The sequence below is a fragment of the Bradyrhizobium sp. AUGA SZCCT0182 genome (assembly GCF_018130185.1).
Taxonomy (GTDB): domain Bacteria; phylum Pseudomonadota; class Alphaproteobacteria; order Rhizobiales; family Xanthobacteraceae; genus Bradyrhizobium.
Genome location: NZ_JAFCLY010000009.1, coordinates 115,343 through 173,013, shown reverse-complemented (window position 1 = coordinate 173,013; position 57,671 = coordinate 115,343). Strand labels below are relative to the sequence as shown.

At 63.1% G+C, this 57,671-nt stretch carries 46 protein-coding genes, 1 tRNA gene and 4 pseudogenes (2 of these 51 running past the window's edge); 29 read left to right on the top strand and 22 right to left on the bottom strand.

Annotation, left to right across the window (positions count from 1 at the left end; all coding sequences use genetic code 11):
* The 3 genes in view from JQ611_RS12925 to JQ611_RS12915 are tightly spaced (at most 10 nt apart) and all read right to left on the bottom strand, a layout consistent with a single transcriptional unit that may run on beyond the window.
* A protein-coding gene (locus JQ611_RS12925; RefSeq protein ID WP_212465646.1) for an ABC transporter ATP-binding protein crosses the window boundary here: on the bottom strand, positions 1 to 484 show its 5' portion. Its footprint begins 320 nt before the window's first position; the window shows 484 of its 804 coding nt (coding positions 1–484); it begins with the start codon at positions 482 to 484; the stop codon falls past the left edge of the window.
* Positions 485 to 488: 4 nt separating this feature from the next.
* Positions 489 to 1,187, bottom strand: coding sequence for a GntR family transcriptional regulator (locus JQ611_RS12920; RefSeq protein ID WP_212465645.1), 699 nt, complete (start codon positions 1,185 to 1,187; stop codon positions 489 to 491).
* A gap of 10 nt (positions 1,188 to 1,197) precedes the next feature.
* Positions 1,198 to 2,112: an ABC transporter substrate-binding protein gene (locus tag JQ611_RS12915; protein WP_409363307.1), complete on the bottom strand. Its 915-nt coding sequence runs from the start codon at positions 2,110 to 2,112 to the stop codon at positions 1,198 to 1,200.
* Positions 2,113 to 2,210: 98 nt separating this feature from the next.
* Between JQ611_RS12915 and JQ611_RS12910 the strand changes: the two genes are divergently transcribed.
* A complete protein-coding gene (locus JQ611_RS12910; RefSeq protein WP_212389326.1) occupies positions 2,211 to 3,194 on the top strand; it encodes a fumarylacetoacetate hydrolase family protein in 984 nt (327 codons plus the stop codon).
* A 57-nt stretch (positions 3,195 to 3,251) separates the two neighbouring features.
* On the top strand, positions 3,252 to 4,028 hold the full coding sequence (locus JQ611_RS12905; protein WP_212465644.1) for a cyclase family protein: 777 nt from the start codon (positions 3,252 to 3,254) through the stop codon (positions 4,026 to 4,028).
* A gap of 311 nt (positions 4,029 to 4,339) precedes the next feature.
* Here JQ611_RS12905 and JQ611_RS12900 read toward each other — a convergent pair whose 3' ends face one another.
* The gene (locus JQ611_RS12900; RefSeq protein WP_212389324.1) at positions 4,340 to 4,558 is read right to left on the bottom strand and encodes a hypothetical protein; all 219 of its coding nucleotides are present in this window, start codon (positions 4,556 to 4,558) and stop codon (positions 4,340 to 4,342) included.
* 509 nt (positions 4,559 to 5,067) lie between these two features.
* On the opposite strand from JQ611_RS12900, the gene JQ611_RS12895 reads away from it, so the two are divergent.
* Positions 5,068 to 6,876, top strand: coding sequence for a carbamoyltransferase C-terminal domain-containing protein (locus JQ611_RS12895; protein WP_212465643.1), 1,809 nt, complete (start codon positions 5,068 to 5,070; stop codon positions 6,874 to 6,876).
* 18 nt (positions 6,877 to 6,894) lie between these two features.
* Positions 6,895 to 6,948, top strand: a pseudogene (locus JQ611_RS43005) (hypothetical protein); the annotation flags it as partial.
* Here JQ611_RS43005 and JQ611_RS12890 read toward each other — a convergent pair.
* Positions 6,923 to 8,071, bottom strand: a complete 1,149-nt coding sequence (locus JQ611_RS12890) for an OpgC domain-containing protein (RefSeq protein ID WP_212261626.1) — start codon at positions 8,069 to 8,071, stop codon at positions 6,923 to 6,925. The pseudogene JQ611_RS43005 and the gene JQ611_RS12890 sit on opposite strands and share 26 nt — an antisense overlap.
* Positions 8,072 to 8,370: 299 nt before the next feature.
* On the opposite strand from JQ611_RS12890, the gene JQ611_RS12885 reads away from it, so the two are divergent.
* Positions 8,371 to 8,676, top strand: a complete 306-nt coding sequence (locus JQ611_RS12885; RefSeq protein WP_212261623.1) for an ETC complex I subunit — start codon at positions 8,371 to 8,373, stop codon at positions 8,674 to 8,676.
* Positions 8,677 to 8,728: 52 nt separating this feature from the next.
* Here JQ611_RS12885 and JQ611_RS12880 read toward each other — a convergent pair whose 3' ends face one another.
* Together JQ611_RS12880 and JQ611_RS12875 are read right to left on the bottom strand one after the other, a co-directional pair.
* Positions 8,729 to 9,223 (bottom strand): Lrp/AsnC family transcriptional regulator, encoded by a 495-nt coding sequence (locus JQ611_RS12880; RefSeq protein ID WP_212465642.1) that lies wholly within the window; start codon positions 9,221 to 9,223, stop codon positions 8,729 to 8,731.
* A 33-nt stretch (positions 9,224 to 9,256) separates the two neighbouring features.
* Positions 9,257 to 9,904: a TetR/AcrR family transcriptional regulator gene (locus JQ611_RS12875; protein WP_212389321.1), complete on the bottom strand. Its 648-nt coding sequence runs from the start codon at positions 9,902 to 9,904 to the stop codon at positions 9,257 to 9,259.
* 331 nt (positions 9,905 to 10,235) lie between these two features.
* On the opposite strand from JQ611_RS12875, the gene JQ611_RS12870 reads away from it, so the two are divergent.
* The 3 genes from JQ611_RS12870 to JQ611_RS12860 are packed head-to-tail and all read left to right on the top strand — an operon-like array spanning position 10,236 to position 14,777.
* Entirely contained in the window at positions 10,236 to 11,840 is a 1,605-nt protein-coding gene (locus tag JQ611_RS12870; RefSeq protein ID WP_212465641.1) for a carboxyl transferase domain-containing protein, read from the top strand.
* 14 nt (positions 11,841 to 11,854) lie between these two features.
* Positions 11,855 to 13,861, top strand: coding sequence for an acetyl/propionyl/methylcrotonyl-CoA carboxylase subunit alpha (locus JQ611_RS12865; RefSeq protein ID WP_212465640.1), 2,007 nt, complete (start codon positions 11,855 to 11,857; stop codon positions 13,859 to 13,861).
* Positions 13,862 to 13,868: 7 nt separating this feature from the next.
* Complete coding sequence (locus tag JQ611_RS12860; RefSeq protein WP_212465639.1) at positions 13,869 to 14,777, top strand: hydroxymethylglutaryl-CoA lyase; 909 nt, start codon at positions 13,869 to 13,871, stop codon at positions 14,775 to 14,777.
* Between the two features lie 7 nt (positions 14,778 to 14,784).
* Here JQ611_RS12860 and JQ611_RS12855 read toward each other — a convergent pair whose 3' ends face one another.
* The 4 genes from JQ611_RS12855 to JQ611_RS12840 form a co-directional block, all read right to left on the bottom strand.
* A complete protein-coding gene (locus JQ611_RS12855; RefSeq protein WP_192735808.1) occupies positions 14,785 to 15,711 on the bottom strand; it encodes a dihydrodipicolinate synthase family protein in 927 nt (308 codons plus the stop codon).
* Positions 15,712 to 15,787: 76 nt separating this feature from the next.
* Positions 15,788 to 16,783, bottom strand: coding sequence for a TRAP transporter substrate-binding protein (locus tag JQ611_RS12850; RefSeq protein ID WP_212465638.1), 996 nt, complete (start codon positions 16,781 to 16,783; stop codon positions 15,788 to 15,790).
* Between the two features lie 26 nt (positions 16,784 to 16,809).
* Entirely contained in the window at positions 16,810 to 18,075 is a 1,266-nt protein-coding gene (locus JQ611_RS12845) for a TRAP transporter large permease (protein ID WP_212261605.1), read from the bottom strand.
* Positions 18,075 to 18,698, bottom strand: coding sequence for a TRAP transporter small permease (locus JQ611_RS12840; protein ID WP_212465637.1), 624 nt, complete (start codon positions 18,696 to 18,698; stop codon positions 18,075 to 18,077). Before JQ611_RS12840 ends, JQ611_RS12845 begins: the two co-directional genes overlap by 1 nt.
* Before the next feature lie 189 nt (positions 18,699 to 18,887).
* Here JQ611_RS12840 and JQ611_RS12835 point away from each other — a divergent pair, with 189 nt between their 5' ends.
* A complete protein-coding gene (locus tag JQ611_RS12835; protein ID WP_212389315.1) occupies positions 18,888 to 19,586 on the top strand; it encodes a GntR family transcriptional regulator in 699 nt (232 codons plus the stop codon).
* A 10-nt stretch (positions 19,587 to 19,596) separates the two neighbouring features.
* On the opposite strand, the gene dctP is transcribed toward JQ611_RS12835, so the two are convergent.
* Positions 19,597 to 20,619 carry a TRAP transporter substrate-binding protein DctP gene (gene dctP / locus JQ611_RS12830; protein ID WP_212389314.1) on the bottom strand — a complete coding sequence of 341 codons (1,023 nt, stop codon included), beginning with the start codon at positions 20,617 to 20,619 and terminating at the stop codon, positions 19,597 to 19,599.
* A 504-nt stretch (positions 20,620 to 21,123) separates the two neighbouring features.
* Positions 21,124 to 21,483 carry a DUF6481 family protein gene (locus JQ611_RS12825; protein ID WP_212261593.1) on the bottom strand — a complete coding sequence of 120 codons (360 nt, stop codon included), beginning with the start codon at positions 21,481 to 21,483 and terminating at the stop codon, positions 21,124 to 21,126.
* Positions 21,484 to 21,551: 68 nt separating this feature from the next.
* On the opposite strand from JQ611_RS12825, the gene JQ611_RS43000 reads away from it, so the two are divergent.
* From JQ611_RS43000 to JQ611_RS12805, 4 genes are all read left to right on the top strand, one after another.
* Positions 21,552 to 21,923, top strand: a complete 372-nt coding sequence (locus tag JQ611_RS43000; RefSeq protein ID WP_212389313.1) for a hypothetical protein — start codon at positions 21,552 to 21,554, stop codon at positions 21,921 to 21,923.
* Between the two features lie 1,587 nt (positions 21,924 to 23,510).
* Positions 23,511 to 24,041: a hypothetical protein gene (locus JQ611_RS12815; RefSeq protein ID WP_212465636.1), complete on the top strand. Its 531-nt coding sequence runs from the start codon at positions 23,511 to 23,513 to the stop codon at positions 24,039 to 24,041.
* A gap of 284 nt (positions 24,042 to 24,325) precedes the next feature.
* Entirely contained in the window at positions 24,326 to 24,508 is a 183-nt protein-coding gene (locus JQ611_RS12810; RefSeq protein WP_312011001.1) for a Trm112 family protein, read from the top strand.
* 204 nt (positions 24,509 to 24,712) lie between these two features.
* A complete protein-coding gene (locus tag JQ611_RS12805) occupies positions 24,713 to 24,958 on the top strand; it encodes a hypothetical protein (RefSeq protein ID WP_212261584.1) in 246 nt (81 codons plus the stop codon).
* Between the two features lie 195 nt (positions 24,959 to 25,153).
* Here the strand turns inward: JQ611_RS12805 and JQ611_RS12800 are convergent.
* Positions 25,154 to 25,230, bottom strand: a tRNA-Arg gene (locus JQ611_RS12800).
* 291 nt (positions 25,231 to 25,521) lie between these two features.
* Between JQ611_RS12800 and JQ611_RS12795 the strand changes: the two genes are divergently transcribed.
* The 6 genes from JQ611_RS12795 (at position 25,522) to JQ611_RS12770 (ending at position 36,805) form a co-directional block, all read left to right on the top strand.
* Complete coding sequence (locus JQ611_RS12795; protein WP_212465635.1) at positions 25,522 to 30,729, top strand: alpha-2-macroglobulin; 5,208 nt, start codon at positions 25,522 to 25,524, stop codon at positions 30,727 to 30,729.
* A 65-nt stretch (positions 30,730 to 30,794) separates the two neighbouring features.
* Positions 30,795 to 32,948, top strand: coding sequence for a penicillin-binding protein 1C (gene pbpC / locus JQ611_RS12790; protein ID WP_212465670.1), 2,154 nt, complete (start codon positions 30,795 to 30,797; stop codon positions 32,946 to 32,948).
* 96 nt (positions 32,949 to 33,044) lie between these two features.
* A complete protein-coding gene (locus JQ611_RS12785) occupies positions 33,045 to 34,787 on the top strand; it encodes a glycosyltransferase family 39 protein (protein WP_212465634.1) in 1,743 nt (580 codons plus the stop codon).
* A gap of 1 nt (position 34,788) precedes the next feature.
* Positions 34,789 to 35,634, top strand: coding sequence for a phosphatase PAP2 family protein (locus JQ611_RS12780; protein WP_212465633.1), 846 nt, complete (start codon positions 34,789 to 34,791; stop codon positions 35,632 to 35,634).
* A gap of 89 nt (positions 35,635 to 35,723) precedes the next feature.
* A complete protein-coding gene (locus tag JQ611_RS12775; RefSeq protein WP_409411266.1) occupies positions 35,724 to 36,467 on the top strand; it encodes a glycosyltransferase family 2 protein in 744 nt (247 codons plus the stop codon).
* Positions 36,467 to 36,805 carry a lipid-A-disaccharide synthase N-terminal domain-containing protein gene (locus JQ611_RS12770; protein ID WP_212261524.1) on the top strand — a complete coding sequence of 113 codons (339 nt, stop codon included), beginning with the start codon at positions 36,467 to 36,469 and terminating at the stop codon, positions 36,803 to 36,805. The genes JQ611_RS12775 and JQ611_RS12770 overlap by 1 nt, the downstream gene beginning before the upstream one ends.
* On the opposite strand, the gene JQ611_RS12765 is transcribed toward JQ611_RS12770, so the two are convergent.
* Positions 36,802 to 38,493: a Na/Pi cotransporter family protein gene (locus tag JQ611_RS12765; RefSeq protein ID WP_212261521.1), complete on the bottom strand. Its 1,692-nt coding sequence runs from the start codon at positions 38,491 to 38,493 to the stop codon at positions 36,802 to 36,804. The two genes, JQ611_RS12770 and JQ611_RS12765, sit on opposite strands and share 4 nt — an antisense overlap.
* 292 nt (positions 38,494 to 38,785) lie before the next feature.
* Here JQ611_RS12765 and JQ611_RS42705 point away from each other — a divergent pair, with 292 nt between their 5' ends.
* Complete coding sequence (locus tag JQ611_RS42705; protein WP_192735824.1) at positions 38,786 to 39,034, top strand: PilZ domain-containing protein; 249 nt, start codon at positions 38,786 to 38,788, stop codon at positions 39,032 to 39,034.
* 163 nt (positions 39,035 to 39,197) lie between these two features.
* The gene (locus JQ611_RS12755; protein ID WP_212465631.1) at positions 39,198 to 40,028 is read left to right on the top strand and encodes a tetratricopeptide repeat protein; all 831 of its coding nucleotides are present in this window, start codon (positions 39,198 to 39,200) and stop codon (positions 40,026 to 40,028) included.
* A 50-nt stretch (positions 40,029 to 40,078) separates the two neighbouring features.
* Here the strand turns inward: JQ611_RS12755 and JQ611_RS12750 are convergent, their stop codons facing one another.
* The 5 genes and pseudogenes from JQ611_RS12750 to JQ611_RS42995 all read right to left on the bottom strand — a co-directional run.
* Positions 40,079 to 41,362, bottom strand: coding sequence for an AAA family ATPase (locus tag JQ611_RS12750; RefSeq protein WP_212465630.1), 1,284 nt, complete (start codon positions 41,360 to 41,362; stop codon positions 40,079 to 40,081).
* Positions 41,359 to 42,096 (bottom strand): CpaD family pilus assembly protein, encoded by a 738-nt coding sequence (locus JQ611_RS12745; RefSeq protein ID WP_212465629.1) that lies wholly within the window; start codon positions 42,094 to 42,096, stop codon positions 41,359 to 41,361. Before JQ611_RS12745 ends, JQ611_RS12750 begins: the two co-directional genes overlap by 4 nt.
* A gap of 38 nt (positions 42,097 to 42,134) precedes the next feature.
* Positions 42,135 to 43,631: a type II and III secretion system protein family protein gene (locus JQ611_RS12740; protein WP_212261515.1), complete on the bottom strand. Its 1,497-nt coding sequence runs from the start codon at positions 43,629 to 43,631 to the stop codon at positions 42,135 to 42,137.
* Positions 43,632 to 43,720: 89 nt separating this feature from the next.
* Positions 43,721 to 43,966: pseudogene (locus JQ611_RS12735) on the bottom strand (Flp pilus assembly protein CpaB); the annotation flags it as partial.
* A 283-nt stretch (positions 43,967 to 44,249) separates the two neighbouring features.
* Positions 44,250 to 44,387: pseudogene (locus JQ611_RS42995) on the bottom strand (cystathionine beta-lyase); the annotation flags it as partial.
* Positions 44,388 to 44,808: 421 nt separating this feature from the next.
* On the opposite strand from JQ611_RS42995, the gene JQ611_RS12725 reads away from it, so the two are divergent.
* Genes JQ611_RS12725 through JQ611_RS12710 form a run of 4 tightly spaced genes read left to right on the top strand, consistent with a single transcriptional unit; the run spans position 44,809 to position 49,327 of the window.
* Positions 44,809 to 45,825: an amino acid ABC transporter substrate-binding protein gene (locus tag JQ611_RS12725; RefSeq protein ID WP_212261510.1), complete on the top strand. Its 1,017-nt coding sequence runs from the start codon at positions 44,809 to 44,811 to the stop codon at positions 45,823 to 45,825.
* Between the two features lie 22 nt (positions 45,826 to 45,847).
* Positions 45,848 to 47,050 (top strand): amino acid ABC transporter permease, encoded by a 1,203-nt coding sequence (locus tag JQ611_RS12720; protein WP_212261507.1) that lies wholly within the window; start codon positions 45,848 to 45,850, stop codon positions 47,048 to 47,050.
* Positions 47,050 to 48,573, top strand: a complete 1,524-nt coding sequence (locus JQ611_RS12715) for an amino acid ABC transporter permease (RefSeq protein WP_212261504.1) — start codon at positions 47,050 to 47,052, stop codon at positions 48,571 to 48,573. Before JQ611_RS12720 ends, JQ611_RS12715 begins: the two co-directional genes overlap by 1 nt.
* A 10-nt stretch (positions 48,574 to 48,583) precedes the next feature.
* Positions 48,584 to 49,327: an amino acid ABC transporter ATP-binding protein gene (locus JQ611_RS12710; RefSeq protein WP_249133123.1), complete on the top strand. Its 744-nt coding sequence runs from the start codon at positions 48,584 to 48,586 to the stop codon at positions 49,325 to 49,327.
* Positions 49,328 to 49,438: 111 nt separating this feature from the next.
* On the opposite strand, the gene JQ611_RS12705 is transcribed toward JQ611_RS12710, so the two are convergent.
* Together JQ611_RS12705 and JQ611_RS12700 are read right to left on the bottom strand one after the other, a co-directional pair.
* Positions 49,439 to 50,479: a cysteine synthase A gene (locus tag JQ611_RS12705; protein WP_212389305.1), complete on the bottom strand. Its 1,041-nt coding sequence runs from the start codon at positions 50,477 to 50,479 to the stop codon at positions 49,439 to 49,441.
* A gap of 132 nt (positions 50,480 to 50,611) precedes the next feature.
* A pseudogene (locus tag JQ611_RS12700) lies at positions 50,612 to 50,740 on the bottom strand (SAM-dependent methyltransferase); the annotation flags it as partial.
* A gap of 579 nt (positions 50,741 to 51,319) precedes the next feature.
* Between JQ611_RS12700 and JQ611_RS12695 the strand changes: the two are divergent.
* The 4 genes in view from JQ611_RS12695 to JQ611_RS12680 are tightly spaced (at most 10 nt apart) and all read left to right on the top strand, a layout consistent with a single transcriptional unit that may run on beyond the window.
* On the top strand, positions 51,320 to 52,765 hold the full coding sequence (locus JQ611_RS12695; protein WP_212262443.1) for an efflux transporter outer membrane subunit: 1,446 nt from the start codon (positions 51,320 to 51,322) through the stop codon (positions 52,763 to 52,765).
* On the top strand, positions 52,755 to 54,170 hold the full coding sequence (locus JQ611_RS12690) for an efflux RND transporter periplasmic adaptor subunit (RefSeq protein WP_212261495.1): 1,416 nt from the start codon (positions 52,755 to 52,757) through the stop codon (positions 54,168 to 54,170). The genes JQ611_RS12695 and JQ611_RS12690 overlap by 11 nt, the downstream gene beginning before the upstream one ends.
* 10 nt (positions 54,171 to 54,180) lie before the next feature.
* Positions 54,181 to 57,327 (top strand): efflux RND transporter permease subunit, encoded by a 3,147-nt coding sequence (locus JQ611_RS12685; protein WP_212465627.1) that lies wholly within the window; start codon positions 54,181 to 54,183, stop codon positions 57,325 to 57,327.
* Positions 57,327 to 57,671: the 5' end (the start) of an efflux RND transporter permease subunit gene (locus tag JQ611_RS12680; protein WP_211995177.1), read on the top strand. It continues 2,769 nt past the right edge of the window; the window shows 345 of its 3,114 coding nt (coding positions 1–345); the start codon lies at positions 57,327 to 57,329; the stop codon falls past the right edge of the window. Before JQ611_RS12685 ends, JQ611_RS12680 begins: the two co-directional genes overlap by 1 nt.

The following is a 57,671-nucleotide window of genomic DNA, read 5'->3' as shown; positions in this document are numbered from 1 at the left end:
GGCATCGTGCGATCTGCAGCCGCTGCTGCATGCCGCCGGACATTTCTGCGGGATATTTGCCGGCATGGCCAGGCAGGCCGACCGTGCGCAATAATTCCTCGATGCGGGCAGGGCGCTCGGCGGCCGGCATTCCGCCGGCTTCGAGCGCCAGCGACACATTGCCGGCCGCGGTGCGCCACGGCAGCAGCGCCTTGCCGTAATCCTGGAAGACGATGGCGATCTCGCGCCGCGGATGCAGCATCGGCTGGCCGTCGAAATCCACCTTGCCGCTGGTCGGCTGGTAGAGCCCCGCCGCCAGCCGCAGCGCGGTGGTCTTGCCGCAACCGGACGCACCGACGACGCAGAGGAATTCCCCGGGCCGGACCCCAAGGCTCAAATTCTCGATGATGGTCTTGCCACCGAGCCGGAGCGTAACGCCGGTGAACGCGATCTGCGGTCTCGTCTGGCCGGGAATGACTTCGAAGCGTTTTGCAGCGTTTGCCATGGCGTCAGCTCTCGCTTCCAGTGGGATAGACGATGTCGATCGTCGAACGCAGATGCGCCTCCAGCATCGCCTGCGCGCCGGCGATATCGCGGGAAAGAACGCGGTCGGCGAGCAATTGGTGGACGCGCACGAATTTCTTGCCGCTGTCGAGGGAGCGCATCATCACGCGGCGGTAGCGGTACGCCTGGTCGTAGAGATCGGAATGCGCTGATAGCAGCCGCTTGGAGCCGCAGCCGGTCAGTAGCGCGGTGTGGAAACCCTTGTGCAGCCGGTCGAAATCCTCGGCGCCTTCGCGGAATTCATCGCCGGTCCGCTCGATGTGCCGGCGCATCTGGTGCAGCGTGCTGACGATGCCGGCCTCCCAGGCATCGTCGCCATGGGTAATCGCCAGCCTGATGGCCTCGATCTCGACCGCGGTCCGCATCACGGTGATATCGTGCAGATCTTCGCGGCTGACGTCCGCAACGCGAAAGCCTCGCTGTCCGGTTCCGACGATCAGCCCGCGCGACATCAGCCGCGACAATCCTTCGCGCAGCGGCGTCGCGCCGATCTCATAGCGCTGAACCAGATCGATGATCCCAAGCCGCGATCCCGGCGCGAGATGCCCGGCCAGTATGTCGTGCTCGACCAGCGTGGCGGCGCGCTCGCTTAAGGTTGCGGCCTCAGTCGCGGGTTGGGTCGAATTGCGCTCGGTAGTCGACATTGCAACAGCCTCACTTCAGGACCAGTTTGGCGGTATCGAGCCTGGATTGCAGCATTTTCTGCGACGACATCACCTCGATCCACCAGCTCAACTGCTCGGGCTTAAGCACCGGCTCGGATTGGTTCGGGGGCGTCGCCTTGACCAATTCGATCGGCTGCTTGGTGAATTTGGCAATCGACGCGGAGGCCTTGTCGCGATCGCCATTGACGATCAGCGCAGATTCAGCGATCGCATCGCGAAATTTCTTGATCGCGACGGCGTTCTTGTCGGCCCATTCGCGGGATGCCGCGTAGAAAATGATCGGCTCAGTGCGCGCGAGCTCGGCTGCATAACGCGCGCCGACCGAGCCCAATCCTGCGTTCAGCATACGCGTCACGAACGGCTCGGCCGTGAGCACGGCATCGACGCCGCCGGACTTGATGATGTCGGCCATGGTCGGGAAGGTGACCTCGACGAAATTGACGCGTCTGGGATCGACACCTTTGTCCACCAGCCACTTTACGAACAGCACATGCAGGAAGGCGTTGAGGCCGGGCGCACCGACTTTCTTGCCGACAAAATCCTTCGGCTCCTTGATGGTAATGCCGTTGCGGACGAAGGCGGCGATGCTGTCCTGGTTCACCGGGCTCATCACGCTCGCGCCGGCGATGGCGACGAGGTCGAGGCCGCCGTCGACGGCCTGCAGGAACACGGTCGAGGTTGGACCACCGATCTGAATCGAGTTGGAAAGGATCGCGGCGGGGATGTTCGAATTGATGCCGATCGGCGTCATCTCGACTTCAAGCCCGTGCTTTTTGAAGATGCCTTCGTCGATCGCCACCATGGCGGAGGCGCAATCCGACGTCGCCGTGCAACCGACCTGAATCTTGGCCTGTGCGACGGCAGCTCCCGCCAGCGCCAGGCTGACCGCAAAGGTTGCAAGGATCGTTTTCACCGCCATCTCCCCGGTTTACATTTTTGGTGCTTGATTATCGATATTTTTTTTGATCATATATTCCATCCAAAAGCAAGAGGCGGCACACAATGAAACTCGCAACATTCAAATCCGACGGTCGGGAAAAGCTCGGGATCGTGCACTCCGGTGACGGCAAATTGTTCGATCTCGCCGCGGCCGCCAGCCGGAACGGCGCCGCCAATCCGGCCTTCGTTTCCATGCTTGCCCTGATCGATGCCGGCGAAGGCGCGCTCGAACAGGCATCGGCCGTGTTCGACAAGCACGGCAAGGACGAAACCTTGTCGGTGTCCGCTGCAACGGCCGATATCCTCGCCCCGATCCCGGAGCCGCGGCAGATGCGGGACGGCATGTCGTTCCCGCTGCACATTCTCCAGGCCCCGCGCGGCCAGCTCAAGCTCGCCGCACGCGCCAGGAACGACATGGCGGAACTGGCGCGGATCGAGGCCGAGCCGCTCGGCGAATTGCCGGAGGTCTATCGCAAGCAGCCGATCTATTACATCACCAACCGCTTCAGCGTCCGCGGCACCAACACCACCGTAAAGTGGCCGCGCTACAGTCAGGTGATGGATTATGAATGCGAATTCGGCATCATCACCAAGAACAAGGGTGCCGATATTTCCGCTGCAAAAGCCAAGGATCACATCTTCGGTTATACGATCTTCAACGACTTTTCTGCGCGCGACGCCCAGCGTATCGAAATGGAGGGGCGGCTCGGCCCCGCAAAAGGCAAGAGTTTCGATGGCGGCAATGTGATGGGACCGTGGATCATCACGCCGGACGAAATCGGAGACCCCTACAAGCTCAAGATGGAAGTGCGCGTCAACGGCAAGATGCGCTCGCAAGGGGTTTCCGATGGAATGCTGTTTTCATTCGAGGAGATTATCGCCCATGTCACCAAGGACGAGACCCTGATGCCCGGCGAATTCATCGGCTCCGGCACGGTCGGCAATGGCTGCGGACTGGAACTCGGCTGGTATCTCGAACACGGCGACAGCATCGAGCTCGAAGTCGAAAAGATCGGTATCCTGAAGAACCGGGTCGAACGGCAATAGGCCGCCGCGACCACGCCACCACAACAAGAACCAAAAACATTCAGCGAGGAAACGCCAATGGCGCGTAAGTTGATCGATATCTCTGTTCCCCTGCAAAACGATGTACCCGCCGATCCGCCGGGCGGTCACCCGACCATCCAGTACATCGACCACCAGCAGGGCCTGCCGCGCATGCTGCAGTTCTTTGACGGGCTGAAGGCCGAAGACCTGCCGGACGGGCAGGGCTGGGCGGTCGAGCAGGTGCAGCTCTCGACCCACAACGGCACCCACCTGGATGCGCCCTGGCACTTCCATCCCACCATGAACCGGGGCGAGCGATCCTGGACCATCGACGAAGTGCCGCTGGAATGGTGCCTGCAGCCGGGGGTGAAGCTCGACTTCCGGCATTTTGCCGACGGCTATGTGGCGACCGCCAAGGACGTGGAGAACGAGCTCAAGCGTATCGGTCATACGCTGTCGCCGCTGGAAATCGTGGTGGTTAACACCAGCGCCGGCATGAAATATGGCCAACAGGATTACGTCACCTCGGGCTGCGGCATGGGCTATGAGGCGACGATGTATCTTCTGGAGCGCGGCGTGCGGCTGACCGGCATCGACGGCTGGAGCTGGGATGCGCCGTTCGTCTACACCGCGCAGAAATATGCCGAGACCAAGGACGCCAGCCTGATCTGGGAAGGCCACAAGGCCGGCCGTCACATCGGCTATTGCCACATCGAGAAGTTGCACAACCTCGAGCAACTGCCATCGACCGAGTTCATGGTGTCCTGCTTCCCGGTGAAGATCGAACGCGCCTCGGCGGGCTGGACCCGGGCCGTCGCTATTCTCGACGGATAGATCCATCGCCAGCGAGAAAGGCCGAGAGGAATTCATGATGGAATTGCGTCCAGCCCGTTGGCGGATGCTTCTGCGGGAGTGAGTCCGCTTCGTCGATCTCAACCCCGCCGCGGCTTCATCCTCGGTGCCGGCGCGCTGACACTTACAACAGCGGTCGCGCGCGCAACGCAGAGACTGCGCATATCGATTGAGCGCAGCGCGCTCATATCGAACAGGTGGCTTATCAAGCTAGCCACATATCGCGCAGTGGAGGTGTCAAATTGGCGGCAAAGAAAAAGGCGTGCCGGTTGTCCGGCACACCTGAGTATTGTTTAGACCGTGGCGTAAATTTCGCCGATCAGTCCGGTATCAATAATACCTGCAGACGCGAACGCCGTAGGCATTCCACCAGCAACGCGGTCCGCCACGAACCACGGGAACACCGTAGAAGCCATAGCCTCGGCCACGGCCATATCCACGACCCCAGCCACCGCCGCGATAGAAACCACGACCACCGCCGCGGCCCCATCCGCCGCCACGGCCTCTTCCACCGCGGGCTTCCGCCGGCGAGGTCGTTGCACCTACCAGAATGGCAGACGTACTGGCGACGTAGACGAACAACAGGGCGAGCGCTGCAAGACAACGCGTCAGGATATTGTAGCGTTTAGCCATTCTAGAATCTCCCGGTCACTTTCAAAACCACCTGGACTTTTCCGCACTATCAAACTTAGACGCTCGAAAATGCTTTCGGTTCAGATGAGCTAAGATAATATCTTTACTAAGGTTCTTCCGGCAATTCGGGACTTTATTAAGATGGAAAGATAAGGTCAAGTTACACTCCGGCTTGCGACGAATTCTCGCGTCGCGCCGTTAATCTTTGTTCATCTTTGTTCATCTTCGTTCATCTTTCTGTCCGACGATTGTGCACTGCAGAATTACCGAAACGAAAACTCGGCACGACAAACCAGCCGAGAAATCAGGCAAGAAACCGAGCAAGCCCACGCCAACAACTTGAAGTCGACATCTCGCGCACGACGGTCCCCCGCCTTAAAGAGTATCCATGCCCAAACAGCACACCTATGTTCTCGGCCTGAACACCTACGACCATGATGTGAGCGCCTGCCTGTTGCGTGACGGCGTCATCGCATTCGCGATCGCCAAGGAGCGGATCACGCGGGTCAAGCATGCGTCCGGCTTTTACAAGGAGGTGATCGATTATTGCCTCGAGGCTGAAGGCATCACGCTGGATGATATCGATCTGATCGTTCGCAATTGCTACATCATGCCGGTGGGGGAAATGGAAGAACGGCTGGTCTATTTTGACGCGCCGGGCTTCCTTCCCGAATTCGAACGGGACGACGCGGCCAAGCACCCGTTGTACCTGTCGCGTCAGGACAAGGTGGTGACGATCTCCCACCATCTGGCGCACGCCTACAGCGCGTTCGCGGTATCGCCGTTCGAGGAGGGCGTGGTGATGATCGTCGATGGCGTCGGCAGCTATCAGTCCGATGTCATGGAGTCCTATCCCTCGAGCGACACCGCAACGCCGCTCGCGCGCGAATCCGAGAGCTATTACAAGTTCAAGGGATCGACGCTCGAATGCCTGAAGAAGGTTTTCATGGAGCCGGACCGCGGCTTCCTGAGCGATGAATTCTACAACATGCCGGGGATGGGCGCGCTCTACAGCCGGGCGTCGACCTACATTTTCGGCGACTGGAACAAATGCGGCGAGCTGATGGGGCTCGCGCCCTATGGCCGCCACAACGCGGTCAAGAGCCTGATGGGGCTGACCGACGGCAAGCTGCAGGTTCCGCACTGGACCACCGAACTCAAGCAGCCCTACGTCCAGGACGGCGGCAACTGGGAAAAGCACCCGGCGATGCGGCACTGGGAGGATCTGGCCTGGCGGGTGCAGGACGATACCGAGAACGTGCTGCTCGCCCGCGCCCGCTGGCTTCGCGAAACGACCGGCGCCAAGAACCTGACGATGGCCGGTGGTGTCGCCCTGAACTGCGTGGCCAATGGCCGGCTCGCCCGTGAAGCCGGTTTCGACAATATCTGGATCCAGCCGGCGACCGGCGATGACGGCATTGCGATCGGTTGCGCGTATTATGGCTGGCTCGAGATCCTGAAGCAGCGCCGCAACTTCGTCATGGAGCATTCCTATATCGGCAAACCCTATAGCGATGCGGATGTCACGGCTGCGCTGCAGCGGTTTCTGGTGCGCATCCAGATCGACGCGAGACGCAGCGACAATATTTGCCGCGATACCGCGAAGTTGCTCGCCGATCAGCGGGTGATCGGCTGGTTTCAGGGCGGCTCGGAGTTCGGCCCGCGGGCGCTCGGCAACCGCAGCCTGCTCGGTGATCCCCGCAAGCCCGAGATGAAGGACATCCTGAACAGCCGCGTCAAGCACCGCCAGGCGTTCCGCCCGTTCGCGCCGATCGTATTGGCCGAGCGGATGAAGGACATTTTCGAGGGCGACGCGGATTCGCCGTTCATGCTGCTTGCGAAACCGGTTCGCCCTGAATGGCGCGACAAGATTCCGGCGATCGTGCATGTCGACGGTACGGCGCGCGTCCAGACCGTGCGCGAAGCGACCAATCCGAGGCTGTACCAGTTGCTGAAGGAGTTCGACGCGCTGACCGGCGTTCCCGTGCTGATCAACACGTCATACAACATCAAGGGCGAGCCGATCGTCGAAACGCCGCGCGATGCTGTGGCCTGCTTCCTGACCACGGGGGTCGACCATCTGATCATGCACGATACGGTGGTATCGAAGACCGCCATGCACAAGATCGTCGGACCGCTGGTCGATACCTACGACGACGTGAGGAACCTGGTGTCAGCGACCGCCCGGCCGGCCTAAAGGTGGCCGTTTTCTAAGCTGAGGCACCCGGATCAAGCCGCCGCGGTCAGGCGGCTTTCGGCGCCACCGGCTTGGGCAGCGGCTTGTCCTGCCGTTTCGACCAGGAAATGTAGTAGGCGACGATGGTCATGATCGCGATGCCGGTTACGCTGACGAAGATCTGCGCGAACAGCGAACCGGAACTTAGCGACAGCTGGAAGTGCCCGACGAACGAGAGGAACACGCCGACGCAGAACACCGCGAGCGATTGCTGGCCGCAGACCACCAGCGGATCGAATATTCTCCATTCCAGCGCCGGCCAATCCTTCGGGATGAACCGGATCACCATGATCACGATCACCACGAAATGGATGAAGCGGTAGGGCGCCAGATTGGTCTTGTCGTTCGGATTGAACATCGAATAGAGCCAATGCGGGAACATGTTTCCGAAATCCGGAAACCTGCCGGCCATCGTCATGACCAGCCCCAACAGCAGGTAGGCGATACAGAAATACAGCGTCAGCGGGTGATTGATCACCGCCGCCGACCGCCGGGCGCCGCCGAGCGCGCACCAGGAGCCGAACACGAACAACACCTGCCAGGCGAACGGGTTGAAGTACCAGGTTCCGGCGGGATAGGCCGCCAGGTTCCAGCCGGTCTGCCGCGACACCAGCCACAGCACGATCGCGGCGACCATGGTCCAGTTGGGCTGGCGCAGCATCATCCACAGCACCGGCGGAAACAGCCCCATCAGCACGATGTAGAGCGGCAGCACGTCGAGATTGACCGGCTTGAACTTCAGGAACAAGCCTTGGCGCAACGTTTCGGTTGCGTTGTCGACCAGGCCGACGACGTTGAACTCGTTGACGAGCTCGGAATCGCCAAACCGCAGCGCGAGGTAGCTGATCGAGGCGATATAGATCACGAACAGGATGATATGGGCGACGTAGAGCTGCCAGACGCGCTTGGTCAGCCGCGTGGCGCCGACGATGAAGCCGCGGTCGAGCATCATCCGGGCATAGACGAAGGAGGCAGTATATCCGGAAATGAAAACGAACAGGTCGGCCGCGTCGCTGAAGCCGTAGTTGCGGGTCGTGATCCAGTTCACCACGTTGTCCGGGATGTGATCCAGATAGATCGCCCAGTTTGCAACCCCGCGAAACAGGTCGAGCCGGAGGTCGCGTCCTTTTTCGGGCAGGGTGGCGTTGATTTTCATGGGAGCCGCTTCGATGTGATGCTGTCGGGACGATCGCGCCGCAGGACCAAGCCTTGAATCAGGCCTCGAACCATACCCTGGCCGCAGGGCGGACGAAGATTGTCACAGTGCAGCATAATGACTATACCGGTCCGGAAATGGTACATCCGGGGTTATGGAATCACCGATCAAATCCCTGAAAGGTGTATTTATACTATCCCGGCGGTTTCCGCCAAAACTCTCCAAGTACCCCTGTCGTTAAGTCGCATGTCGTTAAGTCGCATATCTGATGTCGCATATCTCTGAGGACCCGACCATCCATGACCGCACGCATTTTTAAACCTGCCAAAAACGCGATGCAATCGGGGAGGGCCAAGACCCGGGAGTGGCAGCTCGACTATGAGCCCGAGCAGCCCCGGGCCATTGAACCGCTGATGGGGTGGACCTCATCCGGCGACATGAAGCAGCAGCTCACGCTCCGCTTCGATACCAAGGAAGACGCGGTGGCCTATTGCGAGCGCAAGGGCATTCCCTATCAGGTGATCGAACCCAAGGACTCCGCGCACCGGCAGGTCGCCTATGCCGATAATTTCGCGTTCCGGCGCGGCGAGCCCTGGACCCACTAAGTCCTGAAGCCACCAAGTCCTGAACCCATTAAGTCCTGAACCCATTGAAGCGTTAGGGATCGGTTCGGGGCGTCGGATCCCCCGGGATCGGCAAGGGCGCATCCTTCGCGACGCCAAGGACCGGCAGGCTTCTGATGGTCCGGACCTCGGGCATGGCGGCGAACTGCCGAAGCTGCTGATGCATCCCCTCGACATCGGGCGCAACGCATTTGAGTAAAAAGTCCGCTTCTCCCGAGATGCGCCAGCTTTGCAGAACCAGCGGCAAGGTCGCAATCGAGGCTTCGAACGCTTCCAGCGTCGCCTTGGCCTGGCTCGCCAGCTGGATCGATACGAACGACACGACCTCGTAGCCGAGCACCTTCTCGTCGATCGTGGCGCGGATCGCCTTGATCACGCCGCGGCTGCGCAGGGAGCGCACGCGCCGCAGGCAAGGCGGCAGGGAGAGGCCGACACGACTGGCCAGTTCGTTGATCCGGATGCGTCCATCCTTCTGGAGCTCGGACAATATCTTCAGGTCGATGTCGTCGAGCTTGTGATTGGCTGTCATGGCTGCTCGTTCGCGCTCAAGAGTCCGCCGCTGCTAGACGGCTGCAACGCGCCGTGGCTTGCGGATGCTGCGGGCAGGGGCGCTCGCGGCCTGCGGCGTCACGCCCGACAGCACGAGTTTCTCATGGGCGGCGATGATCGCGTCCCTGGTCAGGCGTCCGCCCGGCCGGTACCAGGTGCAGAGGCCGGTCAGGAGCGCCAGGATCGCAAACGTCGCCACCTTCACGTCAACGACTTCGAAGGCGCCTTCGGAAACGCCCTCCGAGAGGATACGCGCCAGCCGCGCCTCATAGGCGCTGCGCAGCGCCACGATCGCCTCATAGTTCTTCGGCTCCAGGCTGCGCAGCTCGGAATTGGCGATGAAGACCTCGCGCTTGCGGCTCATGTGGTAGGTGACGTGGAATGCGACGAAGGCGCGGAGCTTTTCCTCCGGACTTTGCTTTCCTTCCAGCGCGAGATCGAGCTGACGAATGAGCTCGTTGACGTGGTCCTGCACCAGCTCGAACAGCAGTTCCTGCTTGGTGCTGATATGATTGTACAGCGACCCCACCTGGATCCCGACCTCGGCGGCGAGGTCGCGCAGGCTCATCGCGGAATAGCCCTGTTCGAAGATCAGGCGCAGTCCGGCCTTGCGGATCGCTTCCAGCGTCTTCGGACCATAAGAGCCGATCGTGCGTGCCATTTTGGTCCCCGGGCGGTCGAATAAGTCGCCTGTAAAGATACAAACGACCGTATGTTTATTGCATGAGATGTGAGGAATTTCAACGGCATAACGTGACATTTTGGCGGAAAATCGAAAATGATGACCATCCTCTTGCGGCTCCATTAAAAAAACGTATGATCGTTTTTAATTCGGAGGAGACGTCATCCTGCAAACGGGCCGTCAATCCCGGCTGCCGGGACACTTCACCGCAAAGATGGTACAGCCTGTCGCGCCGTTTCGCGAGAGGTCTTGTCCCGTTAGTCCTAGAGGCCCACGCACCACCGCCCGTCACTCAAAGAAACGATAGGCCATGTCGCTTCATTCAACGATCGATCCCACATCCGCCGATTTTGCCCGCAACGCTGAAGTGATGCGCGGCCTCGTCGCCGACCTCCGTGAAAAACTCAAGGTGGTTGCCGGCGGCGGCGGCAAGACCTCGCGCGCGCGGCATACCTCGCGCGGCAAAATGCTGGCGCGCCAGCGTGTCGACCTGCTGGTCGATCCCGGGACCGCGTTCCTCGAATTGTCGCCGCTGGCCGCCCACGGCCTCTATGGCGGCGACGTCCATTCCGCCAGCGTCATCACCGGGGTAGGGCGCATCTCGGGCCGCGAATGCGTCATCGTCGCCAACGACGCCACCATCAAGGGCGGCACTTACTATCCGATGACCGTGAAGAAGCATCTGCGCGCGCAGGACATCGCGCGGCAGAACAATCTGCCCTGCGTCTACATGGTCGATTCCGGCGGCGCATTCCTGCCGCTGCAGGACGAGATCTTCCCCGACGAGCGGCATTTCGGCCGCATCTTCTACAACCAGGCGCAGATGTCGGCACAAGGCATTCCGCAGATCGCCATTGTGATGGGCTCCTGCACGGCCGGCGGCGCCTATGTGCCCGCGATGTCGGACGAGAGCATCATCGTGCGCAACCAGGGCACGATCTTCCTCGGCGGACCGCCGCTGGTGAAGGCCGCGACCGGCGAGGTGGTCACGGCCGAAGAACTCGGCGGCGCCGACGTGCATTCGCGGCAATCCGGCGTCACCGACCATTACGCGCAGAACGACGCCCATGCGATCGGGATTGCGCGGCGTATCGTCGCCACGCTGAAACCGCCGACGCGCGCCACACTCAACATGCGCGAGCCGCGCGAGCCGCGGTTTCCGGCGGAAGAAATCTACGGCGTGGTTTCCGCCGACGGCCGCAAGCCGTTCGACGTCCATGACATCATCGCGCGGGTGGTGGATGGATCCGAATTCGACGAATTCAAGAAGCTCTACGGCACGACCCTGATCTGCGGCTTTGCCCATATCTGGGGCTATCCGGTCGGCATCATCGCCAATAACGGCATCCTGTTCAGCGAAAGCTCGCTGAAGGGCGCGCACTTCATCGAATTGTGCTGCCAGCGCAATATCCCGCTGGTGTTCCTGCAGAACATCACCGGCTTCATGGTCGGCAAGAAATACGAGGCCGGCGGCATCGCGCGCGACGGCGCCAAGCTGGTGACGGCGGTGGCGACCGCCGGGGTGCCGAAATTCACCGTCGTGATCGGCGGCTCCTATGGCGCCGGCAATTACGGCATGTCGGGGCGGGCCTACAGCCCGCGCTTCCTCTGGATGTGGCCGAACGCCCGCATTTCGGTGATGGGCGGCGAGCAGGCGTCGATGGTTCTGGCCCAGGTGCGGCGCGACGGTATCGAGGCGAAGGGCGACACCTGGTCGGCCGAAGAGGACGAGAAGTTTCGTGCGCCGATTCGTGCTCAGTATGAGAGCCAGGGCAGTCCTTATTATGCCACCGCGCGGCTGTGGGATGATGGGGTGATCGATCCCGCCGACACGCGGCTGGTGCTCGGCCTTGGATTATCCGCGGCTGCCAACGCGCCGATCGAACCGACGAAATTCGGCCTGTTCAGGATGTGATGCAGGAACTCATGATGGACCGCTCGAAACTATACCGGCGTTTTCGCACGCTCTTGATCGCCAACCGCGGCGAGATCGCCTGCCGCGTGATCCGCTCCGCCCGCGCCATGGGGCTGCGCACCGTGGCCGTCTATTCCGAAGCCGACCGCGACGCCATGCATGTCGCCATGGCCGATGAGGCCGTGCTGCTGGGGCCGGCGCGGGCCCGCGACAGCTACCTCAACGTCGAGCGGGTCATTGAGGCCGCGCGCCAGACCGGCGCCGAAGCGGTGCACCCCGGCTACGGGTTCCTGTCCGAAAATGCCGAGTTCGCGCAAGCCTGCCTCGACGCCGGCCTGGTGTTCGTCGGTCCGACCGCCGCGATGATGACGGCAATGGGCTCCAAATCCGGCTCCAAGGCGCTGATGGAAAAGGCCGGCGTGCCGCTGGTGCCCGGCTATCACGGCGAGGCCCAGGACGAGGCGACGCTGGCGCAGGCCGCCGACAAGATCGGCTTCCCGGTGCTGGTCAAGGCCTCGGCCGGTGGCGGCGGGCGCGGCATGCGCGTGGTCAATTCGGCCAGTGAACTGGCGGCGGCCATCGTCAGTGCCAAGCGCGAAGCAAAAGCCGCGTTCGGCGACGATCGCATGCTGATCGAAAAATTCGTCCTCAACCCGCGTCACATCGAGGTGCAGATCATCGGCGACAGCCACGGCAATCTGCTGTCGCTGTTCGAGCGCGAATGCACGCTGCAGCGGCGGCATCAGAAGGTGATCGAGGAAGCGCCGTCGCCGACGTTGGACGCCACCCAGCGCGAGGCGGTCTGTGCCGCCGCGCGCAAGGCGGCTGCGGCGGTCAATTATGTCGGTGCCGGCACCATCGAATTCGTCTCCGACGGCAAGGAGGTGTTCTTTATCGAGATGAACACGCGCCTGCAGGTCGAGCATCCCGTGACCGAACTGATCACCGGCGTCGACCTTGTGGAATGGCAGTTGCGGGTGGCGTTCGGCGAGAAGCTGCCGCTGGCTCAAAATGAGATCAAACTGAACGGCCACGCCATCGAGGCGCGGGTTTATGCGGAAAACCCGCAGAAGAATTTTATGCCCTCGGTCGGCCGGATCAAGACATGGCGTACGCCGGACGCGGTTGACGGCCTGCGGATCGATGCCGGTTATCGCAGCGGCGATGCGGTATCGCCCTATTACGACGCGATGCTCGCGAAGGTGATCGCATGGGCGCCGACCCGTCAGGCGGCGATTGAACGGCTCAACCGCGGCCTCGAAGAAACCGACGTCCGCGGCATCGTCACCAACATTCCGTTCCTGTCGGCGCTGGTGACGCATCCGCAAGTTCGGGCGAACGCGATCGACACCAGTTTTATCGAACGCGAACTGAAGGGCCTGACGGACCCGAAATACGCCTGCGGCGATCTTGAACTCTGTGCAGCGGTCGCCGCTATCGTCGTCGAGGAGCGCAAGGCCGCAGCCAAGGAGGCGCATTCGCCGTGGCAGGCCTTTGGCTGGCAGCCGGTCGGTCAGCGGCAGCGGGCGTTCGCGCTGCGCCAGAGCCAGGGCGCCGAGCAGAAGGTCACGCTGGACTATGGCAACGGCGCGTCGACGCTGTCGATCGGCGAGCGCCAATTCGTTTTCACCACGACGCCGGCGGACGATGGCGGTTTTGATCTCACGCTCGACGGGATGAAATCCCGCGTCGTCGCGGTGATCGAGGGCCACGAACTCTATCTGCGCACCCGCAACGGCCGCTTCGACCTGCATTGGGTCGATCCGTTCGGCGGCGAGACCGAGGAGCATGTCGGCGAGGACAAGATCGTGGCGCCGTTGCCGGGCACCGTGGTGGCGTTGCTGGCCGAGGAGGGCGCGACGCTGGAGAAGGGGGCTGCGATCCTGACGCTGGAAGTCATGAAGATGGAGCAGACCCTGCGCGCGCCGTTTGCCGGCGTGTTGAAGAAGATCAAATGCAAGGTCGGCGATATCGTTGGCGAAGGCGTCGAACTCGCCGAAGTCGAACCTGCAGCCTCGTGAGGCCGAAATGAGCGACGCTGTCCGTATCATTGAAGTAGGGCCGCGCGACGGGCTGCAGAACGAGAAGATCCCGATCAGCGTCGCGGACCGCATCGCCTTCATCGAGGCGTTGATCGGTGCAGGATTGCACACCGTCGAGGTCGGCGCCTTCGTGTCGCCGAAGGCGATCCCGCAGATGATCGGCTCGGACCAGGTGTTGCGCGGCGTCAGCCATATCGCGGGCAGTGAATTCCACGTGCTGGTGCCGAACGAAAAGGGCTACGAGGCCTCGCAAGCGGCCGGCGCCAAGGTCATTGCCGTGTTCGCCTCGGCCTCGGAAGGATTTTCGCGCGCCAACATCAATTGCTCGGTCGCGGAATCGATCGAGCGCTTCAAGCCGGTGGTCGCCCGCGCCAAGGCCGATGGCATCAGGGTGCGCGGCTATATTTCCTGCGTGCTCGGCTGTCCCTTTGATGGCGAGGTGAAGCCGCAAGCGGTCGTCGACGTCGCCAAAATGCTGTGGGACCTCGGTTGTTACGAGGTCTCGCTCGGCGACACCATCGGCGTCGGTACGCCGATGAAGGCGCGGCAGCTGCTGCGTGCGGTGGCCGGTAGCGTGCCGATGGAAAAGCTCGCGATGCATTTCCATGACACCTATGGACAGGCGCTGGCCAACCTCTATGCGGGGATGGAAGAGGGCGCGCGCGTGATCGATTCCGCCGCCGGCGGTCTCGGCGGCTGCCCCTACGCCCCCGGCGCGACCGGTAATGTCGCGACCGAGGACGTGATCTACATGCTCGAGGGCTTGGGGATGAAAACCGGAGTGGACATGACAAAGCTGCTCGCGGCCACCAATGAGGTCAGCCGCTTGATTGGCAGGCCTCCGGTCAGCCGCGTCGCGTCGGCATTGAACGCAAAGACGCGGGCCGCGAAATAGACCCGCTTTAGGCGGCCTTCAAGCCGACATTCGGCAGCATCGGCCGGTTCTTCAGCGCCGTGGCCATGATGGCTTCGACCTCCGCCTTTTCGTGCGGCAGCAGGGCCAGCCGCGGCGGACGGGTCAGCGCGGTGCCACGGCCAATGATGTGCTCGCAAAGCTTGATGCACTGGACGAGGTCCGGACGGGCATCGAGATGCAGCAGCGGCATGAACCATTCGTACAGCGGCATCGCTTCGGCGTAGCGTCCGGCCTTGGCGAGGCGGAACAAGGTTTCCCCTTCGCGCGGGAAGGCATTCGACATGCCGGATACCCAGCCGACGGCGCCCATGGCCACGCTCTCGACGATGACGTCGTCGAGCCCTGCAAACAGCACGAAGCGATCGCCGACCATGTTGCGGGTGTCGATGAAACGCCTGGTGTCGCCGGAGGAATCCTTGAAGCACACCACCGTCTCGACGTCGGCGAGCGTGGCGAGAATATCCGGCGTCACGTCGTTCTTGTAGATCGGCGGGTTGTTGTAGAGCATGACAGGCAGATCGGTCGCCGTTGCGACCGATCTGAAGTGCGCGGCGGTCTCGTGCGGCTTGGACGAATAGACCAGCGCCGGCATCACCATGATGCCGTCGATCCCGACCCGCGCGGCTTCCCTGGCGGTTTCCACCGCAAAGGCCGTCGTGAACTCGGCGATGCCGCACAACACAGGAACGCGGCCGGCCGCGACCGACTTAGCCGTCTCCATGATGGCGATCTTTTCCTTGCGCTCGAGCGAGGTGTTCTCGCCGACCGAACCGCAGATGATCAGTCCGGATACGCCGTCGCGGATCAAGCCGTCCATCACTTTGGCGGTGGCGTTGATGTCGAGCGACAGGTCGTCATGGAATTGCGTGGTAACGGCCGGGAAGACGCCTTCCCAGGAAATGCGTGGGCTCATTGTTTCGCTCCGATTGGATTTTTCCGGCCGATTCGCTGAATCCGCCGGGATTTGACTGGAAGAACGATGGTAAGGGTCAGAGCGTCGCGCCGACCTTGCGCAGCTCGGCGAGAACCGGCGCCTTCGGCAGCCAGATCTTGTCGAACTCCGCGATGACAGCCTCGGTATCCGCCGTCGCAACCTGCCGGATCGGAATCGGTGCGTTGCGAAAATTCTCGATCAGCTTGGGCTCGTTGCCGGCGAGTTCGTCGATCTGGGCGTCGAGCGTCGACTTGACGGACTTGGCGATCAGCTCCTTGTCGGCTGCCGGTAGCGACTGCCACACGCGGCCGGAGACGACGGCTGCCATCGGCATGAAGACGGCGTTCATCTGCAGGATGACCTTGGCGACCTTGTCGAAGCGCTGATTCCAGGAGAACTCCAGGTCCGCCTCGAGGCCATCGACCTGGCCGTTCGACATCGCGTCGAACACCTGCGGCGTCGGGATCGGCGTCGGCGCCGCGCCGAGCGACGAATAGAAGTCGCGATAGACCGGCGTCGGATTGATGCGCAGCTTCATGCCTTTGATATCGGCGAGACCAGTCAGGTCCTTGGCCGAGAAGATCGCGCGCATGCCGGTGATGCCCCAGCCCAGACCGATCGTTCCGGTTTCCTGCGGCAGCACGTCGAACAGTTTGACCGCCGCGGGATGGCGGACGAACTTGGCGACCGACGGCGTCGAACGCACGATGTAGGGCGCGTTGATCGCGGCGATGTGCGGCACGCGCGAGCCGAGTTCGGCGGCCTGGATGAAGCCCATGTCGAGCGCGCCGGATTGCAGCTGCTGCATCATGGCGGGCTCGTTGCCGAGCTGCCCGGAGTGAAACACGGTCATGGTCAGGCGGCCGCTGGTGGCGGCCTTCAGGTCCTCGCCGAGCTTGAGGGCGGCCTTGTTCCAGGAGTGCCCGTTGGGCGTGATGAGGCCGAGCCGAAACTCCTTGGCCTGGGCCAGCGCGAGCGAGGGCGCGAACAACGGCACGGCCGCGCCGGCGGCAAGAAATCGGCCAAGAAATCGACGACGTGAAATGGACATGGCAAGGCTCCTTTGAGTTGGGCGATTCACTTGATGAGGACGAGGGACAGGGAGGGATAGAGCGAGAGCAGCACCAGCAGGACGCAGGAGATCCCGAAAAAAGGCAGCGTCACGATGAACATCTTTCCCGGCTTGGCGCCGGTAACGGCGGCGGCGACGAAGAAGCAAAGGCCCACTGGAGGTGACAGCAGGCCGAGCACCAGATTGATCACCACCACCACGCCGAAATGCCGGGGATCGATGTGATAGATTTCGGTGGCGACCGGCAGCAGGATCGGCACCGTCATGATCAGGCCGGGAATTCCGTCAATCACCGTGCCGATCACCAGCAGGATGACGTTGCAAAGCAGCATGAAGCTGACCGGATCCTTGGCCACCGACTGGATCCACGCCGCGGTTTCCTGCGGCACCTTGCCAAAGATCAGCACCCAGGAGAACACGGCGGCGGCCGCCACCAGAAACAGCACGATGGCCGAATAGATGCCGGAGCGCAGCATCATCTGCGGCAGCTGCGAGAATTCGAACTCCCTGGTCCAGTATTTTCCGATCAGGGCCGCCGCGACCGCGCCGACGGCCGCCGACTCCGTCGCGTTGGCAAGCCCGCCAAGGATCGAGCCGACGATGACGATCGGAATCAGCAGTGTCGGACAGGTGCGCAGGATCGTCGCCACGCGCTGGCGCGGCGTCTGATATTCGGCGCGCGGGTAGTTGTAGACGTAGCCCATCAGCGCAATGACGAGACAGAACATCACCGTCAGGATCACGCCGGGCACGATGCCGGCGATCAGCATGTCGCTGACCGAGACCTGCGCCAGCACGCTGTAGACGACGAACATCACGGATGGCGGAATGATCGGCCCGAGCATGCCGCCATAGGCGGTCAGGCCCGCCGCAAAGGTCCTGTCGTAACCCTTCTTCTCCATTTCCGGGACCATGATCTGCGCCATGATCGCGACCTGCGCGGTCGCCGAACCGAGGATGGAGGAGATGAACATGTTGGCGAGGATGTTGACGTAGGCCAGCCCGCCCTTCAGCGAGCCGACAAACGCCATCGCCATGTCGACGATGCGCCGGGTAATGCCGCCGCCATTCATGATCTCGCCGATCAGGATGAACAGCGGTATCGCGATCAGTCCGTAACTGTCGACGCCGCCGAACAATTGCAGCGGATAGGATTGAAACAGCACCGGATTGCCCGACGCGATGATGTAAACAAAGCCGGCAAGGCAGAGACAAAGACCGATCGGCACGCCGACCAGCATGATCACCATGAAGGCGGCCGAGGTGATCATCAGTTGACCCCGTCGAGCTCGGAGAGCTGGAAGCCCTTCAAGGCCGTTCGTGGCATGAGATCGAGGTCCTCGAGCAGATTGGCGATGCCGTGGATCGTGATCGACACGGCAAAGATCGGCAGCGTCAGATACACCACCCAGGTCGGCCAATTCAGCGTCTGGGTGCGCTCGGTGTAGAGGAAGTTGAAGGTCTCGCCGGCAAATTTGCGCGCGTCAAAACCGGCGCGGGCGAGGCCAACCGGGTCCATCCATAGCCAGCAGGTGGCGATCAGCGACACGCCGAACACCACGACCATGCCGGTTGCGATCACCTTGGCAAGCTTCTGGGTTCGCGCCGAAAGCCGTTCGGTCAGCATGGTGACGGCGAAATCGAGTCTCAGCCGGGTCATCGCGGAGGCGCCGATAAACGTCAGCCAGACCACGCAATAGACGGCCGATTCATCGATCCAGTAGATCGGAAAATGCGAATAGCGGGTGACGACGTTCACCAGGATCAGGGCCGTCAGCAGATACATCAAGCCCATCAGGGCAAGGCGCTCGCATGCGAGCAGGGCGCCGGAGGCCCTGACCACGAAGCTGCGGGCGCTGAACGCCGGCGCATCGGAAGCCGTTTGTTCGATCATGGGGAGCCCCGCAGCCCGCAAAATTTGCCGTGCATTCGCAAAATGTATAATTTATACATTATTGCTGTCAATGGAGATTGCGGGGCCAATCGTGGGCCTCCCACCGGCTTTGTGCTGGGGCGGACCACTTCAACGTGCGAAACAAGACCGCCTCGACTGGAGGGGCCGGCGATGAAGACGGAAGATCAAATGAAAGTCCCGCTAAAGCACCGGACCTTGTCGGCCGCGATCGTCGACCAGCTCAGGCAATCGATTCTCGACGGGACCTATCCGGCGGGATCCCAACTGCGGCAGGACGCGCTGGGCGATGCTTATGGCGTGAGCCGCATTCCGGTTCGTGAAGCGCTGTTTCAGCTCGAGGCCGAAGGCCTGGTACGGATCGTCCCGCAAAAGGGGGCGATCGTTTCGGAACTGTCGCTCGACGAAATCAACGACGTGTTTGATCTGCGCCGGATCCTGGAGCCGCGGCTGCTGGCGCAATCCGCACCTTGCTTTGCCGCCAGGGACCTCGACGGATTGGACGATATCCAGAAGCGCTTCGAGAAGGCGATCAAGGCGCGCAACGTCAGCGAATGGGGTCAGCTCAACGCCGAATTTCACATGGCGCTCTACGCGCAGGCACGCCAGCCCCGGACCAAGGCGATCGTCGTGGCGCTGCTGCAAACCAGCGACCGCTACACGCGCCTGCAACTATCCAACACCAAGGCGATGGGGATCGCTGAAAAGGAGCACGCCCATCTGATCGCGCTGTGCCGGGCACAGCAAATCGACGAGGCGTGCCGGTTTCTGGAGCAGCATATCGAATCCGTCAGAGCGGATCTGTTGCACGTCGTCGGTGGCGGCTCGATCGCAGTTCGTTCCAAGCGCGGAACGCGGGCAGGCGAGTAGTGCGAACGCATCAGGCGGCGACGTCGCTTGCAAGCTTCAGCAGATTGGCCGACGTCGCCGTCGCGGCACTGTAGTCTTTCCACGCGGTATCGCGCGCGATGTCGCGCCACTTGGCGACGGTTGCCGCATCGAGCGCGCTGACTTTGGCGCCGGCCTTCTCATAGACCTTGGCGACTTCGATATCGTCGTCCTGTGCACCCTTCTTGGCGAAGGCTTCGAGGTCGGCGCCGACCGCGCGAATGATGTCCTGCTGGTTCTTCGGCAGCTTGTCGAAGCTCGGCTTCGACATCAACAATGGCTCCAGCATGAACCAGTAGGATGCGCCCGCGCCCGAGGTCAGCGATTTTGCGACCTCCTCCAGACGGAACGAGATCAGGCTGGTGGAGGAGGTAATTCCGGCATCGCAGGCGCCGCTCTGCATCGCCGCATAGAGTTCGTTGGACGGTACCGAGAGCACCGCTGCGCCCGCGGTCAGCAGCACCATGTCCATCTCGCGCGAACCGCCGCGAACCTTGAGGCCCTTGGCGTCTTCCGGAGCGACGATCGGCCTGGAACGGCTGGCGACGCCGCCGGCCTGCCAGACCCAGCTCAGCAAGATGATGCCCTTGTCGGCCAGGAAATCGGTCAGCGCCTTGCCGACGGGGTGCGTTTTCCAGCGCAAGCCCTGATCGTAGGTCGAAACCAGTCCGGGCATCAGGCCGATATTGGTTTCCGGCAATTCGCCGCCGGCATAGGGAAGGGGATAGAGGCTTAGATCGAGCTCACCTTTGCGCATCGCCGAGAATTGCGCGTTGGTCTTGATCAGCGAGGAGTTCGGATAGACCTCGGCCGCGATCTCGCCGCCGCTGCGCTTGGCGACTTCCTGCGCGAACGTACGGCACAGGCGGTCGCGGAAATCGCCCTTGTCGATGGTGCCGCCCGGAAACTGATGCGAAATCTTCAGCCTCGTTGCGGCGTGTGCGGTGCCCGTGCCGAAGCGAAGGATAGCAGGCGCGGCGAGCGCGGATCCGAGAACATGGCGGCGTGTGAGCATGGTTCTCCCCTGAATTCCATTCCCGATTGGCGTGTCCAAGCCGGCGCTGAGCGCAGTTTGGCGAAGATTCTCTGTTCTGATCGTTCGAGCCAGCCTGTCGCTCAAGGCAGCAGTGGCTGATTCCAGAGCCAGACTTCAAGGTCTACCGCAGTGCACACGTAGGGAGGGGAGGGTTTTAGCGGAAGACTCGTCAAACATGCGTCCGCCTCCGTTTCTCGGGGCGCGTGCGCTGGCCTGCTTCAATTATCCGCTATGGCCGGTAATGACGCGTATCCTTGTGACGTCGCGCTGCCGCCATCCAGGACAATAAGCGCAGGGACGACCCAGGAAGAACGACTCGCTGTTCAACACGTCCAGGAGTGCCACGAGGAAGGACAGGGCATGATGAAGACGGACGCCATGAAACGACGGCGGGATGGTGAAAGACGGCATGAACAATAGCCAAGCTCGCCCGAGCGGAGTCTTGCGATTTCCGGCGCGGATGCCCGCGCCCGAACGAGCGCGTTACTTCTTCTTGCCTTTGCCGCCGCTCTTGCGGGCCGCGTAGCGTGCATCGCGCTTGGCCTTCGCTTCGGCCTCGAGGGCTGCCTGTCTGGCGGCCTCTTCTTCCTTTTCGCGGGCGAGCTGGGCGGCAGCCGCGGCCGCAGCTTCTTCCTCGCGCGCCTTGGCTTCGGCCTTGGCAGCTTCGCGGGCTTCCTTGGCCTTGGCGCGGGCGGCCGCCTGCGCTTCGCGCTCGACCTGACGCTGCTTCACCTCCGGATCGTCAGGGCCGGGCTGGGCCTTGAACTTGTTCAGGATGTTCTGTCTCGCTTGCTGGGCGGCCTTCTGGCGGTCGGCGAAGCTGGGTTCCTTGAATCCACTCATAAAAGGGGCCTTGTCGTTTTCTTGATTGGTTGTGAAACGCAGGGGATTGGCGGTTTGCGCTTCAGTAGGTGAACCGGCGACAAAATGCCAGCGCCGAAGGGGGCAAACAGGGAGATTTCCGTGAACTGCCCGGTTGGTCGTCCGATGCCGGTGAGCGCGCTGGCGGCGGCCCTGGCCGGATCGCCGATGGCGTGCGCCTCGACACAAGCAACAGCAAGCGCCGGCTGAAACCGGTTCCGAGCAGCCAGGCAGTGGCTGTTCTAATCGACCCTGAATTGGTCGCGGCGGCCGCCCGGGCCGAGAATTTTCGCAACTGTCACGGCCGTCATCGCCACGCGATCGGATGTCCGCTGGGCTTCCAGCCGGTCGCGGGCTCCCTCCTTGATCATGAGATCGATGAGTTCGAGCCGCTTGGCATCGTCGGTCGCTTCGGCCAGTAGTTTTCGATAGCGATCGTAGTCGTAGCCCGTTTCCTGCTTACTAATGGCACGCCCCCCGCACACGCACTTTCCCCGAACCAACAGTGTTGATCAACCTCCGCACGCGCGCAACGGATTTGCGGGACTTATGCCCCTGCCGCGCATCTTGGCGTGCGAGTGTTGCAGAATTGATCCGGCAGGTAGCGCACAGGTTGTGGCGCGGTCGGATGTCAGGAGAGGGAACCCGATACGATCGGTAGCGCCGCCCTGTTTGGGCACGGAACTGCAATCGGTCGCACCCTGAAAGCCGAAACACTGTGAATTCGATCACATAAGGACGGCCGGCGCGAGCCTATGTTGCGGCAGTTCCTGAAAGGAGCGACCGCCATGATCCCGAATTGGTGCACCCCTAAAAATGTCGTTCTCGCCGCAGCGATCGTTTTGTTCGCCTGCGTCGCGGGCGGCGTCGCGACCGGACTGGCGTATCCGGAGCCGGTGTCCAGCGCCGCGCTCGGGCCGGATTGGCAGTGCAGCCGGATGGCGTTTGTCTGGACCACCTGCAGGAGGCTGACGCACGCCAAATCTGCATCGATTCGTGTAGCGAGGGAACCGGTCTGCACGCGAATCCGAACGTAGGCGCGAGCCTACGCTAAGCTACCTTCGATGCCGGTCTAGACGATGGTCGTGAGCACAAACGCGTGCCACGCGCTCCAGTCGATTCCATCGAAACTGCGTGCATACATGGTTTCCGTGCCGGTGCCAGCGCCACCACGAAGCCAGACATCGTCGAGATCGGCGACGCTAACGTCGATTGCGATACCGGCGGCCCAGTGGGAATTCGCAGGCGTCCAGAAGTAACTGCTGCTGGCGCCTGCGCCACCATCCCAGAACTGGTAGGCGGTTGCGGTATGTCCGTCGGCGTCGGAATAGGACAGCAGTTGCCGATCTCACTCCATTCATTGATATGCAAGGATTGATTGCTGATCGTGGTCACCGGCGCATGGTTCGGCAGCGTGGTCAGGGTGAACGAGTCCCAATTGTCCCACGCGGTTCCATCGAAAGCCCGTATGTACATGGTGTCGGTACCGCCCGCCGTACCGCCTTATCACTACGGCGCTGGTAGCACCTATGTCGCCACGGGAAACATCTGATGACGAACCGCCGGCTGCGGGTGCGTCATATGCGCCTCTGAACGTGGTGTAACCGCGATATCGATCGTGGCGCCACAGGGTCTCGATCGGCTCGAACCAGCGTTGCGCTGACTTTGGATTACACCTCGCATCGGAAATAAGGTCGCGAACCGGAAGTGCTTCACGCGTCAATAGCCGCCGGAGACGCAATCGGTTTGCCACTCAAGTGGTATCAGCGAACATACTACGCACCGGCTAGGCCGCTGAGTCGCGAGCCTGTCGGGAGGGCCGCGGGGCGTGCATGGCGCTATTAAAGCGCGGCCCGAACGGATAGGCAAATCGTCCTGCAGCTTGGGCTGGGAACAGCAACGAGCCACCGCACATCGCGAGGCGCCTGAGTTCGCTGGAGCCGCAGCCTGTCTGGCGGGCTGAACTCTCTCCACGACGGCTGCAACGGTCGTTGATTGTGGCGTATCGCATGCGCAACCTAACTCCATATTCTGCTGCAAATCAGGTATTGAAGACCGACCACCAAAGGGTTGATTTATCAATTACGGATCTGGAGGGCACAATGGTTTCCGAAGATAAGCACTACGAATTTCTCACCAAACAAATAGCGGATCGTAGTCAGAAAATATACGAATCATTCAATCAATTTATACGGCTCTTCTCGGCCGTTGTGGGAGGGACGATCTGGATCAGTCTTCAAGCGGATGCCAGCAAAAGAGGCGGCAATTCCCAGATCTACGAAACGTTCTCCAACTTTCTTGTCATCGCCATCGCCGTGATGAGTGCCCTAATCATCATCGAGAACGTAAGATCGTGGAAAGGCTACCGCCAAGCGCTGGTAAAGATGGGTGCAAACGACGTAGCGAGCCCCGTGTATATTCCGGCGCCGTTGCGATATCGATCGTCGATCATCGAGATCGGGATGATTTGCAGCATGTTCCTCGCCACGATCCTGTTCTGCATATTCAATCCACTCGCTCTGATCCCGACAACTCCTTAACAATTTGCCGACCGCGGATAGCCACGCTTAGCCTTGACCCGGCAACCTTGACTGAACCGCTATCGTGCCGACCTGAACATCACCGTAATAGATGCGCCAGCAGTCGGAGCTTTCCGAGTGTGAGCGGCTGGTGAGGGCGCGCGTGCGCTATTGAAGCGCGCCCGTTCTGCGCGCTTCGGCAACCAGTGTCGCCCATCCTCCGGCGTCCTTTACTGAAGCATCATCGGCGACGCGCCCGGACAGTCTGAATTGAAATGATTGAAGTCCCGGTCTATGAGATGGCCATGGCCGAGCCTCGCAAGATCTCACCCAAATTGCTTGAATTGTTGGTATGTCCCCTGACCAAGGGGCCGCTGGAGTTTGACGAGGTAAAACAGGAACTGATCTCCCGTTCGGCACACCTCGCATACTCGATCCGGGACGGCATCCCGATCATGCTGCCGGCAGAAGCGCGAAAGCTGGATTGAAGTCTTTCGTCTACCAAAGATCCCGTCTCACACAGCGTCCGTTTGATTCATCAGCTCCATATTGCTAGACGAGCGGCCATGGAAAAGTCGCGTCTCAGATTGTCCCGCTTTGACCTGGTACTCGCCATGCTGGCGGTTGTGGTCATCCTCTACGTCCTGAGCCTTGGCGCTGCGGTACGGCTCTAATCGGACCTCCTGCAATCAATGACCGATCTCATCCGCTACCGCTACAATACGATGGCCGCTGAATCGCCCAACGGCGAGTGGACTTGGCGGGTGATTTTAGAGGAGCCGGATGGGTTCAAAGAGGTTCTGGTAAAGCGACTTGTGGTGAACGTGTCGTCGTTCAGCAAGGAAGATGAGATGCCAGTTGTAGGGCGAAAATATCATATGGCTTGCCGAGGTACGTTCCGCCTTGAAGACGATGGCACCGGGATTATCGATCCGTAGGTCATCTCAGTTGGCGGCCTCTTTCTTATGGTGCCACGCGAAGCCATCTTTGCGCTCGCCGGACCAGCGAATGTCGAGCCGCGACTGCTCGGTCCGTTACCGGGCGAGCGACAACCATGAAAGCCAAGAGTTCTCTTCAATACAGAATGCGACACGGCTTTTTCGAGAACAAACCAGCTATCCGATTGAAAATATTGGCGATCCCAGCAGGATTCGAACCTGCAACCCACGGAGTAGAAATCCGTTACTCTATCCAGTTGAGCTATGGGACCGTCGGAGTCTTTCTAGCACTGCCAATATGAAAAATCCGCTTCGGAGCCAAGTCCGTTCCGAACCGATTTCCTTCCGGCTGCGACAAAGCCAGACGGCGAACCATTGCCATCGGTCCGCCTATCAATCAATGCTGCGCCGGCAACCCTCGCCGGTGCGGTCCGGGACCTTGGACTGCCAGAGCCATGCCGCATGCGACTTTTTCGCAAGCCTCTTCCATCGCCATCAGTCCGTCACCTTTTCGCGCACTTTTCGTTCGTTACGAGGCGGTCGTCCGCCCAAGGAGCTCCATCATGATCGGTTTGGTTCGCGCCACAGTCGTTTGCGCCACGCTGGCGCTTGGCCTGGTCGCAGCGCAGGCAGCAGATAAAGCCTTCAAACGCGACGACCTTGCCGATTCCGCGGTCAAGCTGGAGGCCCAGATCAAGAGCGAGGCCGGGCCGGTTTCCAAATCCAGCGCGACGCTGCGGACCGATGCGGATACCGCCTTCAAGCGTGCCGACTTCCGAACCGGCCTGCAAATCCTCGGACAGATCGCGGGCACCACGCCCGAAGACAGTGCCAACTGGCTCAAACTCGCCAAGACCATCTTCCAGATCCGTTCCGCAAGTTCGAGCGAACAGACCTTCCTGCTCGAGCGCGCCTCGACCGCGGCCTACATCGCCTATCAGCGCGCCGGCAACGCCGCCGAGGAAGCCGATGCGCTGGCTGTGCTGGGCCGGGCGATGTCCGACCGCAAGCTCTGGCGCCCGGCGCTGGATGCGCTGCGGCTGTCGCTGGACATGCGCGAGGTCGCCGAGGTGCGCGGCCAATATGAGAAGATGCGCGACCAACACGGTTTTCGTCTTTTGGATTACACCGTGGACTCCGACGGCGCGTCACCGCGGGCGTGCTTCCAGTTCTCTGAAGATCTGGCAAAACGGGTCGATTTTGCGCCGTTTCTGGCGCTGGCCGGCACCGACAAGCCGGCGCTGTCGGCCGAAGGCAAGCAGCTTTGCGTCGACGGCCTGAAGCACGGCGAGCGCTACAACATCAATCTGCGTGCCGGCCTGCCGTCCACGGTCAAGGAAACCCTGCCGAAATCGGCCGAATTCAACATCTATGTCCGCGACCGCAAGCCGTTCGTGCGCTTTACCGGCCGCGCCTATGTGCTGCCGCGTACCGGCCAGCGCGGCATCCCGCTGGTCAGCGTCAATACGCCTGCGGTGAACGTCAACGTGTTCCGGATCGGCGACCGTAACCTGATTAATACTGTGATCGACAGCGACTTCCAGAAGACGCTGTCGACCTACCAGCTCGGCGATCTCGGCGACGAGAAGGGCGTCAAGGTCTGGACCGGCGAACTCGCCACCGCCACCACGCTCAACCAGGACGTCATTACCGCTTTCCCGGTTGACCAGGCGCTCGGCGACCTGCAGCCGGGGGTCTATGTGATGACGGCGTCAGCCAAAGGCCCCGGCAGCGATGATGACGGCCGGCTGGCGACGCAGTGGTTCATCGTCTCCGACATGGGCCTGTCGGCGTTTTCAGGCAATGACGGTATTTACGTCTTCGTAAATTCGCTGGCATCCACCGAGGCGGTCGGCAAGGCCGAGGTGCGGCTGATCGCGCGCAACAACGAGATCCTGGCGACCCGCAAGACCGACGATTCCGGCCACGTGCTGTTCGAGGCTGGATTGGCGCGCGGCGAGGGCGGGCTGTCGCCGGCCTTGTTGACGGTCATGAGCGAAAAGTCGGACTACGCTTTCCTCAGCCTCAAAACCAACGCGTTCGACCTCACCGACCGCGGCGTGTCCGGTCGGGTGGTGCCGGCGGGCGCCGATGCCTTCGTCTATGCCGAGCGCGGCGTCTACCGCTCCACCGAAACGGTCTACTTGACCGCGCTGCTGCGCGACGGGCAGGGCAACGCCATGGCCGGCGGGCCGCTCACCCTCGTCATCGAGCGTCCGGATGGCGTCGAATTCCGCCGTGCCGTGCTACCCGATCAGGGCGCGGGCGGCCGCAGCATGGTGGTGCCGCTCAATTCCGCGGTCCCGACCGGGACCTGGCGGGTACGCGCCTTCACGGACCCCAAGGGATCGGCGGTCGGCGAGACCACCTTCATGGTCGAGGACTACATCCCCGAGCGGATCGAATTCAACATCTCCAGCAAGGAGAAAATGATCAAAGCTGAAGTTCCAGTTGAACTTAAGGTCGATGGCCGTTTCCTTTACGGTGCGCCGGCTTCCGGCCTGCAGCTCGAAGGCGACATGCTGGTCACCTCGGCAGCCTCCGGGCGGCCGGGCTATCCCGGCTACCAGTTCGGCGTCGCCGACGAGGAGACCGCCAGCAACGAGCGTACCCCGATCGAGAACCTGCCGGAGGCCGACGCCAACGGCGTGGCGACGTTCCCGGTCTCGCTGGCCAAGGCGCCAACTTCGACCCGCCCGCAGGAGGCGCAAATCTTCGTCCGGATGGTGGAGGCCGGTGGCCGCGCCGTCGAGCGCAAGCTGGTACTCCCCGTGGCGCCTGCCACGCCCCTGATCGGCATCAAGCCGCTGTTTGGCGACAAGAGCGTCGCCGAGGGCGACAAGGCCGAATTCGACGTGGTGTTCGTCGCTCCCGATGGCAAGCAATTGCCGCGCGATGGCTTGCGTTACGAGCTCCTGAAGATGGAATCCCGCTACCAGTGGTACCGGCAGAACTCGTCCTGGGAGTATGAGCCGGTCAAATCGACCAGCCGCGTCGCCGATGGCGACCTGACTCTGTCAGCCGACAAGGCGGCGCGGGTGTCGCTGGCGCCGCAGCCCGGCCGCTATCGCCTCGACGTCAAATCATCAGAGGCGGACGGGCCGGTCACCTCGGTCCAGTTCGACGTCGGCTGGTATTCGGACGGCAGCGCCGACACCCCCGATCTCCTCGAAACCTCGATCGACAAGCCGGAATATGCGTCCGGCGATACCATGGTGGTGTCGGTCAACGCCCGCACGGCCGGCAAGCTGACCATCAACGTCCTGGGCGACCGCCTGCTCACCACCCAGACCGTGGACGTCAAGGAAGGTACCCAGCAGGTCAAGCTATCAGTCGGCAAGGATTGGGGTACCGGCGCCTATGTGCTGGCGACGTTGCGCCGTCCGCTCGACGCCGCGGCGCTGCGGATGCCCGGACGGGCCATCGGCCTGAAATGGTTCGGCATCGACAAGAAGGCCCGCACGCTGCAGGTGGCGCTCTCGCCGCCGCCGCTGGTCCGCCCCGGCACCGCGCTGAAGATTCCGGTCAAACTCGGCGGGCTCAACCCCGGCGAAGACGCCAAGATCGTGGTCGCCGCGGTGGATGTCGGCATTCTCAACCTGACCAATTACAAGCCGCCGGCGCCGGATGATTTCTATCTCGGCCAACGCCGCCTCACGTCCGAGATCCGCGACCTCTATGGGCAATTGATCGACGGCATGCAGGGTACCCGCGGCCAGCTCAAGACCGGCGGTGACGGTGCCGGCGCCGAGCTGCAGGGCAGCCCGCCCACCCAGAAACCGCTCGCGCTTTATTCCGGCATCGTCACGGTCGGCCCTGACGGGTCCGCCGAGATCAGCTTCGACATTCCGGAGTTCGCCGGCACCGCGCGTGTCATGGCGGTGGCCTGGAGTGCGACAAGGCTTGGCCGCGCCACCATCGACGTCACCGTGCGCGATCCCGTGGTGCTGACCGCAACATTGCCGCGCTTCCTGCTCAATGGCGACCGCGGCACCATGAGCTTTGATCTCGACAACGTTGAAGGTGCACCCGGCGACTATACGATTAACGTCAAAACGACGGGGCCCGTAAAGGTAACCGGCAATGCCGCGACGACTGTGAAACTCGCCGCCAAGCAGCGGACCTCGATGTCGTTGGCGATCGACGCCGGCGGCGCCGGCACCGCCAATCTCGACGTCGATATCAAGGGGCCGAACGGCCTGGCGCTGGCGCGGCACTATGCGCTCGACGTCAAGGCGGCGACGCAGGTCCTGGCGCGCCGCTCGATCCGCACCCTGGCCAAGGGCGAGAGCCTGACGCTGACCTCGGACATGTTTACCGACCTGGTGTCGGGAACGGGCAGCGTGTCGCTCTCCGTCAGCCTGTCCACCGCACTCGATGCGGCGACCATCCTGAAGGCGCTGGATCGCTATCCGCACGGCTGTTCCGAACAGATCACCAGCCGCGCGATGCCGCTGCTCTACGTCAACGACCTTGCGGCAGGCGCCCATCTGGCGATGGACACCGCGGTCGATCAGCGCATCAAGGACGCGATCGAGCGGCTGCTGGCACGTCAGGGCTCGAACGGCTCGTTCGGCCTTTGGTCGGCGGGCGGCGACGATGCCTGGCTCGACGCCTATGTGACTGACTTCCTGACCCGCGCCCGTGAAAAGGGCTTTGCGGTGCCGGATGTGCTGTTCAAGAGCGCGCTCGACCGCATCCGCAACTCGGTGGTCAACGCCAACGAGCCCGAAAAGGACGGCGGCCGCGATCTGGCCTACGGCCTCTACGTGCTGGCACGCAATGGCGCCGCCCCGATCGGCGACCTGCGCTACCTCGCCGACACCAAGCTGAGCAATCTGGCGACGCCGATTGCGAAGTCGCAATTGGCGGCGGCGCTGGCGTTGGTCGGCGACAAGGCGAGGGCGGAACGCGTCTACGGCGCTGCGCTCGATGCACTGGCGCCGAAGCCCGTGATCGAGTTCGGCCGGGTCGACTATGGCAGCGCTTTACGCGATGCCGCAGCTTTGGTCTCGCTCGCCAGCGAAGGCAATGCCCCGCGGGCGACGCTGACGCAGGCGGTGCAGCGGGTCGAAGTGGCGCGGGGACTGACGCCCTACACCTCGACGCAGGAAAACGCCTGGCTGGTGTTGGCCTCGCGCGCGCTGTCGAAGGAGACGATGGTGCTCGATATCGATGGTTCGCCGATCAAGACGGCGGCTTATCGCAGCTACAAGGCGGAGCAGATGGCAGGCAGGCCGGTCAAGATCACCAACACCGGCGATGCACCGGTGCAGGCGGTGGTGTCGGTCTCGGGTTCGCCGGTCACGCCGGAGCCGGCCGCCTCGAACGGCTTCAAGATCGAGCGCAATTACTTCACGATCGACGGCAAGCCCGCCGATATCAGCAAGGCCAAGCAGAACGATCGTTTCGCCGTGGTGCTGAAGATCACCGAGGCCAAGCCGGAATACGGGCACATCATGGTATCCGACTATCTCCCGGCCGGCCTCGAGATCGACAATCCGCGGCTGGTTTCATCTGGCGACAAGAACACGCTGGACTGGATCGAGGACGGTGAGGAGCCGGAGAATACCGAGTTCCGCGATGACCGCTTCACCGCGGCCATCGATCGCGCGAGCGACGATACGGCGGTGTTCACCGTCGCCTATGTCGTGCGCGCGGTTTCCCCCGGCAAATACGTGTTGCCGCAGGCCTATGTCGAGGACATGTACAATCCCTCGCGCTATGGCCGCACCGGCACCGGCACCGTGGAGGTGCGTCCGGCCAAATGAGTGCGCCCGCGAACCAGCAGAAGTCGTCATGCCCGGGCAAAGGCGCGAAGCGCGTCTTCGCGCACATGTCCCGGGCATCCACGACTTTTGTTGATACAAAGCAAGACGTGGATGGCCGGGACAAGCCCGGCCATGACGGTGCTGGAAAGCGACGCATCATTCGCTTCGCGGCAGCAATGGCTGTCGTACTTCTCGCCATCTCCGGCGCGTTCGCCGGCTGGGTTGCCTCGCTCGGCCCGCTGCCGCTGGAGCAGGCGCGCAAGGTCTCGACCTCGATCGTCGACCGCAACGGCAAATTGCTGCGGGCCTATGCGATGGCCGACGGCCGCTGGCGGCTGCCGGTCGATGCCAAAACCGGCGTCGATCCTGGCTACCTCAAGCTGCTGCTGGCGTACGAAGATCGCCGCTTCCACTCGCATCGCGGCGTCGATCCGCTGGCGCTCGGCCGTGCCGCACTTCAGCTGATGACGCGCGGCCACATCGTCTCCGGTGGTTCGACGATTACGATGCAATTGGCGCGGCTGATGGAGCCGCGGCGGGAGCGCTCGGTCTACGCCAAGCTGCGCCAGATGGTGCGCGCGATCCAGATCGAGCGGCAATTGAACAAGGATCAGATCCTCGATCTCTATCTGGCGCTGGCGCCGTTCGGCGGCAATCTGGAGGGCGTGCGCGCCGCTTCGATCGCCTATTTCGGCAAGGAGCCGAAGCGGCTCTCGCTGGCGGAAGCGGCGCTCTTGGTGGCGCTGCCGCAATCGCCGGAGACCCGCCGCCTCGACCGCCATCCCGAGGTCGCCCGCGCCGCGCGCGATCGCGTGCTCGAACGCATGGTGAATGAGCAGCGCGTAACCGAAGAGGATTCGGTTCAGGCCAAGGCCGTCTCCGTGCCGCGGCTGCGCAAGCCGATGCCGATACTGGCGCCGCATTCCTCCGACCAGTCGATGGCGACGGTGAAGGATACGCCGGTCATCAAGCTGACGCTGGATGCAGGCCTGCAGAAGACCCTTGAAGCGCTGGCGCGCGACCGCGCGATTGCGCAGGGGCCGAACATTTCGGTAGCGATGATCGCGGTCGACAATGAAAGCGGCGACGTGCTGGCGCGGGTCGGCTCGTCGGATTATTTCGACGAGCGGCGCGCCGGGCAGGTCGACATGACCCGCGCGGTGCGCTCGCCGGGATCGACGCTAAAGCCCTTCATCTACGGTCTCGCCTTCGAAGACGGCTTTGTGCATCCGGAGAGCCTGATCGACGATCGTCCGATCCGGTTCGGCTCCTACGCGCCTGAAAACTTCGACATGACGTTTCAGGGCACGGTGCCCGTGCGCAAGGCGCTGCAACTGTCCCTGAACGTGCCGGCGATCGCGCTGCTCGACCGCGTCGGCTCAAGCCGGCTGTCATCGCGGCTGAAGCAGGCCGGCGGCAATCTGGTGCTGCCGAAAGACGAAGCGCCGGGCCTTGCCATGGGCCTCGGCGGCGTCGGCGTTACCCTGCAGGATCTGGCGCAACTCTATGCGGGGCTGGCGCGGCTCGGCACCACAAAGCCCTTGCGCGAAATAATGATCGCCAAGGACGAGCGCGACCCGATGCGGCTGATGGATCAGGCCGCGGCCTGGCAGGTCGGCAACGTCCTGATCGGCACGCCGCCGCCGGAAAACGGCGTGCACAACCGGATCGCCTTCAAGACCGGCACCAGCTACGGCTATCGCGACGCCTGGTCGGTCGGTTTCGACGGCCGCATCACCATCGGCGTATGGGTCGGGCGTCCCGACGGCGCGCCGGTGGCCGGGCTGGTCGGCCGTACCGCCGCCGCGCCGATCCTGTTCGACGCCTTCGCGCGCACCGGAAAAACCTTTGCGCCATTGCCGAAACCGCCCAAGGGCGCGCTGATCGCTGGTAACGCCAAGCTTCCGGTGCCGCTGCGGCGCTTCCGCCCCATTGGCGAACTGGTCCGCACCGGCAGCGATCAGGCGCCGCGCATCCAGTTTCCGTTGAACGGTTCACGGATCGACGTCGACCGTTCCAACGACGGGCAATTCTCGGCGATGCCGGTCAAGGTCGCCGGCGGCGTGCTGCCGCTGACCATGCTGGTGAACGGTATCGCGGTCGGCGAGATCGGCAGCCGGCGTCAACGCCTGGTCGAGCCGCCCGGACCGGGCTTTGCACGCCTCACGGTCATCGACGCGACCGGCGCCGCCGACACCGTGGTGATCCGGGTGCAATAAACAGGTACAATTTGACCGATCAGGGGGCCGGGAACACCGCCGGATAGCGGGAACTGCGGTGTTGTTTGCAGTGCGGTTTCATCGTATGCGAACAAGATGGTTGAAACCGTGCAACCCCGGCGATTTGGAGCAGGCCAACAGTCTGTGAAACCTGCGAATTCCAGCCGCAGGCTGCTCGCCGCGTTTGACTTCGCCACAGCCAGCCATTTCCGCGCGATCATCTTCCTGACGCTGTGCGCCATCGTGCTTTTCGTGCCCGGTTTCTTCTCGATTCCGGCCATCGACCGCGACGAGGCGCGGTTTGCGCAGGCGACCAAGCAGATGGTCGAAAGCGACGAATACGTTGACATCCGCTTTCAGGATGACGTCCGCTACAAGAAGCCCGTCGGCATTTACTGGATGCAGGCCGCCGTGGTCGAAACCGCCTCGAAGCTCGGCCTGCCGCGGGCGGAATTGCGCATCTGGCTCTATCGCCTTCCCTCGCTTATTGGCGCGATCGGCGCGGTCCTGCTGACCTATTGGACGGCGCTCGCCTTCGTGACCCGGAGCGGCGCCGCGCTGGCGGCGTTGATGATGTGCAGCTGCGTCTTGCTTGGCGCCGAAGCGCGGCTCGCCAAGACCGATGCGATGCTGCTGCTGTCAGTCACCGCCGCGATGGGGGCGATGGCGCGGGTCTACCTGTCCTGGCAGCGCGGCGAGGATCCGGCGCGGCCGCCGTGGAGTTCGCCCGCGATTTTCTGGACCGCGCTGGCCGGCGGCATCCTGCTCAAGGGCCCGCTGATCCTGATGTTCGTGGGATTGACCATCGCGGCGCTGGCGATCCTCGACCGCTCGGCGGTCTGGCTGTGGCGCATGCGCCCGGTCTGGGGCCTGATGTGGACGCTGGTGCTGGTGCTGCCGTGGTTCGTCGCGATTTTCTGGCGCGCGGGCGATGCGTTCTTCACCAATTCGCTCGGCGGCGACATGCTGAGCAAGCTCGCCGCACAGGAGTCCCATGGCGCGCCGCCCGGCCTGTATCTGCTGCTGTTCTGGGTCACGTTCTGGCCCGGTGCGCCGCTGGCGGGGATGGCGGCTCCGGCGGTATGGCGGGCCCGGCGCGAGCCCGGCGCGCAGTATCTGCTGGCCTGGCTGGTGCCGTCGTGGATCGTGTTCGAGCTGGTGATGACCAAGCTTCCGCACTACGTGCTGCCGCTCTATCCGGCCGTCGCCATCCTGACCGTCGGCGCTCTCGAGCGCCGCGTGTTGTCGCGCTCCTGGCTGAGGCGCGGCGCGGCCTGGTGGTTTGCGATCCCCGCGATTACGGCCGTGATCGCGATTGTCGCGGCGATCAAGCTGACGCATCAGCCGGTCTTTCCGGCCTGGCCGGTGCTGGCGGCGGCGATGATCTTCGGCCTGATCGCCTGGTGGCTGTTCGAGGAAAGCCGCGCCGAGCGCTCGCTGTTGCATGCCGTGATTGCAGCGATGTGCCTGGCAATCGCCGTCTATGGCATCGTGTTACCGTCGCTGACGACGCTGTTTCCAAGCGCAGGCATCGCGCGCGCGCTGCGCAACGTCGTCTGCGTCGGGCCGAAGGCCGCGGCTGCCGGCTTCCATGAGCCCAGTCTCGTCTTCATGACCGGAACCAGTACGCTGTTGACCGACGGATCGGGCGCTGCCGATTTCCTGGGGCAGGGCACCTGCCGCTTTGCGTTGGTGGAATCGCGCTCGGAGCGCGGTTTTGTCCAGCGCGCCGAAGCAATCGGGCTGCGCTATAACGTGGCGACGCGTGTCGAGGGTTATAACATCTCGCAGGGCAAGGCGGTTTCAATCGCAATCTTCCGCTCCGAAGGCACAGAATAAGATGCCAGCGCCGACCGTCATCGCCGAATCCCAAAACTATCTTTCGCGCTTTGTGGTGCTGGGGTGGCGCTCGCTGACCCAGCTCGCGCGGACGCCGTCGCACTCGCGGCGGGCCGAGGCGGGCCGCCGGGCGGCGCGTCACGCGTTGCTGCTGTCGGCCGGCCTTGGCGCCGCCATCATCGCGTTGATGTTCGTGCTCGATGCCTGGGAGATCGGCCAGATGCCGAAGCGGGGTACGCCCTCGCTGTGGTGGATGCGCATTGTCACCGATTTCGGCAAGGATGAATATGTGCTGGCGGCGCTGGGCGCGCTGTTGATCTTGGTTGCGATAGCAGCACCCGCGTTCAGGGGCATTCAGCGCTCGCTGTTGCTCGGTCTCGGCACGCGTTTACAGTTTTTGTTCTGCGCGGTGATGGTGTCCGCGCTGATTACCGAAGTGATAAAATGGAGCGTCGGACGCGGCCGGCCGTTTGTCGGCGGCGAAGGCAATGTGTTCCATTTCTCGCACTTTGCGGGAACGGGGGCCTATTCAAGCTTCCCCTCGGGCCATGCGACCTGCGCTTTCGCGCTGGCCTTTGCCGTGTCGGCGTTGTGGCCGCAGGCGCGGACCACGATGCTCGTCTATGCCCTCGTCATCTGTGCAACCCGTCTGGTGTTGCTGGCCCATCATCCCAGCGACGTGGTCGCAGGCGCGCTGGTCGGCACGATCGGCGCGATGTTCGTGCGCTACTGGTTCGCAGCGCGGCGGCTCGGCTTTGCGATCCACCGCGACGGCACAATTCTGCCGCTGGTAGGGCCTTCCTCGGGACGCCTCAAAAGGGTTGCCCGGGGCGCATTCGCCCCATAAAAGCGGACGCCGCGCAGGCCTGACGGAACCGGTTCCGGTTCAGGTCCGTGTAAGCCGATCCAACCCCAGCCCAACCGATGAGTGCCGATTTGCCTTCTTCCGACCAAGCCGCGGTCGCCGTTTCCATCGTTGTGCCCGTGCGCAACGAGGCCGACAACGTCGCGCCGCTGATTACGGAAATCACGGCCGTGCTGGATGGCCGCTGGGCCTATGAGATCATCTATGTCAATGACGGCTCGACCGATGCCACCGCCGAGCGGCTCAAAGCGCTGATGAAGGTGCACGGCAATCTCCGGCAGCTCCGGCATGAAAAATCCTCCGGACAATCGGCGGCGGTGCGCAGCGGCGTTCGTGCGGCGCGCGGCGCCATTGTGGCGACGCTCGACGGCGACGGACAGAACAATCCGGCGTTTCTGCCGGATCTGATTTCGGCGGTCGAGAGCGGCGGCGGCCGCATCGGCCTTGCCGCGGGCCAGCGGGTCGGACGCAAGGACACCGGTTTCAAGAAAATGCAATCGCGGATCGCCAATGCCGTGCGCAACGGGATTTTGCGCGACGGCACCCGCGACACCGGGTGTGGGCTGAAGGCCTTTCCGCGCGAGGTATTCCTGTCGATGCCTTATTTCGACGGGCTGCATCGTTTCCTGCCGGCGCTGGTGCGCCGTGAAGGTTTTGGCATTGCTTACGTCGATGTGATCGACCGCCCGCGCCATTCCGGCGTATCAAATTACGGCTTCTTTGACCGGCTATGGATCGGGATCATGGATCTGGCCGGCGTCTGGTGGTTGATCCGCCGCAAGAAGTCGACGCCCATTGCGACCGAGGTGACCTGATGCTGATTCAATACGGGCAGGCGCTCGGCGATTACCTTTACGACGTCTTCGTCGCCAAGTTCGATTTCTGGCTGGCGTTCGGCCTGGTCGCGCAATTGCTGTTCACCGCGCGCTTCCTGGTGCAGTGGATCTCGAGCGAGCGCGCCGGGCAGAGCGTGGTGCCGATGGCGTTCTGGTTTTTCTCGATGGGCGGCGGGATGATGACGCTGGTCTACGGCATCGCCAAACGCGAACCCGTCATCATCCTCGGCCAGTCAATGGCCACCATCATCTACATCCGAAACATCATGCTGATCGTGAAGAGCCGCGCCAGCGCGTCGAGGACGCTGGATCGCTAACCGCTGCGTCCCGCGGCCGGTGCGGGCAGCGCCGCCATGTCGCTTTCGCTAGAGCGATAGGCCGCCAGTTCACCGGCGGCATCGAGCACGGGGTAGGCGACCGAGCAGATATGGGAGTGAATCCGCCGGAGATCGCGCAGCACGTCGAGGTGCAGCGAGGTGGTCTCGATGGTCTCGGGCCGCCCCTCGCGCAGCCGGTCGAGATGCCGCTCGGTGGCGGCGAGTTCGGCGTTGCGCAGCGCCGCCTTCTCGGCCAGCAGCTTGCGGGCCTCATTGACGTCGCCGGACATGAAGACGCCGAACGCGATCCGCAGCGAATCCATCGTGCGCTTGTGGAAGGCCGAGAGCTCTTCGGCGCCCTCGGCCGAGAACTGGAACCGGCGCTTGATCTTCTTGGTCGCAAGCTCGCTCAGATTCTTGTCGATAATGTCGCCGATATGTTCGAGGTTGATGGCGAAGGAGACGATCTCCATCGCCCGCTGTCCCTCGCGCTCGTCGAGACTGCCGCGGGTGAGCTTGGTGACATAGAGCTTGATCGCCTCGTCGAGGCTGTCGACGCTGTTGTCCATCTGCGAGACTTGGTCGACCAGCGCCCGGTCGTTGGTCATCATCGCCGCCATCACCTTGCGCAGCATGACCTCGACATGGTCGCCCATATGCAGCGTTTCACGCGCGGCGTCCGCCAGCGCCAAAGAAGGGGTCTCCAGCGCGCTCTCGTCGAGATAGCGCGGCCGCAGCGGGTCGGTCTCCCGGACGCGCGTCGGCAGCAGTTTTTTCAGCAGCCGCGCGATGCCGTCGAGCAGGCCGATAAAAAGCAGCGCCATCACGACGTTGAACGCGATGTGGAATTGCGCCGTGGCCTTGGCGGGGTCCGGCTGCCACGATTGCAGCAGATCCGCGATCGGGTTCAGGAACGGCGCCACCAGTGCGATGCCGATCACCCGGTTGGCAAGATTCCCCAGCGGCAGGCGGTAGCTGGCGGGGTTGTCGCGGCGGGCGCCTTCGACAATCGGGTTGATCGCGCTGCCGAGGTTGGCGCCGAGCACCAGCGCCAATGCCGCCACCGGCGTAATGAAATGCGCAAATGCCAGCGACATCACCAGCAGCACGCTGGCGACGCTGGAATGCACCACCCAGGTCACGACCGCACCGACGACGATGCAGAGCACGGGGTCGCCGGTGATGGCGTTCATGAACACGCGCATACCCGGCGCGTTTTCGGCCGGCGCCAGCGTGTCGAGCAGGATGTGCAGCGCCAGCAGCATCAGTCCAAGCCCGATCGAGACGCGGCCGATATCCTTGATGCGCGAGCGCGGTCCGGTGCGGAACGCCACCAGACCGATGATGAACAGGACGGGGGCTACGGCGGCGATTTTGAACGACAGGATCTGCACGATCAGCGTGGTGCCGACATTGGCGCCGAGCATGATGGCAAGCGCCGGCACCAGGCTGACCAGGCCTTCCGACGTGAACGAGCTTGTGATCAGCGCCGTCGCGGTGCTGCTCTGGAGCAGCGCCGTCAGACCGAGGCCGGCCGCAAAGGCGGTGAAGCGGTTGTTGAGCCCCTTCGCCAGCAATTGACGCAGGTCAGGGCCGAACGCGCGCAGGATGCCGCTATGGACCATGTGCAGGCCCCACAGCAGCAGCGCAACGCCACCCATCAGGTCGAGAAGAACGACAGTTCCCATGCGAATAGTTTCCCGCAGCGCGAGTCGAAAGTTCAGGCTATCGCCAAAAGGCCGCGGATCAACCCTTTAATTTGCCGAAAATTGCTGACGTGGCCGCAGGCAGAGAACGTGCCGGCAGGAGCCAAAGGCAGCAATCGATCGCGCGAGCGCGTCAGCACAAGCGCAGGGTAAGCGGAGCTGGAAAACAACCGCTACATTTCGATTACATTGCGATCGGTTCCGCTAGGCCAATTCCAACAATTCTTCTGTAAACGAGAGACACCAATTTTCTCGATCAGGGCCAGGGGCAAAGATGTTAGCGAATCGCCGCAGAAGCGAACGTCGTGTGTGCAGAAACTTTGCGAAGATACAGTTTGGGACCGGCGGGTTGCCGCGCGACTGCATGATCACGGACGTGTCGGACGGCGGAGTGAAGATTATCGCCGAATATCCGGAGATTCCCCCCGAGTTCACCGTGATTTTCTCGACCGGTCAGCGGCCGCGCCAGTGCAAGCTCGCATGGCGGATCGGCTGCGAACTCGGCGCGCAATTCGTCGACTAGTACAGGCACGCGGCAAGGCCGGGATCAGAGCCCGGCCCGTGCCCGCGTGGCCGATGCTAAACAGGCCATTGCGGCCGCCCATTACCGTAAAGACGGCCTGCTTAACTCGAATTTAGGGTTAAGCTGTGAGCATTCTGGACAGTCGCCGACGCGGGTCCAGTAAATGTTCCAAAAATTGTTCCAACCATCTGAATTCGCGCGACTTCTTGCGTGTACATCATCCGCGGCGATTCTCGCACTTGGGCTTAGCGGCTGTCAGACCGCGGTGACGTCGTCGGATGTCACGGGCTCGCTCGGTGAGAAAGCCGAAACCAGCCGCGCCGCCGACCCGCGCCGCGACGTTGAGATTTTCGAGGCGCGCTATCGCGCCAACCCGAAGGATGCCGACGCGGCCCTGCAGTACGGCAAAGCGTTGCGCGCCACCGGACAGAAGTCGCAGGCGGTTGCGGTGCTGGAGCAGGCGACCATCGCCCATTCCAGCAACAAGGCGCTGCTCGCCGGCTACGGCCGGGCGCTCGCCGACAATGGCAATTTCCAGCAGGCCTTCGACGTGCTCGGCCGCGCCCACACCCCGGACAATCCGGATTGGCGGATACTCTCCGCGCAAGGTGCGGTGCTCGACCAGCTCGGCCGCTACGAGGAAGCGCGGCAGTATTATTCGAGCGCGCTGAGGATCACGCCCGACCAGCCGTCGGTGCTGTCCAATCTTGGCCTGTCTTACGTGCTTTCAAAAGACCTGCCGAAGGCGGAGGAGACCTTGCGCCGCGCCCATAGCCGTGCGGGCAATGACGCGCGCGTGCGGGCAAATCTGGCGCTGGTGGTCGGCCTGCGGGGCAACATGGCCGAGGCTGAGAAGATCGCGAAGGCCGACCTTCCGCCCGAGGAAGCGGCCGCCAACGTCGCGCAGTTGAAGCTCATGCTGTCGCGCAAGGAGAATGCGCGCGCCGAGATGGGCGGCAAGATGCCGGGCGCTGCGTCCGGGCGCTCGAATTGACCGCGGGCGAACGGGCGGAGGCGTGAGCCCGCCCCGTTGCCCGCCGCGCCTTAGCGGCTGCCGCCGGCGCGCAGCTTGTTGATGATCGGCATGATCGGCGCCAGCAGCGAACCGCGTGATCGCTTGGTCACGGCGTGACCTGTCAGGCGTTGCGCCATCTGCAGGAACATCGTGGTGGTGCGATGACCGGCGGAGATTTGCTGGATCATCTGGCCGTTATTGGCTGCCGTGCCGAACATCTTTGAATCGAACGGGATGGTCGCGATGGGCTGGCCCTCGATCGCCTTGGCGAATTCGCGCGGCGTGATTTCCGGGCGCTTGTGCATCCCGACCTGGTTGAGACAATAGAGCGGCGGCCGGTCGTTCGGCCGGGCTGCCTTGAGCACGTTCAGCATGTTCTTGGCGTTGCGCATGTTGGCGAGATCAGGCTCGGCAACGATCAGAATATCGTCCGCGCCGACCAGCGCGCGCTTGGTCCACGCCGACCATTGATGCGGGACATCGAGCACGATGCAGGGGGTGGTCATGCGTAGCGTATCGAAGATCGCATCGAAGGCGTCCGCACCGAAATCGTAGACCTGTTCGAGCGTCGCAGGGGCTGCCAGCAGACTGAGACGCTCGGAGCATTTCGCGAGCAGGCGCTCCATCAGCGCGCTGTCGGGCCGATCCTGCTGGAACAGCGCGTTGGCGATGCCCTGTATCGGGTCCTGGTTGTAGTCGAGGCCGGCGGTGCCGAACGCCAGATCGAGGTCGATCACGACGGAATCCAGCGCCAGGTCGCGTGCGATGGCCCAGGCCACATTGTGCGCCACCGTGGATGAACCGACGCCGCCCTTGGCGCCGACGACAGCAACCATCCGGCCGACCGCGACGGCTTCGGACGCGGAAAACAGGCTGCAGATCGCGCGCACCACATCGAGGGTTTCGACCGGCCCGACCACGTAGTCGCTGACGCCGCGACGCACCAGTTCGCGATAGGGCGTGACATCACTGGCGCTGCCGATCACGACGACCCTTGTGCCGGCGTCGCAGACGGTGGCGAGTTCATCGAGACCGTCGAGCATGTCGCTGGAGCCTTCGGTTTCCAGCATGATCACGTTCGGCGTCGGGGCCTTGTGATAGGCATCGATGGCGGCGGCGATGCCGCCCATATGCACGGACAGGTGAACCTTGCTAAGGCGGCGGTCTTCGCTGGCCGACCGCACCGTTGTGGCGGTCGCGGCCGATGCGCAAAAGGCCTGCACCGATACGCGTGGCGCCGGCGAAATGTATTCATCGGCGGGCCGCGTAAGGTCGTGCTCTTGTTCGGAGTCTTTTCGGGACCGGCTGATCATTTACCTGTATCGCTCAGTTTGGCTTTGTCGGATTCGGGATAGGTGGTGGTGGTCGACACACCCTTGCGGTATTTTTCGAAGGCCGCGTTGCGCCGCATCGTGTAGGCGGGGGTTTCGGGCCGCGGCTGCTCGAGGTCCGCCGGGTTGTCGATCATTGCGGCGAGGTTGCGTTGGGTGGCGCAACCAAAATTGTGGTACGGCCGGTTTTCATTGTAACCGGTGTCGTAGATGTTGGGACCGAGGTCCTCCGGCCACAGGCCGCAGGGGCCGGCCACCGCGGAGATCTTAGGATAGATCAGCTTGATGGTCGGAAGCGTTTGTGGGCTATCCGGTTGGTAATGACGCAGCCTGATCGCGCTTGACGGCACGCCACCCGCGGTCAGCATCGAGCGGATTTCCTGGTACGTTGCCTCGGCCGCGCGGGCATTGGCGGTGTTGACCGGCACGTCGGCGATGATCGCGCCGGTGCCTTCGCGGGCCCAGGTCTGGGCCAGTCCCATGACGTCGTTGCGCTGCGGGGCCGAGAGGCCGCCGCGGGCATGCCCGACGAAAATGACGATCGAGCGGTTACCTTCCTGAACGGCGATCGGATGCCGCTGACGGTAATCGGTGGGAACGGTCGCGGTCACGATCTCGCCGGTCTGCTGGCAGGCCCCCAGCGCAGCGGACAGGCCGAGCAGCGCGCCGAGCAGTCGCCAGCTGTGACGGTGATCGACCTTCGTTTGGGTTGTCATCGTTCTGTCCTCATCCCCGTCCGTGGAGCCGTGTCGTCTCAGTCAATGATGAAGCCGAAATTGCCCTCATAGGCGCCGACCGGCCCGACGCGGGCGGCAAGGCCATAGATCCGGTTGATGCGGGCCAGCAGCGTCGATTGGGAATCGGACGCCGGTGCAAACCCGTCGTCGGGGCGCGACAATTCCTTCTGGGCAACCGCGCGGACCACATAGGGCGTGACGAGAACCATCAGTTCGGTCTCGTTGTTGACGAAGTCCTGGCTGCGGAAGAGGGCGCCCAGGATCGGGAGCTGGTTGACGCCTGGCAATCCGTTGACCGCCTGCTTGGTCTGCTGCTGGATCAGGCCGGCCATCGCCATCGAACCGCCTGAGGGGATTTCCAGCGTGGTCTCGGCGCGACGGGTCCTGATCGAGGGAATCGTCAGCGCAGCGCCGTTCTGGTTCAGGGTGATGGCATTTTCGGTCGACAGTTCCGAGACTTCGGTCATCACCCGCAGGCTGATCCGTCCTTCGCTCAGCACGACAGGCGTGAAGTTCAGCGAGATGCCGAATTTCTTGTACAGGATCTGCGTCGTACAGATGTGCGTGACCGGATCGCAGGAATAACCGGCGGGGATCGGAAATTCGCCGCCGGCGATGAAGGTCGCGGACTCGCCGGATATCGCCGTCAGGTTCGGCTCTGCCAGCGTGCGGACCACGCCGGCGGATTCCATCGCGCGCATGGTCGCGGTGACCGTCGGCAGGCCCTTGAGGATGCTCGAGGCGGCGAGGCCATTGTCAGACACCAGCGGACGGCCGTAGGCGGTGAAGGGATTGTTGTTGTTGAAGTTCACGACCGCGGTGCCGTAATTCATGCTCGCACTGAGATCGACGCCCATCTGCTTGATAATGTCGCGTCGCACTTCGGAAACGTTGACCTTCAACATCACCTGGTCGCGGCCGCGGACGGCGATGGAATTGACGACCTTGTCCGCGCTGCCGACCAGCCGCGCGGCGAGGTCGCCGGCCTGCTGGGCCTCGATCGGGCTCGATACCGAGCCGGTCAGGATGACGCCTTCACCGACGCCTTCGATATTGATCCCCGGCAGCGTTTGCCGGAGCGCCGCCCGCACACCGTTGAGGTCGCGCTTGACCGCGATGTCGTAGGAGCCGACCTGCTGGCCGTCGGCATCGAAGAACACCACGTTGGTCTGACCGACCGCAGCGCCGATGATGTAGGCGCGCTGAGCCGAACGAATGACGGCGTTGGCGATCTTGGGATCGGCGACAAGTACGTCCTTCACGTCGCGCGGCAGGTCCACCACCACGGACTTGCCGACGCCGAGGGAGAGGAAGCGTTCCTTGACCGGGCCGATGGCAGAAGTCGTCACCGGATCCTTGAGGGAATCCTTGGACAGCTCCCTGGCCAGCTCCTTGTCGAGCTCGGCCGCCACGACAGATGCCAACGGGCTGAGCGCCAGCGTGGCGATGGCCGAAAACAACAAGGCCCCGACCGCAGCCGTTCGCATCGCTGACTGATTACCCCCGAACTTCATTCCCCGCGTCCTTTCGGTCACTTCTGTGCCGTCGATTGGCTCGCAATGCCGTAGCGAACCACGTTGATGCTTGAGCCCCGCTTCGGGGCCTGGTCGTCGGATCCGATGAAACTGTTGCTGGAGCTCGAGGCCGGCCAGATCTGCCATTGCAGATCCTCGGGCTTCACCGACTGGCCAAGGCCGATGCCGGATTTGGCGATGAGAATCTCCGTGGTCGGCAGTTGCGCGACCGGCTCGGCAGCGGCGGGTTTCTCGTCCGATCCGCGCGCGAGATAGGCCGCAACGCCGCCCGCACTGAGCGCGTTGGCTAGAACTACGATACGAGCAGCATTCATACGCTTTACTGTCTACTCTTACGCTGGGCGCCATCATCCGCATGGCGTCGATGGCCGTCCCACCCGGCATGACTAACGGGGCAATGGTATAAGGGAACTTGAGGGGTGAATGATTTGCGGGCGAGAACGGCGGGATTCGCCGTCATGGTGAACGCGCGGTTAGTATCCGCGCCTGCAAGAATACGGGTTTCTACGGATAAGACCGTCGCGGCACGCGCCGCATCCGCCGCTGTGCAGCAGCGGATCGCGGAGATTGTTTGCAGAAATCGCGGCGCTGGTTGACGGCCTTCAACGCCGTGAAGCGCCGGTCAATATCGGCCTTGAGGTCATCGACATTCTCGAGCCCGATGTGAAGCCGCTGCGTCAGGGCGCCCGGTGCCGGGCGATAGCTGTCGCAGGGAATGACGAGGCTCGCACAGCCCAGCCGGGCTTTGGCGTCGCGGCCTCAGGTGCCAGTCTGGTTTCGGATTTTGAGGTCTGGACGGTCGGGCGTTCGAAAAACTCAGGCGTTCGCGCCATCAAAGACGTTTTGCCGCAGCCACGACAGATGGCCAAAACACCGCCGGCCGGCGGGGGCGGGGCCGGTTTAGTTACTCACAGAATACAGAAGTCGGCCGTCAACCCCTTGACCCGGCTCGCCAGTCGGATTGTGATACGGCACAACTACCAGTCGCCGCACGTTGAGGGGCCTGCCGCGACCTTCGATCCCTGTCCGACCGTATTGCGTGTCAAACTGTCGGGTCAGATTGGCGCTTTTTTGGGCGAGGGATCATCGGGTTGGCCCAACAGCGTTCGAGGATGACAAGCCCACGTTCCCGCACGACCCCTGAAAGGCCTTGCCCATGAAACGCGTATCCCTGGTTCTCACCCTTGCCGTTGCCGCCGGCCTTTCGGTCCAGGCCGCCTCGGCGCAAACCCTCAAAACGGTCAAGGACCGTGGCATGCTTTCCTGCGGCGTCAGCCAGGGATTGCCGGGGTTCTCGTCTCCGGACGACAAGGGCAACTGGACCGGGCTGGATGTTGATATTTGCCGAGCGATCGCAGCTGCGGTCTTCAACGATCCGAGCAAAATCAAGTTCGTGCCGCTGTCGGCCAAGGATCGCTTCACCGCGCTGCAGTCCGGCGAAATCGATGTGCTGTCGCGCAACACCACCTGGACGCTGTCGCGCGATACTTCGCTCGGCGCCAATTTCACCGGCGTGACCTATTATGACGGCCAGGGCTTCATGGTGAAGAAGGCGCTGAAGGTGAATTCCGCGCTGGAATTGAACAGCGCGTCGGTCTGCGTGCAGCAAGGCACCACCACCGAGCAAAATCTGGCCGACTACTTCAAGGGCAACAACATGAAGTACGAGGTGATCGCATTCGGCACCAACGACGAGGCCGTCAAGGCCTATGAGTCCGGACGCTGTGACGTCTTCACGACAGACGTGTCCGGCCTTTATGCCGATCGTTTGAAACTCGCGAACCCGGCCGATCATGTCGTGCTGCCGGAAGTGATTTCGAAAGAGCCGCTCGGCCCGATGGTGCGCCATGGCGACGACCAGTGGTTCGACATCGTGAAATGGACGCTTTACGCGATGATCACGGCGGAAGAGCTGGGCATTACCCAGAAGAACGCCGATGAGATGGCGAAATCGGACAAGCCGGAGATGAAGCGGGTATTCGGCACCGACGGCAATCTTGGCGAACAGCTCGGCCTGACCAAGGATTGGGTCTCGCGGATCGTGAAGGCGGTCGGCAATTACGGCGAGTCCTTCGAGCGCAACGTCGGCGCCGGCTCCAAGCTTGGAATCGCCCGCGGCATCAACGCGCTTTGGAGCAAGGGGGGTATCCAGTACGCGCCGCCGATTCGCTGATCGTCAGCGGAGGGCTGCGGCGATGGCCATCGAACCCCGAAAACCACCGTCGCAGTTGCTCCCAAAACTGCAGAGGGCGCTTGGTGGCAGCGCGGGCTGGAGCGGTTTTGTCATCCAGCTCGTGTTCGTCGCCGCACTGGCCTGGATCGCCTACGAGATCGTCGCCAATGCCCGCGCCAATCTGCAGGCGCAGCGGATCACCGCGGGCTTCGGCTTCATGGTCAACACGGCAGGTTTTGACGTCAGCCAGAACCTGATTGCGTATTCAGGGTCCGACAATTACATCCGCGTTTTCCTGGTCGGCCTGCTCAATACACTGCTGGTCTCGGTGATCGGAATCTTCTTCGCCACCGTGATTGGTTTCCTGGTGGCGCTCGGCCGCCTGTCGCCGAACTGGCTGCTGTCGCGCATCGCCGGCGGCTATGTCGAGCTGATCCGCAATCTGCCGCTGCTGTTCCAGATCCTGTTCTGGTATCTGGCGGTGCTGGCTGCGCTGCCCAATCCCAGGCAGAGCATCTCGGTGCTCGACACCTTCTTTCTCAGCAATCGCGGCTTGGTAATCCCCAAGCCGATCGGCGAGCCGGGTTTCGAACCGTTCGTCATCGCGTTGCTGATCGCGATCGTCGCTGCGATCGCGTTGTGGCGCTATTCCCGGCGTCTGCTGTTCCAGAGCGGCAAGGTGATCAAGGTCTGGCCCTATGCGCTGGGCCTGGTGATCGTTCTTCCGCTCCTTGCGACGCAAATCTTCGGCGCGCCCGTAAAGTTTGAAATACCGGCCCTGAAGGGCTTCAACTTTTCCGGTGGCTCACGGGTCATTCCGGAATTCGTCGCCCTGACATTGGCGTTGTCGACCTACACCGCCTCCTTCATCGCCGAAATCGTGCGCGCCGGTATCTTGTCCGTTCACAAGGGGCAGATGGAAGCCGGCTCCTCGCTTGGGCTGCAGCGTGGCTCGGTGCTGCGGCTGATCGTGATCCCGCAGGCCTTGCGCGTGATCCTGCCGCCGCTCACCAACCAGTATCTGAATTTGACCAAGAACTCCACGCTGGCGGTGGCGATCGGCTATCCTGATCTGGTCTCGGTGTTTGCCGGCACCACGCTGAGCCAGACCGGGCAGGCGATCGAAATCATCGGCATCACCATGGGCGTCTACCTCGTGATCTCGCTGGTCACGAGCGCGATCATGAGTTTCTACGGATGGCGTATCGGCCGGAGTATGGGGTGATGAGCGAGACCACACCATCCGTTTTCGTGCGCGGGGAACTCGTCGGCGAGCGTCCAGCACCGATCAAGACCACCGGATTTGTCGGCTTCCTGCGCACGCGGCTGTTCAATTCGCCGACCAACGTCCTGATCACGATCGTCAGCGCGTTGCTGCTCTGGTTCGTCGCCGTGCCCGCGCTGAGATTCGTGCTGATCGATGCGGTCTGGACCGGCAACGACCGCACCGCGTGTCTCGCCAAAAACGCCGGAGACGTGGTTGGCGCCTGCTGGCCGTTCATTCAGGCGAAAATCGGTCAGTTCATTTACGGCTTCTATCCGGAGCCGGAGCGCTGGCGGGTCAATCTGGTCTTCCTCATGGCCGCGATCCTGCTGCTGCCGCTGCTGATTCCCCGGGCGCCGGCCAAGGGCCTCAACGCCGGACTGTTCTTCATCGCATTGCCCGTCATCGCGTTCTTCCTGCTGCATGGCGGCGGATTGCGCGGCCTCGGTGTCAGCTGGACCGCCGGGCTTTTGTCGGGGTTCAACGACAGCATCGGCGACAGCGGGCGCAAGCTGGCCGCCGCGGGTGAGGCGACGGCGGTGATCGGACCGCTGCTTTGGCTGCTCGGTCAACTGATCGTGCTGCTCTCGACGATGGTTTCCTGGCTGCTGTTGCCGCTGACCTGGCTGCGCGACCAGGTCCAGGCTTTTGGCAGTCCGCTGTGGGCCGATTTCGCATTGACCACCATCATCGCCTGCGCCCTGGTGTTCTGGTTCGCTGGCGGCTTGCGCGCCGGCTCACGTCCTCTGATCACCTGCCTTGCGATCTTCGCTGGCATTGGCATCGTCATCGCGGTCATGGGACTGGACCGGGGTGGCTTGCCCGTTGTCGATACGCGGCTATGGGGCGGGTTGCTGGTCACACTGGTGGTAGCGGTCACCGGCATCGTCGCATCGATGCCGATCGGCGTTGCGCTCGCGCTCGGCCGGCGCTCGTCGATTCCGCTGATCCGGATTTTCTCGATCGCCTTCATCGAGTTCTGGCGCGGCGTTCCGCTGATCACGGTGCTGTTCTTCGCAACCTATATGTTGCCGCTGTTCGTTCCGGCGGGGTTCACCATCGACGGATTGGTGCGCGCCCTGATCGGGATCGCGCTGTTCACCGGCGCCTACCAGGCGGAAAACATCCGCGGCGGCCTGGCGGCGATCCCGCGCGGGCAGGGCGAGGCGGCAAGCGCGCTCGGCCTGTCCTGGGCCAAAACGACCGGGCTCATCGTGATGCCGCAGGCGTTGCGCCACGTCATCCCCAGCCTCGTCAACAGTTTCATCGGCCTGTTCAAGGACACCTCGCTGGTCTCGATCGTCGCGCTGTTCGATCTCCTGGGATCGTTGCGCGCGTCGTTTTCCGATCCAAACTGGTCGACGCCGACCACGTTGTTCACCGGCTTTGCGTTCACCGGGATCATCTACTTCATCTTCTGCTTTGGCATGTCGCGCTATTCGCTGTTCGTCGAGAACAGGCTGAACGCGCATCGCCGCAATTGAGTGAATGAGCATGAGCACAGATCAGATCGTTGGCATCAAGGCTCTCAACAAATGGTACGGGGACTTTCACGTCCTGCGTGACATCAACCTCGGTGTAGCCAAGGGAGAGCGCATCGTCATTTGCGGTCCCTCAGGCTCGGGCAAGTCGACGCTGATCCGCTGCATCAATGCGCTGGAGGAATTCCAGGAAGGCGAGATCGTCGTCGAGGGCATCGAACTTGGGCCCAATTTGCGGCGCGTCGACGAAGTCCGGCGCGAAGTCGGCATGGTGTTCCAGAGCTTCAACCTGTTTCCGCATTTGACCGTGCTGGAGAACTGCACGCTGGCGCCGATCTGGGTGCGCAATATCCCCAAGAAGGACGCCGAGGCGACCGCGATGAAATATCTGGAGCGGGTCAAGATCCCGCACCAGGCCAGCAAATATCCGGGGCAGATGTCTGGCGGTCAGCAGCAGCGCGTGGCGATCGCCCGCGCGCTGACCATGAACCCCAAGGTCATGCTGTTCGACGAGCCGACCTCGGCGCTCGATCCGGAAATGGTCAAGGAAGTGCTCGACACCATGGTCGATCTCGCCAATGAAGGCATGACCATGCTGGTCGTCACGCACGAAATGGGGTTCGCGCGCGAAGTCGCCAATCGCGTCGTGTTCATGGACGCAGGCCAGGTGATCGAATCCAACACGCCGGAAAACTTCTTCGCCAATCCGCAGCACGCGCGGACCAAGTTGTTCCTCAGCCAGATATTGCGGCATTAGCTTCGTCGGGTGGGCAAAGCGAAGCGTGCCCACCATCAAGGTACGATATCTGGATAGATGGTGGGCACGGCGCCAATGCGCTTTTGCCCACCCTGCGATTTCGCGTCCGCCTCACACCTTCTCGAACGGCAGGTCGACCTTCGGGCGCTTCTCCAGCCATTCCGGCACCGGCAGATTCTTAGCTCGCATGAAAGCCGGATTGAACAGCTTTGACTGATAGCGGCCGCCGGAATCGGCAAGGATGGTCACGATGGTCTTGCCGGGCCCAAGCTGCTTGGCGAGCTGGATCGCGCCCGCGATGTTGACGCCGGTGGAGCCGCCGAGACAAAGGCCCTCGTGCTCGGTTAGGTCGTAGATCACCTTTACGGCTTCCTCGTCCGAGATCAGAAAGGCGTCGTCGACCTTCGCGGTCTCGATGACCGGCGTGACGCGCCCGAGCCCGATGCCCTCGGTGATCGAGTCTCCCGGTGTCGATTTGGCCGTGCCGTTCTTGAACAGCTCGTACATCGCAAAGCCATGGGGATCGGCGCAGGCGTTGACGATGCCCGGATGCTTTTCCTTCAGATAGCGGCTGGTGCCGGCCAGCGTGCCGCCGGTGCCGACCGAGCAGATGAAGCCGTCGATCTTGCCGCCGGTCTGCTGCCAGATCTCGGGGCCGGTCGATTCGTAGTGCGCCTTGGCGTTATCGAGGTTGTTCCACTGATCGGCGAACAGCACGCCGTTCGGCTCGCTCTTGCGCAGCTGCGCGGCGAGCCGTCGTCCGACGTGCTGGTAGTTGTTCGGATTGGAGTACGGCAGCTGCGGCACTTCGATCAGTTCCGCGCCGCATAGCCGCAGCATGTCCTTTTTTTCCTGGCTCTGGGTTTCCGGGATCAGGATCATCGTCCGGTACCCACGCGCGCTCGCTACGACGGCAAGACCGATGCCGGTATTGCCCGCGGTCGCTTCCAGAACCAGGCCGCCGGGCTTGAGGTCGCCGCGCTTCTCGGCTTCCAGGATCATCCATTTGCCGGCGCGGTCCTTCACCGACTGGCCGGGATTCATGAATTCGGCCTTGCCGAGAATGGTGCAGCCGGTCGCTTCGGAAGCGTGCTTGAGCTTGATGAGCGGCGTGTTGCCGATCGCTTCGATGACGTCTTTGTTGAAGGTCATTTGGAATTGCCGGTTTGCTTTGCCTGATCGTTGGGCGAACCCTAAAGGACGGCTGCCGGGCATACAAGCCAGCGCTTAAGTCGCAGCCGGTCATCCGGATTTGCGAACACCACCTGACGCGCCGCGATATTTCCCTGACGGCATCAGGTTCGGCCAGGGCGCGCGGAAATTGCTTCGCCAGATCGCGAGCGCCTTGGCATAATCTTGCCCGGAAATGCGCTTGCGGATGACGGGAAAAGCGAGCCGTTCGCCGAGCGAGGCGACGGTTGCTGAGGAAGGCGACAAAGTTCACGGAGCCGATGATGGTGACGTTGTCCGCCAGGCCGGAGTTCGCGATCAATGACTGGATAATGCTTCGATAGGATCGAGGCCGCAGCATTGCCGGCGATTCCCTTTCCGACACCAGGCGACCCGCATTTGTCCCCTTCGTGGAAGCTGCGCAGGGAGTTCCCGGAGTATCGAATCGGCCGCAGGCGCGTTTTCATGCGCGAAGATGGATTTGGGCTGTGGGAATAGCGGAAAAAACCCGTGAAATCTTCGTAAGGTTTGGACGATCCGACATCATCCCGATCGCGTTCCAAGGCCGATAAAATAAGGCTAACTTGCACTTTTGATCGTCGATTGGCGCGCTGGCGCCAGCGATCGTCGGGATGGTTCCGGGACTGTCCGCGCCCTGATCGCAAGGGTAGTATGACGGCTCGGTTCCAACGGAAGCATCACCCCCGTGAACGGGTCGCAGACCACTCAAACAAGCGTTCATCGCGGGCCACGCCGGAATTTGCCCGGTGGAGAACGGGTGTGACCCAGCGAATACCGGGGGCTGTGGTTGAAGGCTGGCGAATGCGGTTTCCAGGTGTAAGCCGGTTGGCGCGGTCGTTCGCGGTCGTAGGGCTGGTCGCCAGTTCGGCGGGCTGCATCCTGACCAAGGATCTGCCCGATCCCGCGCTCGACGTCCCCGACGGCTACAAGGCCGCCCGCCTGACCAAGCCGCAGGACGCGCCGCCGACGCTCGACTGGTGGCGCGGTTTCCGCTCGCGGGAACTGACGACGCTGATGGAAGAGGCCCAGACCGTCAATCTGGACATCGCCGCCGCCACCGCACGCTTCGTGCAGGCCGATGCGCAGGCCCGGATTGCCGGCGCGGCGTTGCTGCCGAATCTGAGCGGCAGCGGTTCGGAAAGCTATTCGCGCACCTCGGGCTCGAGCGCGAGCGGCCTGACCAATGGCGGCCGCGAGGTCGTCAACTATTCCTCCTCGCTCAGCGCCAGCTATGAACTCGATTTCTGGGGCAAGAATCGCGACGCCGCCCAGGCGGCAGAAGAGACCGCCGTTGCCAACCGCTTCGACCGCGACGTCATCGCATTGACCACGCTGACCACGGTTGCCAACGCCTATTTCCAGGTGCTCGCGGCGCAGGACCGGATTCGCACCGCAGAGCGCAACATCGCCAGCGCGATCCGGATCCTCGATGCGATCAAGCAGCGGCTGCAGGCCGGCACCGGAAACGATCTCGACGTCGCCCAGCAGGAAACCGTCGTGGCCAACCAGCGCGCGCTGGTGCCGCCGCTGCGGCAAACGCTCGACCAGAACATCAACGCGCTGGCGACGCTGGTATCGCGGCCGCCGGAATCGGTGCGCGTCATCGGCGGCACGCTGAACCAGGTTGCCTCGCCCCGCGTCACGCCCGGACTGCCGTCGGAGCTCCTGACGCAACGCCCCGACATCAGGCGCCAGGAAGCCCAGCTGGCATCCGCCACCGCCAATGTCGGCAACGCCCGTGCGCAGTTTTTCCCGAGCATTCAACTGACCGGGCAGGGTGGCTATCAGAGCTCCGCACTGACGTCGCTGTTTCAGCCGCACGCCGCGTTCTTCAGCATGGTCGGCAGCCTGACCCAGCCGATCTTCGACGGCGGCAGGATCCTCGGCAATTTCGAATACACCAAGGCCCGGCAGGATGAACTGCTGCAGACCTATCGCAAGACGGTGGTGCAGGCCTTTGCCGATGTCGACAATGCGTTGATGTCGATCCGCCAGACCACGGAGCGGCTGCGGCTGCAGCGCGAGGTGGTGGCGTCCTCGCGGCGGGCGTTTCAACTGTCCGAGCAGCAATTGCGGGCCGGAACTGCCGACATCGTAACTGTGCTAAATACGCAATTGACGTTATTCCAGGCGGAAGATTCGCTGTCGCAGGCCCAATTGGCCCGGCTGCTCGCGATCGTCAGCCTGTATCAGGCGCTGGGGGGCGGCTGGGAGCCTAGGATGGAAAGGCCGGTCGATGCTCTTTAAGCCGGAGTCAGAGGAAGACACCAAACCACCGGAAGTGCGCAAGCCGGGTTTCTGGTCGCGCGTGCTCAAGCGCATGGTCTCGTTGGCCGTGACGCTCGTGATCCTGGGCGGGCTCGGCTACATCGGCTGGTACGCGTTTCAGCCGAAGCCTAATGCCGGCGGCGGTGGTCGCGGCGGTGCGCGCCTCGACCTGCCGGTGCCGGTGCTGGCGGCGACGCCGCGCACCCAGGACGTGCCGGTCTATCTCGATGGCGTCGGCTCTGTCCGCGCGCTGAATAACGTTCTCGTGCGCGCCCAGGTCGATGGCAAGTTGATCTCGGTGAACTTCACCGAAGGCCAGGACGTCAAGAAGGGCGACGTGCTGGGCGAAATCGATCCGGTGATCTACCAGGCGCAATATGATCAGGCGGTTGCCAAGAAGGCGCAGGACGAAGCCCAGCTCGCCAACCAGAAACTCGATCTCGCGCGTTACCAGCAGCTCGCGGCGTCCAACGCCGGATCGAAGCAGCAGGCCGATACGCAGCGCGCTTTGGTGGCCCAGCAGGAAGCGCTGGTGAAGGCCGACCAGGCCGCGATCGACAATGCGCAAGCCACCCTCGGTTACACCAAGATCATCGCACCCCTGTCGGGACGCGCCGGCCTGCGCCAGGTCGACCAGGGCAATATCGTGAAGGCGTCGGATGCGACCGGTCTCGTCATCATCACCCAGCTGCAGCCGATCGCGGTACAGTTCAGCCTGCCGCAGCAACAGATCGTGCGGGTCAATGCCGCCGCCGCCAAGGGCGCACTCGCGGTCGACGTCTTCGGCAATGACGGCGTCACCGTGGTCGACGCCGGCACGCTGAAAGGCATCGACAACCAGGTCGACCCGACCACGGGAACGCTGAAACTCAAGGCGGAATTTCCCAACGCCAAATTCCAGCTCTGGCCGGGTCAATTCGTCAATGTGCGGCTGAAGGTCGAAACGCTCGACAAGGCGATCGTGGTGCCGACCTCGGCGGTCCAGCGCGGACCCGCCGGAACGTTCAGCTACGTGATCGGCCCTGGCGATATCGCAACCGCCAAGCCGGTGGTCGTGACGCAGCAGAACGAGCACGATGCCGTGATCGCGAGCGGGCTTTCGACCTCCGACCGTGTGGTGACCACGGGCTTTGCCAATCTGTCCGACGGCGCCAAGGTTCTGATCGGCACCGATGACCGGGCGCCGACCGCCGACCTCGCGCCGCGCAAGCGCAGCCGCAGCCCCGACGGCAAGGGCGGTCAGGGTGGCCAGGCCAAGGAAGGACAAGCCAAAGACGGCGAACACCGCGGCAGGCGCGAACGCGGCGAGGGCGATCAAAAAGGACAGACCGGGCCGGCACCGGCAGGCCAACAATCGGGCGGGCCTGCGAAATCGCAGCCATGAGGACGCAACCATGAGCGTCTCCGAACCGTTCATCCGCCGGCCGATCGCGACCTCGTTGCTCGGGATCGCGCTGTTGATCGGCGGCGCGCTCGGCTATTGGGCGTTGCCGGTGTCGGCGCTGCCGCAGGTTGATTTCCCGACCGTGCAGGTCACGACGCAACTGCCGGGCGCCAGCCCGGACGTGGTGGCGTCGCTGATCACGGCGCCGCTGGAGCGTCAGCTCGGCCAGATCCCGTCGCTGTCGTCGATGCAATCGACCAGTTCGTTCGGCGTCAGCCAGATATCGCTGCAGTTCGATCTCAACCGTGACATCGACGGCGCCACCCAGGACGTGCAGGCCGCGATCAATGCGGCGGCCGGTATCCTGCCCAAAAACCTGCCGTACCCACCGACCTATGCCAAGGTCAACCCGGCCGATGCGCCCGTCATGACGCTGGCGCTGACGTCGGACACCATTTCGCTGCGCGCGATGAGCGATATCGCCGACACGATTTTGGGCCAGCGGCTCAGCCAGATTTCCGGCGTCGGCCGCGTCGCGGTGCTGGGCGGGCTGAAGCCTGCGGTGCGGGTGCAGGCCGATCTGGCGCGGCTCGCCGCCTACGGCATTTCGATGGAGGATCTGCGCGCCGCCATTGCCGGGGCCAACGTCTCGGGCCCGAAGGGATCGCTCGACGGCGCGCAGCAATCCTACACCATCGCCGCCAACGACCAGATCGCGGCCGCGGAGGCCTACAAGCCGATCATCATCGCCTATCGCAATGGCGCACCGGTCACGATCGGCGACGTCGCCATCATCATCGACGGGCTGGAGAACGACCGTACCGGCGGCTGGTATCAGGGCACGCCGGCCGTCATTATCGACATCCAGCGGCAGCCCGGCGCCAATGTGATCGAGGTGGTGCGCCAGATCCGCGAGGAAATTCCGAAGGTGCAGCGCGCGATCCCGGCGGGCGTCAAGCTGACCATAGTCAGCGACCGCACCGTCACCATCCGCGCCTCCGTCCATGACGTGCAGTTCACGCTGATCCTTTCAGTGGTGCTGGTGACGCTGGTCGTGCTGCTGTTCCTGCGCTCGCTGCGTGCCACGCTGATTGCGGGAGTGGCGCTGCCGTTGTCGCTGATCACGAGCTTCGGGATCATGTATTTCGCGGGCTTCAGCCTCGACAATCTGTCGCTGATGGCGCTCACGATCGGCACCGGCTTCGTGGTCGACGACGCCATCGTGATGATCGAGAACATCGTCCGCCACATGGAAGACGGCGAGTCGGTCATGGAGGCCTCGCTGAAGGGCGCCAGCGAGATCGGCTTCACCGTGATTTCGCTGACGGTGTCGCTGATCGCGGTGTTCATCCCGCTATTGTTCATGTCCGGCCTGGTCGGCCGCATGTTCCGCGAATTCGCGTTGACGCTGACGATCGCGGTGGTGACGTCGGCGGTCGTCTCATTGACGCTGACGCCGATGATGTGCTCGCGGCTGCTCAAGAACGTCCATGAGGAATACGCCGTTCCGGGGCTCGCCGCCGTCAGCCGCTTCATCGATCGCACGGTCGAACTCTACCACCGCACGCTGCTGTGGGTGCTGCAGCGCCAGCGCGCCACGCTCGCCGTGACGTTCCTCACCATCGTCGCGACCCTGGTCATGTACGTGGTCGCGCCGAAGGGGTTTCTGCCGCTGCAGGACACGGCCTCGATCACGGCGGTGACCGAGGCCGGGCCCGACGTTTCCTTTGCCGAGATGCAAAGCCGGCAGATGGCGGCGGCCGCCGCGATCCAGGCCGATCCGGACGTGGTCGGCGTGGTCTCCGTGATCGGCGCAGGCTCCGTCAATCCGACCACCAATGTCGGCCGGCTGGTGATGACGTTGCGTCCGCGCGGCGAGCGGCACGACGACATCATGGTCGTGGTCAACCGGCTGAAGCAGCGCACGGCCTCGATCCCCGGCATGACCATCTATTTCCAGCCGGTGCAGGATGTGCAGATCTCGACCCAGTCGAGCCGCTCGCAATACCAGTACACGCTGACCGGCACCGATTCCGCCGAAGTGACCAAATGGGCCAACAGGCTCGTCGCCGAAATGCGGCGGGATCCGCTGTTCCGCGATGTCTCGTCGGAAGCGCAGGAGGGCGGCTTGCGCGCGGCGCTCGACATCGACCGCCAGCGCGCCGGCCAGCTCGGCGTCAGCCTGCAGGTCGTGACCGATACGCTGAACGACGCCTTTGCGCAGCGGCAGATATCGACCATCTACGGTCAGGCCAACCAGTACCGCGTGGTGCTGGAAGCCATGCCGATGTATCAGCGCGATCCTTCTATCCTCTCGAAACTCTATGTGCCGGGTGTGGCGGCAACGCCGGGAAGCCCGGCCGGTCAGGTGCCGATCTCGGCGATCGCGACACTGACGCGCACCACAGCGCCGCTGGCGATTTCGCATCACGCGCAATTCCCCGCCATCTCGCTCAGTTTCAACCTGGCGCCGGGCGAAGCGCTCGGCGACGCCGTCGAGGCGGTCAAGTCGATCGAAACCCGCATCGGCATGCCCGGCAGCATCGTCGGCGTCTATGCCGGCGACGCGGCCGAGTTCGCCAAATCGCTGGCCGGGCAGCCATGGCTGATCCTGGCTGCGCTGGTCACCATCTACATCGTGCTCGGCGTGCTCTATGAGAGCTACATCCACCCGATCACCATTCTCTCGACGCTGCCCTCGGCCGGCATCGGCGCCATTCTGGCGCTGATGCTGTGCGGCCAGGACCTGTCGGTGATCGGCCTGATCGGCATCATTCTCCTGATGGGCATCGTCAAGAAGAACGCGATCATGATGATCGACTTTGCCCTTGAGGCGGAGCGTCACAAGGGCATGTCTGCAAACGAAGCGATCGTGCAGGCCTGCCTGTTGCGCTTCCGCCCGATCATGATGACGACGCTGGCTGCCCTGTTCGGCGCGCTGCCGCTGGCGCTCGAAAGCGGCACCGGCGCGGAATTGCGTTTCCCGCTCGGCGTCTCGATCATCGGCGGCCTGCTGCTGAGCCAGCTGCTGACGCTCTACACCACGCCCGTGATCTATCTGGCGCTCGACCGGCTCAACCGCAAAATCGACAAGGCGGTGCCGGAGCCGGGGCCTGCCGGGCCGCCGGTCGCCGGCGCCACCGAGGGGATGCAGTAATGGCATCGATCTCGATCTCGGAGCCCTTCATCCGCAGGCCGGTAGGCACCACGCTGCTGGCGATCGGGCTCTTTCTGGTCGGGGTCGTCGCCTACGTGTTTCTGCCGGTGTCGGCGGTTCCCAATGTCGATTTTCCGTCGATCCGGGTTTCCGCCACGCGCCCGGGCGCCGACCCCTCGATCATGGCGTCGACGGTTGCGGCCCCATTGGAGCGGCGGCTCGGGCAAATCTCGGGCATCGACCAGATCACCTCGACCAGTTCGCTCGGCACCACCAGCATCCAGTTGCAGTTCGCGATCGGCCGCAACATCGACCGCGCCGCGCGCGACGTGCAGGCGGCGATC

Coding starts and splice junctions, on each gene's coding strand:
- pbpC (WP_212465670.1), top strand. CDS start 30,795: ATGTCCCGGGCATCCACGACTTTTGTTGATACAAAGCAAGACGTGGAT.
- JQ611_RS12770 (WP_212261524.1), top strand. CDS start 36,467: ATGCTGATTCAATACGGGCAGGCGCTCGGCGATTACCTTTACGACGTC.
- JQ611_RS12785 (WP_212465634.1), top strand. CDS start 33,045: ATGGTTGAAACCGTGCAACCCCGGCGATTTGGAGCAGGCCAACAGTCT.
- JQ611_RS12855 (WP_192735808.1), bottom strand. CDS start 15,711: ATGAGCCCACGCATTTCCTGGGAAGGCGTCTTCCCGGCCGTTACCACG.
- JQ611_RS12835 (WP_212389315.1), top strand. CDS start 18,888: ATGAAAGTCCCGCTAAAGCACCGGACCTTGTCGGCCGCGATCGTCGAC.
- JQ611_RS12805 (WP_212261584.1), top strand. CDS start 24,713: ATGACCGATCTCATCCGCTACCGCTACAATACGATGGCCGCTGAATCG.
- JQ611_RS12685 (WP_212465627.1), top strand. CDS start 54,181: ATGAGCGTCTCCGAACCGTTCATCCGCCGGCCGATCGCGACCTCGTTG.
- JQ611_RS12880 (WP_212465642.1), bottom strand. CDS start 9,223: ATGACAGCCAATCACAAGCTCGACGACATCGACCTGAAGATATTGTCC.
- JQ611_RS12895 (WP_212465643.1), top strand. CDS start 5,068: ATGCCCAAACAGCACACCTATGTTCTCGGCCTGAACACCTACGACCAT.
- JQ611_RS12875 (WP_212389321.1), bottom strand. CDS start 9,904: ATGGCACGCACGATCGGCTCTTATGGTCCGAAGACGCTGGAAGCGATC.
- JQ611_RS12755 (WP_212465631.1), top strand. CDS start 39,198: ATGTTCCAAAAATTGTTCCAACCATCTGAATTCGCGCGACTTCTTGCG.
- JQ611_RS12910 (WP_212389326.1), top strand. CDS start 2,211: ATGAAACTCGCAACATTCAAATCCGACGGTCGGGAAAAGCTCGGGATC.
- JQ611_RS12845 (WP_212261605.1), bottom strand. CDS start 18,075: ATGATCACCTCGGCCGCCTTCATGGTGATCATGCTGGTCGGCGTGCCG.
- JQ611_RS12720 (WP_212261507.1), top strand. CDS start 45,848: ATGGCCATCGAACCCCGAAAACCACCGTCGCAGTTGCTCCCAAAACTG.
- JQ611_RS12780 (WP_212465633.1), top strand. CDS start 34,789: ATGCCAGCGCCGACCGTCATCGCCGAATCCCAAAACTATCTTTCGCGC.
- JQ611_RS12860 (WP_212465639.1), top strand. CDS start 13,869: ATGAGCGACGCTGTCCGTATCATTGAAGTAGGGCCGCGCGACGGGCTG.
- JQ611_RS12715 (WP_212261504.1), top strand. CDS start 47,050: ATGAGCGAGACCACACCATCCGTTTTCGTGCGCGGGGAACTCGTCGGC.
- JQ611_RS12920 (WP_212465645.1), bottom strand. CDS start 1,187: ATGTCGACTACCGAGCGCAATTCGACCCAACCCGCGACTGAGGCCGCA.
- JQ611_RS12695 (WP_212262443.1), top strand. CDS start 51,320: ATGCGGTTTCCAGGTGTAAGCCGGTTGGCGCGGTCGTTCGCGGTCGTA.
- JQ611_RS12885 (WP_212261623.1), top strand. CDS start 8,371: ATGACCGCACGCATTTTTAAACCTGCCAAAAACGCGATGCAATCGGGG.
- JQ611_RS12825 (WP_212261593.1), bottom strand. CDS start 21,483: ATGAGTGGATTCAAGGAACCCAGCTTCGCCGACCGCCAGAAGGCCGCC.
- JQ611_RS12690 (WP_212261495.1), top strand. CDS start 52,755: ATGCTCTTTAAGCCGGAGTCAGAGGAAGACACCAAACCACCGGAAGTG.
- JQ611_RS12705 (WP_212389305.1), bottom strand. CDS start 50,479: ATGACCTTCAACAAAGACGTCATCGAAGCGATCGGCAACACGCCGCTC.
- JQ611_RS12870 (WP_212465641.1), top strand. CDS start 10,236: ATGTCGCTTCATTCAACGATCGATCCCACATCCGCCGATTTTGCCCGC.
- JQ611_RS12765 (WP_212261521.1), bottom strand. CDS start 38,493: ATGGGAACTGTCGTTCTTCTCGACCTGATGGGTGGCGTTGCGCTGCTG.
- dctP (WP_212389314.1), bottom strand. CDS start 20,619: ATGCTCACACGCCGCCATGTTCTCGGATCCGCGCTCGCCGCGCCTGCT.
- JQ611_RS12745 (WP_212465629.1), bottom strand. CDS start 42,096: ATGACAACCCAAACGAAGGTCGATCACCGTCACAGCTGGCGACTGCTC.
- JQ611_RS12795 (WP_212465635.1), top strand. CDS start 25,522: ATGATCGGTTTGGTTCGCGCCACAGTCGTTTGCGCCACGCTGGCGCTT.
- JQ611_RS12815 (WP_212465636.1), top strand. CDS start 23,511: ATGCGCAACCTAACTCCATATTCTGCTGCAAATCAGGTATTGAAGACC.
- JQ611_RS12810 (WP_312011001.1), top strand. CDS start 24,326: ATGGCCGAGCCTCGCAAGATCTCACCCAAATTGCTTGAATTGTTGGTA.
- JQ611_RS12850 (WP_212465638.1), bottom strand. CDS start 16,783: ATGTCCATTTCACGTCGTCGATTTCTTGGCCGATTTCTTGCCGCCGGC.
- JQ611_RS12725 (WP_212261510.1), top strand. CDS start 44,809: ATGAAACGCGTATCCCTGGTTCTCACCCTTGCCGTTGCCGCCGGCCTT.
- JQ611_RS12905 (WP_212465644.1), top strand. CDS start 3,252: ATGGCGCGTAAGTTGATCGATATCTCTGTTCCCCTGCAAAACGATGTA.
- JQ611_RS12840 (WP_212465637.1), bottom strand. CDS start 18,698: ATGATCGAACAAACGGCTTCCGATGCGCCGGCGTTCAGCGCCCGCAGC.
- JQ611_RS12865 (WP_212465640.1), top strand. CDS start 11,855: ATGGACCGCTCGAAACTATACCGGCGTTTTCGCACGCTCTTGATCGCC.
- JQ611_RS12750 (WP_212465630.1), bottom strand. CDS start 41,362: ATGATCAGCCGGTCCCGAAAAGACTCCGAACAAGAGCACGACCTTACG.
- JQ611_RS12890 (WP_212261626.1), bottom strand. CDS start 8,071: ATGAAAATCAACGCCACCCTGCCCGAAAAAGGACGCGACCTCCGGCTC.
- JQ611_RS42705 (WP_192735824.1), top strand. CDS start 38,786: ATGTTAGCGAATCGCCGCAGAAGCGAACGTCGTGTGTGCAGAAACTTT.
- JQ611_RS12710 (WP_249133123.1), top strand. CDS start 48,584: ATGAGCACAGATCAGATCGTTGGCATCAAGGCTCTCAACAAATGGTAC.
- JQ611_RS12740 (WP_212261515.1), bottom strand. CDS start 43,631: ATGAAGTTCGGGGGTAATCAGTCAGCGATGCGAACGGCTGCGGTCGGG.